This is a genomic window from Anthropogastromicrobium sp. (assembly GCF_037349415.1).
In the GTDB taxonomy this organism is placed as follows: domain Bacteria; phylum Bacillota; class Clostridia; order Lachnospirales; family Lachnospiraceae; genus Anthropogastromicrobium; species Anthropogastromicrobium aceti.
Genome location: NZ_JAXWCK010000033.1, coordinates 1 through 45,151, shown reverse-complemented (window position 1 = coordinate 45,151; position 45,151 = coordinate 1). Strand labels below are relative to the sequence as shown.

General features: G+C 42.4%; 32 protein-coding genes. 31 read left to right on the top strand and 1 reads right to left on the bottom strand.

Annotation, left to right across the window (positions count from 1 at the left end; translation table 11 throughout):
- The first annotated feature begins 29 nt into the window (after nucleotides 1-29).
- The 15 genes from WJP93_RS07335 to WJP93_RS07265 all read left to right on the top strand — a co-directional run bounded on the left by WJP93_RS07335 (nucleotide 30) and on the right by WJP93_RS07265 (nucleotide 20,205).
- Nucleotides 30-566 carry a sigma-70 family RNA polymerase sigma factor gene (locus tag WJP93_RS07335; RefSeq protein ID WP_337547554.1) on the top strand — a complete coding sequence of 179 codons (537 nt, stop codon included), beginning with the start codon at nucleotides 30-32 and terminating at the stop codon, nucleotides 564-566.
- Nucleotides 556-1,437 carry a hypothetical protein gene (locus WJP93_RS07330; RefSeq protein ID WP_337547552.1) on the top strand — a complete coding sequence of 294 codons (882 nt, stop codon included), beginning with the start codon at nucleotides 556-558 and terminating at the stop codon, nucleotides 1,435-1,437. The genes WJP93_RS07335 and WJP93_RS07330 overlap by 11 nt, the downstream gene beginning before the upstream one ends.
- 4 nt (nucleotides 1,438-1,441) lie before the next feature.
- Nucleotides 1,442-2,386, top strand: coding sequence for a hypothetical protein (locus tag WJP93_RS07325; protein ID WP_337547551.1), 945 nt, complete (start codon nucleotides 1,442-1,444; stop codon nucleotides 2,384-2,386).
- A gap of 16 nt (nucleotides 2,387-2,402) precedes the next feature.
- Nucleotides 2,403-3,188: a hypothetical protein gene (locus WJP93_RS07320; RefSeq protein WP_337547550.1), complete on the top strand. Its 786-nt coding sequence runs from the start codon at nucleotides 2,403-2,405 to the stop codon at nucleotides 3,186-3,188.
- Nucleotides 3,181-4,053 (top strand): hypothetical protein, encoded by an 873-nt coding sequence (locus tag WJP93_RS07315; protein WP_337547549.1) that lies wholly within the window; start codon nucleotides 3,181-3,183, stop codon nucleotides 4,051-4,053. Before WJP93_RS07320 ends, WJP93_RS07315 begins: the two co-directional genes overlap by 8 nt.
- Nucleotides 4,054-4,191: 138 nt before the next feature.
- Nucleotides 4,192-4,836, top strand: a complete 645-nt coding sequence (locus tag WJP93_RS07310; RefSeq protein WP_118616407.1) for an ATP-binding cassette domain-containing protein — start codon at nucleotides 4,192-4,194, stop codon at nucleotides 4,834-4,836.
- Nucleotides 4,837-5,118: 282 nt separating this feature from the next.
- A complete protein-coding gene (locus WJP93_RS07305) occupies nucleotides 5,119-8,640 on the top strand; it encodes a sugar-binding domain-containing protein (RefSeq protein ID WP_337547546.1) in 3,522 nt (1,173 codons plus the stop codon).
- A 93-nt stretch (nucleotides 8,641-8,733) separates the two neighbouring features.
- Nucleotides 8,734-9,429, top strand: a complete 696-nt coding sequence (locus tag WJP93_RS07300; protein ID WP_337547545.1) for a DUF1961 family protein — start codon at nucleotides 8,734-8,736, stop codon at nucleotides 9,427-9,429.
- A 335-nt stretch (nucleotides 9,430-9,764) separates the two neighbouring features.
- Nucleotides 9,765-10,742, top strand: coding sequence for an ABC transporter permease subunit (locus WJP93_RS07295; RefSeq protein WP_337547542.1), 978 nt, complete (start codon nucleotides 9,765-9,767; stop codon nucleotides 10,740-10,742).
- A 13-nt stretch (nucleotides 10,743-10,755) separates the two neighbouring features.
- Nucleotides 10,756-11,664, top strand: coding sequence for a carbohydrate ABC transporter permease (locus tag WJP93_RS07290; protein WP_066560720.1), 909 nt, complete (start codon nucleotides 10,756-10,758; stop codon nucleotides 11,662-11,664).
- Nucleotides 11,665-11,794: 130 nt separating this feature from the next.
- On the top strand, nucleotides 11,795-13,399 hold the full coding sequence (locus tag WJP93_RS07285; protein ID WP_337547540.1) for an ABC transporter substrate-binding protein: 1,605 nt from the start codon (nucleotides 11,795-11,797) through the stop codon (nucleotides 13,397-13,399).
- A 201-nt stretch (nucleotides 13,400-13,600) separates the two neighbouring features.
- Nucleotides 13,601-16,285 carry a hypothetical protein gene (locus tag WJP93_RS07280; RefSeq protein ID WP_337547538.1) on the top strand — a complete coding sequence of 895 codons (2,685 nt, stop codon included), beginning with the start codon at nucleotides 13,601-13,603 and terminating at the stop codon, nucleotides 16,283-16,285.
- 15 nt (nucleotides 16,286-16,300) lie between these two features.
- Entirely contained in the window at nucleotides 16,301-16,885 is a 585-nt protein-coding gene (locus WJP93_RS07275; RefSeq protein ID WP_337547537.1) for a nitroreductase family protein, read from the top strand.
- A 31-nt stretch (nucleotides 16,886-16,916) separates the two neighbouring features.
- The gene (locus tag WJP93_RS07270) at nucleotides 16,917-17,732 is read left to right on the top strand and encodes a rhamnogalacturonan acetylesterase (protein WP_337547536.1); all 816 of its coding nucleotides are present in this window, start codon (nucleotides 16,917-16,919) and stop codon (nucleotides 17,730-17,732) included.
- A 19-nt stretch (nucleotides 17,733-17,751) separates the two neighbouring features.
- On the top strand, nucleotides 17,752-20,205 hold the full coding sequence (locus tag WJP93_RS07265; protein WP_337547535.1) for a rhamnogalacturonan lyase: 2,454 nt from the start codon (nucleotides 17,752-17,754) through the stop codon (nucleotides 20,203-20,205).
- 81 nt (nucleotides 20,206-20,286) lie between these two features.
- Here WJP93_RS07265 and WJP93_RS07260 read toward each other — a convergent pair whose 3' ends face one another.
- Complete coding sequence (locus WJP93_RS07260) at nucleotides 20,287-20,934, bottom strand: cupin domain-containing protein (protein WP_337547533.1); 648 nt, start codon at nucleotides 20,932-20,934, stop codon at nucleotides 20,287-20,289.
- Nucleotides 20,935-21,182: 248 nt separating this feature from the next.
- On the opposite strand from WJP93_RS07260, the gene WJP93_RS07255 reads away from it, so the two are divergent.
- The 16 genes from WJP93_RS07255 to WJP93_RS07180 all read left to right on the top strand — a co-directional run bounded on the left by WJP93_RS07255 (nucleotide 21,183) and on the right by WJP93_RS07180 (nucleotide 44,981).
- Nucleotides 21,183-22,793: an FGGY-family carbohydrate kinase gene (locus WJP93_RS07255; protein ID WP_337547531.1), complete on the top strand. Its 1,611-nt coding sequence runs from the start codon at nucleotides 21,183-21,185 to the stop codon at nucleotides 22,791-22,793.
- A 260-nt stretch (nucleotides 22,794-23,053) separates the two neighbouring features.
- Nucleotides 23,054-24,301: a flagellin lysine-N-methylase gene (fliB, locus tag WJP93_RS07250; RefSeq protein WP_337547530.1), complete on the top strand. Its 1,248-nt coding sequence runs from the start codon at nucleotides 23,054-23,056 to the stop codon at nucleotides 24,299-24,301.
- A 421-nt stretch (nucleotides 24,302-24,722) separates the two neighbouring features.
- Nucleotides 24,723-26,966, top strand: coding sequence for a formate C-acetyltransferase (pflB, locus tag WJP93_RS07245; protein WP_337547528.1), 2,244 nt, complete (start codon nucleotides 24,723-24,725; stop codon nucleotides 26,964-26,966).
- Nucleotides 26,967-27,140: 174 nt separating this feature from the next.
- On the top strand, nucleotides 27,141-27,893 hold the full coding sequence (pflA, locus tag WJP93_RS07240; protein WP_066560689.1) for a pyruvate formate-lyase-activating protein: 753 nt from the start codon (nucleotides 27,141-27,143) through the stop codon (nucleotides 27,891-27,893).
- A gap of 248 nt (nucleotides 27,894-28,141) precedes the next feature.
- A complete protein-coding gene (locus WJP93_RS07235) occupies nucleotides 28,142-29,185 on the top strand; it encodes a LacI family DNA-binding transcriptional regulator (protein ID WP_337547526.1) in 1,044 nt (347 codons plus the stop codon).
- A 421-nt stretch (nucleotides 29,186-29,606) separates the two neighbouring features.
- Nucleotides 29,607-30,566 carry an ABC transporter permease subunit gene (locus tag WJP93_RS07230; protein ID WP_337547524.1) on the top strand — a complete coding sequence of 320 codons (960 nt, stop codon included), beginning with the start codon at nucleotides 29,607-29,609 and terminating at the stop codon, nucleotides 30,564-30,566.
- A gap of 14 nt (nucleotides 30,567-30,580) precedes the next feature.
- Entirely contained in the window at nucleotides 30,581-31,492 is a 912-nt protein-coding gene (locus tag WJP93_RS07225) for a carbohydrate ABC transporter permease (protein WP_337547522.1), read from the top strand.
- A gap of 96 nt (nucleotides 31,493-31,588) precedes the next feature.
- On the top strand, nucleotides 31,589-33,274 hold the full coding sequence (locus tag WJP93_RS07220) for a DUF3502 domain-containing protein (RefSeq protein ID WP_337547521.1): 1,686 nt from the start codon (nucleotides 31,589-31,591) through the stop codon (nucleotides 33,272-33,274).
- A 106-nt stretch (nucleotides 33,275-33,380) separates the two neighbouring features.
- A complete protein-coding gene (locus WJP93_RS07215; RefSeq protein ID WP_337547520.1) occupies nucleotides 33,381-35,162 on the top strand; it encodes a beta-galactosidase family protein in 1,782 nt (593 codons plus the stop codon).
- A 116-nt stretch (nucleotides 35,163-35,278) separates the two neighbouring features.
- Nucleotides 35,279-37,633 (top strand): glycoside hydrolase family 2 TIM barrel-domain containing protein, encoded by a 2,355-nt coding sequence (locus WJP93_RS07210; protein WP_337547519.1) that lies wholly within the window; start codon nucleotides 35,279-35,281, stop codon nucleotides 37,631-37,633.
- A gap of 6 nt (nucleotides 37,634-37,639) precedes the next feature.
- Nucleotides 37,640-39,580 carry a hypothetical protein gene (locus WJP93_RS07205; RefSeq protein ID WP_337547517.1) on the top strand — a complete coding sequence of 647 codons (1,941 nt, stop codon included), beginning with the start codon at nucleotides 37,640-37,642 and terminating at the stop codon, nucleotides 39,578-39,580.
- A 215-nt stretch (nucleotides 39,581-39,795) separates the two neighbouring features.
- Nucleotides 39,796-40,806: a hypothetical protein gene (locus tag WJP93_RS07200; protein WP_337547515.1), complete on the top strand. Its 1,011-nt coding sequence runs from the start codon at nucleotides 39,796-39,798 to the stop codon at nucleotides 40,804-40,806.
- A 16-nt stretch (nucleotides 40,807-40,822) separates the two neighbouring features.
- Complete coding sequence (locus WJP93_RS07195; RefSeq protein ID WP_337547514.1) at nucleotides 40,823-41,590, top strand: hypothetical protein; 768 nt, start codon at nucleotides 40,823-40,825, stop codon at nucleotides 41,588-41,590.
- On the top strand, nucleotides 41,583-42,440 hold the full coding sequence (locus tag WJP93_RS07190; RefSeq protein WP_227100989.1) for a hypothetical protein: 858 nt from the start codon (nucleotides 41,583-41,585) through the stop codon (nucleotides 42,438-42,440). Before WJP93_RS07195 ends, WJP93_RS07190 begins: the two co-directional genes overlap by 8 nt.
- A 16-nt stretch (nucleotides 42,441-42,456) precedes the next feature.
- Complete coding sequence (locus WJP93_RS07185) at nucleotides 42,457-43,107, top strand: ATP-binding cassette domain-containing protein (RefSeq protein ID WP_227100991.1); 651 nt, start codon at nucleotides 42,457-42,459, stop codon at nucleotides 43,105-43,107.
- Between the two features lie 173 nt (nucleotides 43,108-43,280).
- A complete protein-coding gene (locus WJP93_RS07180; protein ID WP_337547513.1) occupies nucleotides 43,281-44,981 on the top strand; it encodes an AAA family ATPase in 1,701 nt (566 codons plus the stop codon).
- Nucleotides 44,982-45,151 lie beyond the last annotated feature (170 nt).

The window sequence follows — 45,151 nt, the reverse complement described above, 5'->3', positions numbered from 1 at the left end:
AAAAATACACGATACAGAAAGGATAAGGGATGTCTGACACAGAATTTGAATCATTTGTCATGAACGCAGGGCCGGATATTCTGAGGTTCTGCCGTATCATTGCGAATAACAAAGAGCAGGGAGATGAGCTATATCAGGACGCGATGGTTTTGTTATTGGAAAAGCGGGCGTCATTGAAAGCAGAGCAAAATAGCAAAAGCTATGCGTTGTCTGTTGCTGTTTTGCTGTGGAAAAACAAAAAGAAAAAATATGCAAACCGTATGCGAATCGCGCCAGTCAGCAGCTTGGAAGAGCATCAGGAAACGGTTTCTTCATTTGCGGCGGATTGGGACACGACACCGGAACAGATGATGATCAACAAACAGGAGATTGCAGAGGTGAGAAATGCAGTGCAGATGCTACCAGAAAAATATCGAATTCCAATCTGCTTAAGTTACAGTGCTGGGCTGACAATGGAAGAAATTGCAACATGTATGAAAGTGCCGGTCAATACGGTGAAAACAAGAATCCGAAAGGCAAAATCAATTTTAAAACAGGAATTGGAGGCGAGAGGAATTGACAGATGAGCGATTTGAACAGTTGATGAAGCAGGCATTGAAGCCTGAAATTGATGAGCGAGATGTTGTGATCCAAAAAAATACAAATAATTATAAAAACAGAATGAAACGAAAAAGAAGGTTGCGTGTCTGTATAACAGCAGGAATTGCTGCGGCTGCCTGTGTGGTTGCAGGTGTGCAGCTCAATCGTTTTGGAAATGGACAAGTACCGTATACAGAAACAAAGCAGGATTTTGTTACAAACAAAACATCATCTGCATTTTCACTTTGCGTTTATGCATCGGAGCTCAGTTCGGAAAATTCGGTGGCGTTAAACAATGAGAACGGAAATTCGTGGGTATTCGGTATGAGATCAGACAGTGATATGCTCAGCTATTGCATTGCTTTTCCTGTTTCGTGCAAAGGTGAACAGATAAAGCAGATCACATATACGATTAACAAGGGGGTGTTTCAGATCATCGGGGAGAATCCTGAGAAGTTTTGCACACAGATGACTCTATATACAGAGCAGACAATGAATTTGCCAAGAATTTCCCAAAACAAGGATCAGCAGGAAAGTGTTCTATATTGCACTTCCTATACCATTGATTATGAAAATCAGGATGCGGGGTGTTTTGTTAATATTTGTGGATTCACGGCGGATGATGAGCAAACGGAAAACTTATTTTTTAAGAGTGAATCAATTGAGGCAGGAAAATGGACAGAGGATTTAAATTCGATTCTTTTCGATAAAATACAGGTTACAGTTTGTGCAGCGTTTGAGGATGGCACAAGTAAAACTCAGACGATTGCAATAGCGGCAGCAGCTAGTGATGCAAACAGTACGTATGAGAAAGGGCAGACACAGAAGGAGAAATTGATTCAGTATGAGATGAGGTGATCGAATGAGAAAACGAGGAAAAGTGAAAATTGTTTTGGCTATTTTTATAATAGTATTATTTTCTTGTACAGCGGTGATAGGCAACAGTAGAACAGGCGTGATTGAAAACGTGATGGCAAAAAATGCTGCCGATGTAGATATTCTGACGATTAAATCAAGAGTATTCACAGGGGAGGAGATCATTAAAGCATGGCTAGACACGGATACACTTGATGAGAATTGCTTAACGGTATTAGCGCAGCGTGGGACGGCAGCAGTCACGACGACCTATGATACTGGAAAGCAAAAAATAACAGTGAACTGGAATCAGGGAGCATTTAACGGTGCCATTGTTCGGATAAATGGACGAGAAGAAAAAACCAGAGAAGAATGGACAGCCCGTTGGTTAAAAACTTTTGAGAATCTTGGAATTTCAGTCGATGATTCTTATGAAGAAAAGTGGCAGGGTGAAAATAATGATGAAGAACATGATATTTATTATATAGAAGAAAATGGAATTCATCTGTGTCCAAATGGCTATTCACTGGGTGATTTGGGACAATGTTGGGGACAGTCAATTGATATTACAATTGAGAAAGATGGTTATTTTGTATCCTTTAATAATGTATCAGAAGTAATTGCACGGGAAGAAAAGAAAGGACGAAAGCTGATTTCTAAAGAGAAAGCCATACGGGCATGTCTTGACAATTATTTTTGGGATCAGAATGCGGAGGATGAAGCGGGCGTATTAGTAGAAGAGGCTTCCTGTGACATGGAATACCTGATGATTGATAAAGGATCCGAGAATGACGAGAGTGTGTGTGATATTGGCTATTATGTGCAAATTCCAATGTCCGATACAGACGGTGGAAATCAGTATGTGATTGAAGGTTTTGTCGATGGAGAATACCCGTATTGCTATGCGACTGCAATGACGGCAAATGTTAATCAAACAGATCAGAGCGAATAGGAACGGAGGGATGCATATGATCAGACGGGAAGCAAGGCGGATTGTGACGTCTCCGCTAGCATGGTTTTGTGTCGTGATCTACGCGGCAGTTTTGTTGATGGGAATTGCAGAGACGTTAAAAATAAAAGAGGCAATATCGGATCATGGCTGGTTAGATTTGTTGTGTGTGTCAGAAGAATATGGCATTACAACTTTGGTGAAAAATCTGGTATTTCCTATGAGTGTTGCATCGGTATATTTTGATGAAAAAAAGGGAAAATGTGATTGGGTAAAAATGATGCGGACAAGTCGGCTTCGCTATTGTGTGACAAAAGCAATCGCGGTATTTGTTGGCAGCATTTTTCTATATATGATGAGCGTGTTCCTATTTATTGCAGTTGGAAGCATGATGCATCCTGAGATTTTAAAGACTGCCAATAATTCGTATTTTCTGGTCGGTGAAATGTGGCAGAAGTGGATCCAGGATGGAACGTATTGGGGTGTATTCTTTTTGTATGTAGTTTTGAATTCGCTTCAAGTTGCTGCGTGGTCCTCGATGTTAGGGTTATGTGTTGCTGCTTTTAGTGAAAATCGATATGTGGTTGCAGCTGTTCCTTTTTTTATCAATAGGATATTTCTTTATCTTGGAGACATGATTGATTGGCTTTCGATCGTTAGTCCATATAGCTATCAGCCAATACAGTTTTGGTATACCGGTACGCAGGTGGATCTTTTCTGGCTGGCTTTTAAAAATTTGGCAGTAATGTTTTTATTTACCTGTATTTTTATAGAGGAAATGAAATGGAGGGCATCACATGGCTGATAGAAGAACAAAGAAAACGGCAAAACAAATTTTTGGCTACGCACGTCTGAATTTTCATATGGGAATGCGTCAGGGAAAAAATCTGGCTGTTTTATTGTGCATGGGCTGCTTTTTGCTTTATTATCTCGGTGGCATTCGTGGGTATCTGGCATCGGCAGAAGAAACGGTCAGTGTGCAGGAGTTATTTCTGGCTATGATGAATACGCATTATACGGCAATGACAGTCGGGGTTGGCTATCTGCTTGTGATCTGTGATATTCCATATAGTGAGAAGGGGATTTACCCATATCTTATTCGCACATCTCGAAAAAGTTGGTTACTTGGTCAGATTTTATATCTGTTCTTGGTAACAATTTTCTATTTTTTTTATGTGGGACTAGTGCTTGCAGCAGCAATTGTTCCTCATATTTCATTTCGTATCTCGTGGACAAATGCTTTTGTCAAAATGCTGAATGCACCATGGAGATGTGGAATAAAGAATTATTTTTCTTTTACGTTTTCGCTAATAAAGCATAATCCACAGTATGTTGTGGTAGTACGACAACTCTTTTTATGTCTGCTTGTTTCGATGACTCTTGGAATGTTGACAATGGCGGTTCATATGTTGTGGAAAAATGGCCCCGGTATATTGGTTGGCGCAGTGGCTCTGGCATGTGATTATCTGGTAACGGCGGTATTGGATGCGATTGTAGGACTTCGCTATTTTTCACCTCTTACATTGAGTCGAATTTCAGCACTCAGTACCAGCGTAAATGATCGGTTCAATCCATCATTTTCGTATGCGTGCCTATTTCTTGGCGGTTTGTTTGTGGTTTCACTGAGCATTAGCATCTGGAAATTAAGGCGCTATGAGTATGGGCGATAATGAGTATAATCGATAATGAGTATGGCCCATAAGCCAATAAGGGTGTACAAGAACTATTTTTGAGAGAAAGGATGCAAGATCAATAGTCAATGTTTTTCGGTCTAACATTATAATTATATAGGAAGGAACGTGACGTGTATGAGTGATTATATTCAATTAACAAATATCAGTAAAACGTTTGGAAAGCAGACTGTGTTGCAGCCGCTTACAATGGGGTTTGAGGAAGGAATGATTCACGGCATTATCGGGCGAAATGGTTCTGGTAAAACCGTTTTAATGAAAATGATTCTGGGTATTTTGCAGCCGACAACGGGAACGGTCATAGTGGGAGATAAGCGAATCGGAAAGGATGTGGATTTCCCAGAGAGTGCAGGTGCGATCATTGAGACGATTGAGTTTATTCCATATATGAGTGCATATCAAAATCTGGCAGACATCGCAGCGATGCGCGGCAATCTGTCAAAGACTCAAATAAAGGAAGTGCTAGAGATGGTCGGCTTAGGAAATGTCGGAAGAAAGCATGTATCAAAGTTTTCCATGGGAATGCGACAGCGCCTGGCGATCGCACAGGCAGTAATGGAGTCTCCGAAGCTTCTGATATTAGACGAGCCGATGAATGGCATGGATGAGAAAGGCGTGGAGGAGATGCGGCGGCTGATTTTAGCGAGAAAAGCGGCGGGTACGACGATCATCCTTTCCAGTCACAATATAGAAGATATCCGTATCTTATGTGATCAGGTGTACCGCATAGATGCAGGAGTTGTCATGAGAGAAGTTGAATGAGAAACTGAGTGACCATGGGGACAGGTCCGGCGGACTTTTAATTGGGTACGTTGGTTTGATTACTGTCCCGGTGGCTTGCAATTGTTATGCAAAGGCGCCAGAAGCTGCAAAAGCGGCTATGGCGTTTTTTTTTGGACGCAGCTCTGCCACAGTTTAAAGAGACCGCAAACAATGTGGTCTTTTTTGCATATAAGAAGCATCTAACCTGCATTGTATCGTACCTTTTTGTGTGGTATCATAGCTTTATCATTTTTATATAAGGTATATTTGCGGAGGAAACAGATGGAAAAAAGACAGACATGTGATCTGGCAGGAATCTGGCGCTTTGAGATTGATAAAGAGGACAGGGGCTTTGCCGAGCACTGGGAAAAACGAAGACTGACACAGACGATCACGCTGCCTGGATGTCTGCAGGCGCAGGGCTATGGCGATGCGATCAGCGAAGATACACCGTGGGTTCAAAGTCTGTATGATGCGTTGTGGTATCAGCGCGGCGAATATGCGTATGCGCAGGAGAATGGAACAAAGGTGCCATTTTTGAGTCAGCCGCCGCGTCACTATACAGGAAAGGCGTGGTATCAGAAGACGATTTTTGTGCCTGAAAAATCAGATGGGTTTGTTGGCCGGCTGACTCTTGAGGACACAAAATGGAAGACAACGCTCTGGATTGATGGGGAATGCAAAGGCAGCATAGTAAGTCTTTGTGCGCCGCATGTATATGAGACAGGGGCATTATCAGCAGGAGAGCATACAGTTACGCTTTGTATTGACAATGGCTGGCAGCTGCCGTATCGGCCAGATGGTCATGGCGTGTCAGATGCGCTAGGCGCAACATGGAACGGCGTTGCAGGAGCGATTACCTTAGAGCTATTCAATCGTGTTTGGATTGAACGTGTTTGGGTGAATGCACAGCTGCCGAAGGCTACCATAAAAGTATATCTGAAAAATGAGACAAGCCATACTCAAAACTGTATAGTTCGCGTACAGGATATTGCACGCACGGATATCAGTGCTGAGATGATCTGCGTGCTCACACCGGGAAGCCAGATTTGTGAGCTTACGCTGAACTATCCATCTGATACATTACTTTGGGATGAGTTTGATCAGGGCTTACAGCACCTTATAGTAACATTGTCCTCTATAAGCAATGCACTGCAAGGAGAAATGCAATCATATATCACACAATTACCATTACAGAGCAAAGAAATGGTATCGCAGTTTCCAAAAGCAGTACTACAGACTAAAGAAGTCACATTTGGTTTTCGCAGGGCAGAGGTAAAGGACGGTCATTTTGTCATCAATGGGCGAAACACATATCTTCGTGGAACTCATTTTGGAGGCGATTATCCATTAAGCGGCATTCCAGATTGTGGCAGCGCATACTGGGATAAAATCATGGAGACTGTGAAAACGTGGGGCATGAACTTTATCAGGTGCCATTCATATTGTCCGCCAGAGGCTGCATTTGAAGCAGCTGACCGCGTTGGTGTCTATTTGCAGATAGAGTGCGATATGTGGAATGTGTTTGCACCAGATGCGCAAATGAACAACGTGCTGTGGGAAGAGACAAAGCGTATACTTGATACATTTGGCAATCATCCGTCATTCCTTATGCTGTCTCCGAGCAATGAGCCGGGTGGAGACTGGCTTATGCCGCTTACTGATTGGGTATCAAAGTGTCGCGCATACGACAGCAGACATCTTTATACCATTCAGTCTGGATGGCCGTATCCTATGGAGCCGGATAAAATCACGGGAACAGATTATGTCTATTTTCATAGATCAGGATTTGGCATACAGCCAGGCGGAACCATCCGTGGACCGCGCGGTTGGAATGGTGGTGATTACCGTGAATCATTAAAAGATATCTCTTACCCTGTAATATGTCATGAGCTTGGCCAGTGGTGTGCGTATCCAGATTTTGATGTGATTGATAAATTTACAGGCTATTTGCAGCCGGGGAATTTCGAGATCTTTCGTGAGAGTGCGCGTGCGCATGATGTGTTGGGGCAAAATAAGGAATTTGTCTATAATTCAGGACGGCAGCAGGTGCGTATGTTAAAGGAAGATCTTGAAGCAAATCTGCGAACACCTTATATATACGGTTTTGAACTTCTTGATCTTCATGATTATTTGGGACAGGGAACGGCACTTGTCGGTATTCTCGATCCATTCTGGGATTCAAAAGGCTATGTTACTCCAAACGAGTGGCGTCAGTTTTGTGATGAAACCGTACTTCTTGCGCGCATCGAGTCCTACTGCATCGACCGTGCAAAAAATGCTACGATCAGCATCCCAATCGAGGTCAGCCATTTTGGTCGCGCACCGTTACAGTCTGTTCGCATTCATTGGCAGCTTGAGCAGCAGCCAGTTACCGGGTATACATACGGTGAACATGGCAAGACACTTACGCAGACCATATTTCAGCCGCCTGTTCTTTGCGGAACACTAAAGCAAAGAGATTATGCGCTAGAGAAAAATCAGTCTGCCGGCTGCATTTACTTGAATATGGAAGATATAGAGCCAAATCGTGTTTATACATTGCGAGTAAGCATGAAGGCAAATGGAAGGATAGTGGAGAATACCTGGCCGATTTGGATATTTGACAGCAGCAAATTAAATCCAGTTTCTACACCAGACGGGTCAAAAGCAGAGTCTGATACGCACGAAGCAGTTTTCATCACATCAGACCGCTTCCACGCCGAAACACTTCTTAATGAAGGAAAGCGTGTATTGTTTGAACTGCCATATGAGGATACTTCATATGATTGTCCGCCTGTTCGCTTTAATCCGTCCTTCTGGAACTCACAGATGGGACCGACTTGGGCGCGAGGTATGGGCATGATAATTCAAAAAGCACATTCGGCATTTGCATCATTTCCAACAACTGCTGACGGCGGATGGCAGTGGCAGTCATTAATTGAAAATGCAAGAGGTCTTCGAGTAGAAAAACTTGGCTGCGATTGCATTACAAACCTTGTTCAGCCAATTGACGAATGGAATAGAAACGACAAGATGAGCCTTCTTTTTGAGTGTCAGGTTGGAACAGCCCGTCTTATGATGACTTCCATAAATCTTGAACAGGATACCCCACAGGCCGCAGCCCTAAAGAAAAGCATTCTTTCTTATATGAAGAGCGATGCTTTTGAACCGCAGGGACAAGTATCATGGAAACAATTATCATCGCTGTTTGAGATAAACGATGTAATGAAAGAACTAGGTGCAAAGATAGATGAGGATTCATTATCTGCCTGTCTTGATGGAAATCCGCAGACCTTTGTGCGGCTTACGGGTGGCTATCCGTATTCCTTCATTATTCAGACACCACAAAAGCATGACATTTTTGGTATACTCTATATGCCGCGTCAAAATCATCGTGAACATGAGGGTGAGCTTCGCAGCTATCTTATCGAGGCATGGTTAGACGGTACATGGAAACAAGTTCAAAAAGGTAAGCTTTCGTCATCCTACGAACCAAAGCGCATAGCCTTTTTGCATGAGGTATATACAGATCGTATTCGTTTCACTGCACTCGATACATTTAGCGCACCGGGAAAGAGCTGCTTCTGGGCAATGGAACCAGACGGTTGGTATCAAAAAGAGGCAGACACGACTGCTAATCCAGAGTTTAAGGGACAGCTGCCGCAGGATATCTTTAGCGCGTCTGTGATCAACCTTCTTTTGGCAGAGGAAGAGGAGATGGCCGTTTGGAAACAACACGCTGAACAACGGAGTGTTCATTTGAAAGAAGCAGTAACTAGTATTGCTTCCGAGAAGAGCGCAACCGCCGAAATTGATAACTAGTTACGTAAATGGGTGGCCGACAAACACTTCGCCGAGGTCCCCTTCGATAACCTCCTGGGTTACAATACAATAAAAAAGAAAGGAATATCTACCATGGAATTTACAAAGTATGGAATCACAGAAACTCCAAAACTAATTTACAACAACCTACTTGCATCCAAGTCCGATATCGACGGCTTTGTGCTTGAGGGTACAGCTAACATTTCATTTCCTGAGGGCAAGCTTCGCATGGAAAACGGCTTAAGTGCTGCGCAGGGTCAGAAGGCAAACTACGTTTTATGGTGTCCGAAGAATTTTCCATCCAATGTTTACATTGAATGGGAGTTTCAGCCATTAAAGGAGCCAGGACTTGCAATCCTTTTCTTTGCTGCAAAGGGAAGAAATGGAGAAGATCTCTTTGATGAATCACTTCAGCCAAGAACAGGAGAGTATCCGCTTTATCATCACGGAGATATAAATGCCTTCCATGTATCTTATTTCAGAAGAAAAGAGCCAGATGAGAGAAGCTTCCACACATGCAACTTAAGAAAGAGCTATGGATTTTATCTTGTTGCGCAGGGTGCTGATCCTATTCCGGACGTTGCAGATGTATCCGCACCGTACAAGCTTGGTCTTTTAAAATATGAGAATCAGGTACGCTTCTTTGTCAATGACTTAGAAGTATTCAATTTCAACGATGATGGAACAACATATGGTCCATGCTTGGAAGGTGGAAAAATCGGATTTAGACAGCTTGCACCGATGATAGGAGAGTACTCAAAACTTAAAGTTTATAGCTTTGAAAATTAAAAAAATATAGTTGAGAAAGTGTCTATTTACATAAAAGGTCGTTTTTGCTATGAACTAAAAATAAATTGAATAGACATCCAAAATTTGTCCGTTCTACCTAATGACAAATGATAAATTTTTAACAAAAAATAGAAAAAATTAATTTTTTTAGAACAAAAAGTAAAAAAAGTATTGAAAAAATAAGCAAAGTATTATATAATATCGACAATGAAAATACACCATCCGTGTGCAGCAGATATCATCTTTGAAAACCAAAGTTTATAAAAAAACTTGGTCGTAAATGCATAGAATGCACTCTAAAAGGATCGGAGTAGAAAAAAGGAAGGAGAAAAATCATGGGTAAGAAAAATAACACATCAGCCTATCAGCATAAGAAGACTCCGCTGATCACTGACATGAAGCGTCATAAGTGGCTGTATCTGATGGTTCTTCCAGGCGTTATCTGGATGATCATTTTCTGTTATATGCCTATGGGCGGCCTGGTAATGGCATTCCAGAATTACAAGCTGCGTATTCGTGGTCATTCAGGCATCTTTTCCAGTTTCATCTACAGTGAATTTGTAGGACTGGATAATTTTAAAGAGTTTTTTACAAGTAAAACAGTTAGCTTCTGGTCGCTGTTTAGAAATACATTGTCCATCTCATTATTGAGTCTGGCATTGTTTTTCCCGGCACCGATTATTCTTTCATTGATGCTTAATGAGTTAAGATGTATGCCATTTAAGCGTATTTCACAGACACTGGTTTACATTCCTCACTTTGTATCCTTAGTTATCGTTGCATCTTTAACACAGCAGCTGTTTAACTCTAATGACGGTGCTGTTTACCAGTTAATGGAGATGTTTATGGGTGATGGGGCACCGAAGATTCTGACCGATCCGAAGTACTTCAATCAATTGATTGTAGGACAGAGTATCTGGAAGGAGACTGGTTACGGTACTATCATTTTCTTAGCAGCACTTTCCGGTGTTGACATGCAGCTGTATGAGGCAGCACGTGTAGATGGTGCAGGCAGATGGAGACTGATGTGGCATATCACACTTCCGGCAATCCGTGGTACAGTTGTTATCATGCTGATTATGAAGTGCGGAAGTATCTTAAACACAGGTTTCGAGCAGATTTACCTGATGAAGAACGATTTGAATGCTTCTAGGGCACAGGTATTTGATACCTACATTTATGAGAGAGGTATTGTAAGTGGCCAGTATTCTGTATCAGCTGCAGCAGGACTCTTTAAGTCTATTGTCAGTTTGATTCTTGTTTTAAGTGCAAATAAGATTGCAAAGCTCTGTGGTGAGAGCGGATTCTATTAAGGAGGCAAAAGCGATGGCTAACAATATTTCAAGAGCAAACAGAATTAAGCGGTCGCCTGGTGATGCATTTGTACAGGTTCTTCTGTATGTGTTTGTAGCACTTTTTGCCATAGCAACCGTTATCCCGTTTTTATATGTACTGGCTGGTTCCTTCGCGACAGAGCAGGAGCTGACTGAAAAGTCATTCTTCCTGTTCCCGACAGTATTTTCTACCAATGCATATTCTTACATTGTAAAAGATGGTTCTATTTTTAGAGGTCTTGCAAACTCTCTGCTTGTAACAGCAGTTGGTACTTTTATCAATATGTTTATGAGTACCACACTTGCATATCCTCTGGCACGTTCCGACTTCCGTTGGAGAAACGGTATCACAAACATGGTTATCGTTACGATGCTGTTTGGCGGTGGTATGGTACCAAGCTACATCTTAGTTGTAAATATTCTTCATCTTCGTAATACATATTGGGCACTGTGGCTGCCAGGTGCAATCAGTGCATTCAACATGATTATTATCAAGAACTATTTCCAGGGTCTTCCAAAGGAACTTGAGGAAGCATCACACATCGATGGTGCATCTGACCTTACCATTTTCCTTAAGGTTGTTCTTCCTCTTTCCAAGCCAGTTTTGGCTTCTGTAGGTCTGTTCTACGCAGTAGGACACTGGAACGCATACTTCAACTCACTGCTGTATATTGATAATGTTAACATGAAGGTTGTACAGCAGGTACTGCGTGAGGTTATGCAGCAGGCACAGCAGGCAGAGACAGATGAGCTTATGGACTGGGGTTCAAATGGAGCACCGCCGTCTAAGGCAGTTCGTATGGCATCTACTGTAGTTGCAACTGTCCCGATTCTTTGTGTTTACCCATTCATCCAGAAGTTCTTTACACAGGGTGTTATGGTAGGTGCAGTTAAGGGCTAATAAGTAAAAAGAAGTGATAATGAGCGCGAAAATTTCGCAGATCATCTTTCATAGATGGCGACCGAAAGCTGCCTGTAAAAAGTGCAGCTTCGGACACTGTCAGAATATTTATTCCAGGAGGGTTTAAAAAATGAATAAGAAATTTGTAGCAGCTGGTATGGCAGCAGCAATGGCAGCAACAATGCTTCCGTCTATGGCATTTGCAGATGAGAAGCCAACCGTTACTTTACTTGTACCAGAGTACAACGCTGGTAAGAGCTTAAAGAACGAGGGTTCTGATCAGGTTATCCAGATGGTTGAGGATTACACTGGATTTAACTTTGATATCAAGTGGGGAGATAATGGTGCATATGATCAGGTTATTGGAACCACTCTTATGGACTTCGATAACATGCCAATGATCATCACCTGTGGTGGATCCATGAACGGTACGATCGTATCTGCAGCTGAGGAAGGTGCATTCTGGGATCTGTCCGAGTATCTTGATGACAGCGAGAAGTTCCCGAATCTGTCTCAGGTTAACAAGGAAACCTTAAAGGGTCTGACTGTAGGCGGAGAGGTTATCGGTATTCCACGTGTACGTGAGCTTGGACGTTACGGCTTCTCCTATCGTCAGGACTGGGCTGATAAGTTAGGTCTTGGTACTCCGGAGACTATTGATGATGTTTATAACATGCTGTATCAGTTCACCTATGGCGATCCGGATGGAAACAATGTAGATGATACCTACGGTATGGAAATGACCAAGTACACAGGACCGTTTGATATAGTTCAGACTTGGTTTGGCTGTGGAAACGGCTGGGTAGAGCAGGACGGTCAGCTTGTTCCGGTACATCAGACTGCTGAGTACAAGGAAGCAATCGACTGGTTAAAGAAGGTTTATGATGATGGTTTAATGAGCCCAGATTGGGTAACTATTGATACTTCTGAGTGGTCAAACGGCTGCAAGAAGGGTCAGAACGGTGTTTACATCGACGTTATGGATGGCGCTCGCCGTATTTGGGACTACTTCGTAAACAACGAAGTTCCGTCTGTTACTAATCCAGATGAGTTTGCATCTATGAACCTGTTAGGACCGATCAATGGCAAGACTCTTGCTACTTCCGGTTACAACGGATACTATCTGATCACCACCGATGGTGCTAAGACTGAGGAAGATGTTATCAATGCTCTGACCTTCCTTGATAAGTTAAATGATTATGATATGCTTATCTTAGCTGATTACGGTCTTGAGGGCGTTACCTACAACTGGACTGAGGATGGACAGATTGAGACTATCGAAGGAGAGACAAGTGATAGACCAAACCTTGGTTTGAATCAGATGGTTGCTTATATCCCAGGATATCCGGAAGATAAGAAGCCTCTGAAGCCAACTGAGAGAGATGATGCTCTGACCGAGTGCTACGAGCAGAGAACCCGTCCGGTAGCAGTTACCAACCCGGCACTTGCTTACCTGTCCGGTTCTGAGACTTACTCCAAGTATGGCGCTGACCTTGACAACATTCTGTCTGAGGCAAGAACACAGTACATCTGCGGCGTTATCGACGAGCAGGGTCTGCAGGATGCTTGGGATGACTGGGCAAATAAGGGTGGAAATGATCTGATTGCTGAGGTTAACGAGGCATATGCAGCAGATCAGGAAACCGCTGAGGCTGATGAGAATACTGAGGCAGCTACCGAGGAAGCAGCTACTGAGGAAGCAGCTACTGAGGAAGCTTCCAGCCAGGCTGAGTAATTAAAAATAAAATAAGAAAACCGTCAATGGTGTGATACCAAAGCGGTATTGGGGACACCTGGTTTTGGCCGGGTGTCCCTTATTTTGTTTTTTGGTGAATAAACGCCTTACAAAATGCAAATTGTCAAAAAAGAGCATATGTGAGGTGTGTGTGAAAAAGAAAGAAAAATGGGGCAAAAGAACATGGAGGACATGAAAAACATGGAAATGAAGGAGCAGACAGTTCAGTCAATGACACTTCATCTGATGGAAAACAGAAAAGCGTATGGCTATACAACATGGGGCTGCATGTGGGAGAAAGGCGCTGTATCTAAGGATGCTTCCTTTAATGTGTATGCAAAAGACAATACAAACAATAAAATGGTGCCGTCTCAGTCAAGAATAACAGCATACTGGCCGGATGGTTCAGTAAAGTGGACAGCTCATACCGCAGACAGCAAAAATGGTGAAATCTTTGAGGTTATTCCTGTAAATGAAGACGTAAGCAGCAAAAAGGATATGGAGTCATCACTTTTTGTAAAAGAAGAGGAAGATGCATATATAGTTGACGCAGGATGTGTTCACGCAGCTGTGCCAAAGAATAAAAATGTGATTCTTCGTGATGTAACAGTAGATGGACGTGTTCAGGTGACGGATGCGGATCTGGTGCTGCAGCTAGAAGAAAGAAGTGTGAAAGACGGTGTATTGATTCAAAAAACAGTGCCGTACACAGGAGAGATTGAGTCTGTTTCTATTGAGGAGCAGGGACCAGTTCGTGTGACTTTTTGTTTAAGAGGAACTCATGTAAGTCATGCAAATGATCGCCGTGTGCTGCCATTTGTTATCCGCGAGACTATCTATTTTAATAGCCCAAAGATTGATTTTGAGCATACGTTTTTGTTTGATGGTGATGAGAAGAAGGATTTTCTTAAAGGTCTTGGTGTGCGTTTCCATCGTCCAATGAAGGGTGAAATGTATAACCGTCACATTCGTTTTGGTACTGATCATGGAAGTTTTCATGAGGAGATGACTGAGCTTCTTAGCTGGCGTCCAAGAGTAGCACCAGAGATTTATGATGCGCAGACAAAGGGACAGATGCTTTATCTTGATGCAGATAATGATCAGGCTGCCGCAACTGCAATAGAAGCATCTAAGCATATGCCGATCTGGAGCCGCTACGTGCTTTGTCAGGATAGCGCAACACATTTTTCTATTAAAAAGAAGATCGTAAATCCAGACTGCTGCTATATAGAGGGACTTCATGGCATGAGAGCACCGGGCAGCGTAAATATTGCCGATGAGAGCGGAAGCTTCTCCCTTTCCTCAAAAGATTTCTGGCAGAAATATCCGTCAGCAGTTGAGGCTGGTGATCTTGATCAGGACAATGCCGAGGTGATTTTCTGGCTGTGGTGTCCACAGGTTGAGGCAATGGATTTTCGCCATTATGCCGATCAGGGCTATTCCCAGACTTATTATGAGGGCTTCGATGTAGTTGGTGCATCTGCTTATGGTATTGGAAATACTAACAATTTCTCTATCGAGCTTTCTAATAACGCAGCATCTGATGGCGATGCATTAAAGCGTTTTTCAGACAGCGTTCAAAAGCCGCCTGTATATGTAGCAGATCCGTCTGTTTATGAAAAGCTTCAGGCATTTGGTGAGTGGAGTCTTCCATCAAAAAAAACACAGGTAGAGCGCTTCTTAGAGGAACAGCTTGATAAGGCATTTAATTTTTATAAAAATGAGGTAGAGGTGCGCAGTTGGTACGGCATGTTTAATTATGGAGATATCATGCATACTTATGATCCATTCCGCCATAGCTGGCGCTATGATATGGGCGGCTACGCATGGCAGAATACAGAGCTTGTTCCAACGCTGTGGTTGTGGTTAGCTTTTATGAGAAGCGGAAGAGAAGATATTTTCACAATGGCAGAGGCAATGAGCCGTCACTGTTCAGAGGTTGATATCTATCATTTTGGTCCGCTTAAAGGTCTTGGATCTCGTCATAACGTGCGCCACTGGGGCTGCTCATGCAAGGAGGCTCGTATTGCAATGGCAGGTCATCATCGTTTCTATTACTACCTGACAGGTGATATGCGTATTGGTGATGTCTTTGAGGATGTAAAGGATGCTGATGAGGCAATTGTTACGACAGATCCGCTTCGTTTCTTCTTTGACAAAGATAAGATGAATGCACCGGCACATGCGCGTTCAGGACCAGATTGGTCAAGCTTTTGCTCTGACTGGATGACACAGTGGGAGCGATTTAACGATGACACATACAGAAATAAGATTCAGATCGGTATTGATGATTTAAAGGCGCTGCCGCTTCGTCTTACCTCAGGTCCTGATTTTGAGTATGATCCGAAGGACAGCCATCTTCGTTACATCGGAGAGCGCACAAACGGAGGAAGTCATCTGCAGGTGTGCATGGGTGCTATTCAGGTATGGATTGAGATTGCCGATTTGCTTGGCGATGAAGAATGGAAGGATATGTTAGCAGAGCATGGCCGTTTCTACTATCTGCCAAAGGAAAAGCAGTTAGAAGAATCAAATGGTCTTATCGGAAACAGAGAGTTTAGCCTTCCATTTATGGCATCGGGACTTGCAGCATATGGAGCAGCTCGTTTGCACGATAAGTGGCTGGCACAGACTACATGGAAGATTCTTCTTCATGCACTTTGCACTCATAATAATACAGAGGGCTTTTTGGCGCATGACATCTTTGATGTAGGAAATAAAGAAGTACTTCATGAGATTCCATGGATTACTACAAACTTCACTTCACAGTGGTGCTTAAATATAATCACGGCACTTCGCTATATTCGCGAGGATTTGCCAAAGACAATGGAAGAGTTAGAAAAGCTTTTGGCAGGGCTTGATGAAAGTGGATTCCATAAAGCGTAAAGGAGAAAAATAATTATGACACAGAAATTTCACGATTTAGTAGCTGGCGCACGTTCATACCGCCGCTTTGATCAGAGTAAAAAAATGACTATGCAGGAACTTGAGGAGCTGGCTGAGTTAGGCCGCATCACACCATGCGGTGGAAATCGTCAGTATATCCGCTTTGCACTTTGCGCAGATGAGAAGATGAATGCAGAGATTTACAAAAATCTGGCATGGGCAGGCTATTTAAGTGACTGGGACGGCCCGGCAGAGGGAGAGCGTCCGACAGGCTATATTTTGATTTTGCGTGATTTGAGCCTTCAGAAGAATCAGACCGTTGACGAAGGAATCGTGGCACAGACCATTTTCCTTGGCGCAAGAGATATGGGCTACGGCGGCTGCATGTTAATGAATATCAAGCGCACCGAGCTTATGGAAATCTTTGGATTAGATCCAGAGAAGTATGCAATTTCAATGGTAATCGCACTTGGCGTTCCAGTTGAAGAAGTAAAGATGGTTGAGGTAAAAGACGACGATATCAAATATTATCGTGACGAAAATCAGGTTCATTATGTTCCGAAGAGAAGCCTGAAGGATGTGATTGTAAAGGAACTGTAACTTAGAAACTTTTGAAAAATGGAGCGCAAAAATGAAAAAATTTACAATTTACTTAGCAGGAGATTCTACCGTACAAAGTTATAAGACACCTGTAAAGCCGATTACCGGCTGGGGTCAGATGCTGCACACTTATTTTAAAGAGACAGAACAAAAGATTAATCAGGATGGCTGTGACTGGATGGGCTATGGCAAAAAGAGTGCTTCTGATTTTGACCAGTCAATTATTTATGAGACAGATGGCTTGTTTATTGATAACCGTGCAATGGCAGGAAGAAGCAGCAGAAGCTACTTTGATGAGGGTCGCCTTGATGATTTAAAAAAGGCGATCAAGTCGGGCGACTATCTGTTCATGCAGTTTGCGCATAACGATGCAAACAAGGAAAAAGAGGAGCGTTATGTTACGCCCAAGCAGTATGAGGAATATCTGCTTCGCTATATAAATGCAGCAAAGGAGTGTGGCGCACAGCCAGTTCTTGTGACAGCAATCGCAATGAGAGATTGTGATGATACGCCGGATGGCAAGTTTAGTGTAAGCTTTCCAGAGTATCGTGATAAGATGCTTGAGATGGGGGATAAGTATGATCTTCCTGTGCTTGATCTGGGAAAAGCAACTGCAGATTATTTAAATACTGTTGGAAGTGATGGTTCTAAGAAGCTGTTTATGTGGTTAGATCAGGGAGCATATGAAGGCTATCCAGACGGAAAAAAGGACAATGCACATTTACAGCAGGCAGGTGCAAAGGCATTTGCCGGACTTCTTGCAGGATTGATTCGTTCATATGAGCGTGATGACAAGCTGGATAAGGTGAAAGCAGAGCTGGCAAAAAATATGTTCGTCGCACTTTGATAAAGAAAGGGAGAGCGTTATGAATGCGACAGTAAAAGAGGTCCGTAATGACTGTGTAGAAATTGCCTGGGAACCGGCAGAGGAAGCCGAAAAGTATCATGTTTACTGGGCCGATAAAGATATTTCGACCATGAAGTATCAGCTTGTGGGCGATACAAAAGAGTGCAGCTTTGTCTTAAAGAAGGCAACGCATGTGCCGCATTATTTAAAGGTAGCAGCTGTAAAGAATGAAACTGAGTATGAGATGAGTAATATCGTTGAGACACCTCTTAAGGCAGTTTTTCATGAGCAGCTTGAAAAATTAAACAGAGGTCTTATTGCTGTTAAGACAGACAAAGGTGTGTATGTTGGCTGGCGTATGTTTATTGACGAGGTGCGCGGCTACAGCGATACAGGACTTACAGGTGCTGATTATGCTGTATACCGAGGTGAAAAGAAAATTACAGTCGTTACAGACAGCACTAACTATCTTGATACAGATGGAACCTTGCAGGATACATACAGTGTTGCACCGATTATTGACGGCAAAGAGGGAGAACGCTGTAAGAAAGTTTTTGTATGGGAAAACAATTACATTGATATTCCAATGAATAAGCCAGCTGATGGCCGTTCCCCAAAGGGAGAGATGTATCCAGAGGGTCAGCCATACACCTACAGCGCAAATGATATGAGTATTGGTGATGTAGACGGAGACGGCGAGTTAGAGTATATCGTAAAGTGGGATCCGTCAAATGCACATGATGTTTCTCATCGCGGTTATACCGGAAATTGCTACATTGACTGCTATCGACTGGACGGTACACTTTTATGGCGTGTCGATATGGGACCAAATATCCGCTCAGGAGCGCACTACACGCAATTTATGGTGTACGATTTTGACGGTGACGGCAAGGCAGAAATGTGCGTAAAGACTGCACCAGGTACAAAGGTGACTCGTTTTGCAGCAGACGGCACAGTGGCAGAGGAATATATCACTCTTCCTGAGCGCGATGTGAAAAATGGCGTGACAAATCAGGACAATTATGTATGTACCGCAGCAGATTATAAAGAGCATCTTGTAGAGATGTTTATGGGCTGGAGCAGTCACCCGGAGGTTGTATCTGGACGCTGGCCTGCGACACTTGAGGAGTGCTTTGGTATTCCTGTTAAGTATCATTATCCGCTTAGCCGCGAGGATGCAAAAGAGCTTGTTTCTTACTTTATATATGAATTTGCACCGTCAAGAAGCGATAAGAATCATCTTGAAGCATTTGAGGGCTTTATCTATGATGGTCCGGAATATCTGACTATGTTTGGCGGTGATGGAAAAGAGCTTGAGACAATTGATTTTCCAGTGCCAAGAGGCGATGACGGCCTGATGTGGGGCGATTATGCAATGAGAAGAATTGAACCGTGCAACCGTGTAGATCGTTTCTTATCTGGTGTTGCGTATTTAGACGGTGAACATCCATCTGTTATCATATGCAGAGGCTACTACACAAGAAGCACTGTGACAGCTTATGATTTTAAGGACGGTCACTTTGCAAAACGATTCATGGCAGATTCTGGTCATGTGCCAATGAGCAATCCATTTAATGATAATGCACATGAAAAAGAAGGTTTAGATCCTGTTTATGGAAAGTTTGCAGGACAGGGAGATCACAGCCTTTCAGTAGCAGATGTGGATGGTGATGGCTGCCAGGAGATTATCTATGGTGCAGCTGTGATTGACCATGATGGCAGTCTTTTATATTCAAGCTATGATCACCTGCCAGATGGACGTCTTGCAAAGCTTGGTCATGGTGATGCAATGCATGTCGCAAGAATCAATCCGGATTTGCCGGGCTACCAGATCTTTAATGTGTTCGAGGGTGCAAAGGCAGCACCGTATGGATTTGCGCTTCGCGATGCACTTACTGGAAAAGTATTCTTTGGTGAATATGCAGAAGAAGATCTTGGACGCTGCATGATAGGAGATGTCGTACCGGGTGTGCGTGGTCTTCAGGTGTGGGTAAAGGACACATTTGACTGCAATGGAAACAAGCTTGATGTAAAGCGTCTTGGAACAAATGCGAATATCCATTGGGCTTGTGATATGACAACGCAGATCATTGACGGTGTTGACTATATGGAGCGCAAAAAGCAGACAGGTATTATTAACGATAACACACATGGCATTATGCTTGACCCACAGGGAACGCTTACAAACAACGGCACAAAGGGAAATCCTTGTCTTGTCGCAGATATTTTCGGTGATTACCGTGACGAGATTATTCTTCGCCTCGAAGACAGCAGTGCAGTGCGTATCTACACAAACACCGATCTGTCAGCACATAAATTGTTTACGCTGCTTCATGACATTCAGTACCGCGTCGGCGTGGCATGGCAGAATAACTGCTACAACCAGCCGTGCTACACGAAGTTTTATCTGGCAAGCGATATGGAGTGGAAATATGTGTTGCCAGCGCTGGCAGCAACGGTGACTACTCGGTAGTTTTATGAATGTATCAACAGCAAAAAACCTCTCGGAAGAAAATTCCTTCTGGGAGGTTTTTTAAGCTGTATTTAAATGTGATTACTCAAGAACGAGCAGCAGAGCCATCTTAAACTTGCCCTGAGCGGTAACGCTGTGCAGACCATTCTTATCAAAACGGAAATTCTCACCTGCGGACAGAGTGTAATCCTTGCCCTCGTAACCGATAGTGGCCTTTCCTTCGAGTGCGAAGATGATTGCGTTGCCTGGTGCACGATGTGGTGTCAGACCAGTTCCCTCATCGAATGCCATCAGCACAAACTTCATGGTGCTGTTGCTTACAACGTCAAGATTTGCAATACTTCCCTCCTCATAAGAGATTAAGTCCTTCAGCTTCATTACTTCTCCAGATTTTACAATACTGTTCATGTTTGTCTCCTTTTTCATAATAATTTCTGTATAAACGGTTCCGGTAGCAGTTTCAACACCGCAGAGGGTGCCGCCCGGAACGATAAGACAGTCACCGTCTGATACCGGCTCCTTTTTTGCCTGATCTCCAATAAGAAAATCAGCAGTTCCTTTTGCACCAATGTAAATGGAAGTTACATCATAGCGCTCCTGACTGATGGACGTATCCTTGCCAAGAGAAAAGAATGTAACCGCAGTTGTCTGTCCCATCTTAGCATCGCGAGAGATGGTCATTCCGTCCTTGATCGGACGCAGTTGTTCCACTGTAAATACGCCAGCCATAAAAACAAATCTCCCTTCTAGCCGCTATTTAACATAATCATAAATTTACACTATTCACTATTGTACTCTATAAGTATGGTAGGTTGCAAGTGTTTTACTCAGTAAGCGATATTATGTCAAATCATAAGTAAAAGTCAAAGTTGTATTTCTGTCAGCGGTATGGTATACTAGACAAGCAGTAAAAAACTTGAAAAAACAGAAAGCTGTACTTTCTGAAAAGCGTACTAAACGCAGAAATGAGGTCTATTATGGATTCAGTAAAAATGAGAGAGGCCGTAGAGGCTGGAAAGACCATTCTTGGTATTGAGTTTGGCTCAACAAGAATCAAGGCAGTGCTGACAAATGAGGAGAATACTCCAATCGCACAGGGAGCACATGACTGGGAAAATCGTCTGGAGAACGGAATCTGGACGTATACTCTTGAGGATATCTGGAGTGGATTGCAGGATGCATATGCAAAGCTGGCAGCAGACGTTAAGTCACAGTGCGGTGCCAGCCTGAAAAAAATTGGTGCAATAGGATTTTCAGCAATGATGCACGGCTACATGGTATTTGATAAGGAAGGAACACTGATGGTTCCGTTCCGTACCTGGAGAAATACAATTACTGAGCAGGCAGCAAAGGAGCTGACAGCTGCATTTTCATTTAATATTCCGCAGCGTTGGAGCATTGCTCATCTGTATCAGGCAATTTTAAATGGTGAGGAGCATCTTCCACGCATTGACTATTTGTCCACACTGGCAGGTTATGTTCACTGGAAGTTAACTGGAAAGAGAGTGCTTGGCGTCGGAGAGGCATCTGGTATGTTCCCTATTGACAGCAAGACAAAGGATTACGATCAGAACATGGTTGAAACCTTTGATAAGCTCATTGCACCGAAGGGATATTCCTGGAAGCTGCGTGACATTTTACCGCAGGTACTTGTAGCAGGAGAGCCAGCCGGTAATTTGACACAAGAGGGCGCAAAGCTCTTAGATCCAAGCGGCGAGCTTGAAGCTGGTATTCCAATGTGTCCGCCGGAAGGTGATGCCGGAACTGGTATGGTAGCAACAAATAGTGTAACTGTACATACAGGAAATGTATCAGCAGGAACATCTGTATTTGCAATGGTTGTCATGGACGAGAACGAGACATTAAAGAAGGTTCACGAGGAAATCGATATGGTAACAACACCAGATGGTCTTCCGGTAGCAATGGCTCACTGCAATAACTGTACCTCTGACCTGAATGCATGGGTAGGAATCTTTAAGGAGTTTCAGCAGGCGCTTGGTGTTCCGGTTGATATGAATCAGCTCTTCTCAGTACTGTATAATAAGGCACTTGAGGGCGATGTTGACTGCGGCGGTCTGATGGCATATAACTATTTCTCAGGAGAAAGCATCACAGGCTTTGAAGAGGGCCGTCCGCTGTTTGTGCGTACACCAGACAGCAAGTTTACACTTGCAAACTTCATGAGAACTCATCTGTACACCTCTCTTGGCGCATTAAAGGTAGGTCTTGATATTCTGTTTAAGGAAGAGGGCGTAAAGCTTGACAATATCTACGGTCATGGCGGTCTGTTCAAGACAAAGGGTGTTGGACAGCGTATAATGGCAGCAGCAATCAATGCACCTGTATCATTGATGGAGACAGCAGGAGAAGGTGGTGCATGGGGAATTGCACTGCTTGCTTCCTATATGCTTAATAAGAAAGAAAACCAGCCATTAGATGCGTTCCTTTCAGAAGAAGTATTCCACGGTGAGACTGGTGTTCGCATGGAGCCAAATGCAGAAGATGTAGCTGGATTTGATGCGTTCATTCAGAGATATAAGGAGTGTCTGCCGGTAGAGCGCGCAGCTGTAGAGAGTTTGCCGCTGTAAATGTAGCCCGGAAGATTTACGAGTGCCCCACTCGGCGAAGTGACTTTGTCGACGGGCCCAACTCCGCGGGTCCCCACTACACGTTTTCAACGTAAGTGTATTTTGACAACGGGCCCGCTACAACGTCCCGTCTCGTAAAGCACATTCGCCTCGGGGTGCCACTACGTTACGATGGCAAACCAAGAGTGCTGTTGCATAATATAGTGAAATGGTCTGTATCTGATTGACAGGTATGGACCATTTTTAAGAAAGGGAAAATTATGAAATACCACAAACCATCATTTTTTGATCAATTTAAGTGTATTGGTTCGGCCTGTACAGATACCTGCTGTGCCGGATGGGAAATCGAAGTTGATGAGACAACAGCGCAAGGGTATCTTGCAGAAAAAGGTGCATTTGGAGATCGCTTGCGCCGCGAGATTGGCAGCGAACCGGGAGAATATTTCTTTAAATTAAAAAACAATCGCTGTCCATTTTTAAATAAAGAAAATTTATGCGATATTTTTATCAATCTGGGAGAAGACAGACTTTGCGATATCTGCCGTGAGCATCCAAGGTTTTATAATTGGTTTGGCGATTACACGGAAGTAGGTCTGGGACTATGCTGTGAAGAGGCAGAGAGACTTTTATTTTCTAACAGTAAGCCGCTTACATTTGTGGAAGAAGTTACGCAGGATGAAGAATTAGTTGAAGAAATGTGGAATGACACAGAGGACGTCTGTCCAACTGCAGATGAAGAACAAGACTACAGTGATGAGGATGAATATACAGATGCTTCTGACCTATTAGACGATGAATCCGAAGAATGTGAGCAGATGCTTGAAGAACGAAAAGCAATCTTCTCAATTCTACAAAACCGTAAAAAAAATATCGGCGCACGCCTAAAGAGACTGCTTTTGCAGCTGCCATACGCAGATGAAATGTTGCTTCTGACAGTTCCAATCTTGGAGTGGGACGATCCAGAATCTATTCCGAAATTAGACTATAATGCAAAGCCAAGTGCGAATACATTAAAAAGCAGTGCATTATTCTTGATTCGCTTTTTTGGCGGAATGGAGTCACTTGACGAAACATGGCCGTCCATGATGAAAGAGCTTGAACAAAACATTGATAGTTTAATAGATGTTGATAAAGCAGCAGAGTTCATTCAATTCATGAAGGGCGAGAATCGCTTATACGAGTATGAACATATTGCAGTGTACTTAGTCTATCGCTATTATCCAGAGATTTTATTTGATGGTCAGATTGAAGCAAAAATTCTGTTTGCGGCTGCCTCCATTTGCCTACTATTTCTTATGGATTTACAGTGTTTCCAGAAAAACACCGCTTACACACAGCAAGACCGCATTGAATTAGTACGGCGTTTCTCAAAAGAAATCGAATACTGCCCAGAAAATATGGAACGCTTCGAAAAGTGCTGTACCGAGCAATATGAGGATTTACTTAATAGTATTTTCAATCTATGCCATCTTTTTGCCGACAAACACTTCGCTTCGCCGCATTCATAACCTACCGGGCTGCACCCCCGATGTATTGAAAAAAGTGCAAAGAAACGCATTTGTCCGCTTGTAAGATTTTAGGGGATATGCTATTATAATGTCAGACCAAAGGTTAAGACACAAACGGCGACAGGTGGATGTGCAGCATCGCCGGGAATCGAAGAAATAAAAAACATTAATTCGGTTTCGGGTGATGCGGCACATGATAGGGCCCCTGACCGGGGGTGTCAGCAATTTTAAGTTACAGTTCACGTGTCATGCTAGATCTGGATAAATCTCATGCTTGCATGAAGATTTGACAGATCAGCAGGACGAAGTGGACGCCCGTTAATGAACAAAACAAAGCTGCGTAGCAGCGACGCACGGAACGTGCGGTTTTGTGAATGGGTGTCCCGTGAACAGCAACAATATTAAAGGAGGTTTTTTTATCATGAAACAGTTTGAAGCATGGGCTGGTTTTAAGGGCAGACTCTGGAAAGAGGAAGTTAACACCCGCGATTTCATTCAGAACAACTATACTCCATATGATGGAGATGCATCCTTCCTTGCAGATGCTACTGAGGCTACAGATAAGCTTTGGGGAGAGCTGCAGGAGTTAAATAAGCAGGCTAGAGCAAAGGGCGGCGTACTGGATATGGATACCGATATCGTTTCCAGCATCACATCTCATGGCCCGGGATACCTGGATAAGGATCTTGAGAAGGTTGTAGGTCTTCAGACTGATAAGCCTTTAAAGAGAGCATTCATGCCTTACGGCGGTATCAGAATGGCAGAGGAGTCCTGCGAGATGTACGGATATACTCCAAGCCCAGAGCTGCACAAGATCTTCACTGTATATCACAAGACCCACAATCAGGGCGTATTTGATGCATATACACCAGAGATTCGTGCTGCACGTAAGAACAAGATCATTACTGGTCTGCCGGATACCTACGGCCGTGGCCGTATCGTAGGCGACTATCGTCGTATCGCTCTGTACGGAATTGACTTCCTTGTTGCTGAGAAGCAGAAGGATCTGGCTAACTGCGGCGATGGTACTATGACTGATGATGTAATCCGTCAGAGAGAAGAGCTGGCTGATCAGATCAGAGCACTGAAGGATATGAAGGTTATGGCTGCAAGCTATGGCTTCGATATTTCCGAGCCGGCTAAGACCGCTCAGGAAGCAGTTCAGTGGCTGTACTTCGGATACTTAGCAGCTATCAAGACTCAGAACGGTGCTGCAATGTCCATCGGACGTGTATCCACTTTCATTGATATTTATATGCAGAGAGACCTTGATAATGGCGTTATCAACGAGACTCAGGCTCAGGAGATCATTGACCACTTCGTAATGAAGCTGCGTATGGTTAAGTTCGCTCGTATTCAGTCTTACAACGAGCTGTTCTCTGGTGACCCGGTATGGGCTACTCTGGCTATCGCTGGTCTTGGCGTAGACGGACGTTCCATGGTTACTAAGAACGACTATCGTATCCTGCACACACTGGAGACTATGGGACCGGCTCCGGAACCGAACATGACTGTTCTGTATTCCAAGAACCTGCCAGAGTACTTCCGTAAGTATGCTGCAGAGGTTTCCATTAAGACATCTTCTATCCAGTATGAGAATGATGATGTTATGCGTGTTGTATGGGGCGATGACTACTCCATCTGCTGCTGTGTATCCGCTACACAGACCGGTAAGGAAATGCAGTTCTTCGGCGCTCGTGCAAACCTGGCTAAGTGTCTGCTTTACGCTATCAACGGTGGTGTTGATGAGAAGACAAAGGTTCAGGTAGGTCCGGCATACAAGCCGATCACTTCCGAGTATCTGGATTATGATGAAGTTGTTAAGAAGTATGACGTTATGATGGATTGGCTGGCAGGAATGTATGTAAATACTCTGAACCTGATCCAGTATATGCATGACAAGTACTACTATGAGGCAGCTGAGATGGCTCTGATCGATACTGATGTACGTCGTACATTCGCTACTGGTATCGCAGGATTCTCTCACACAGTTGACTCCTTAAGTGCTATTAAGTACGCAAAGGTTAAGACTGTACGTGATGAGGACGGTCTGGTTGTTGATTATGAGATCGAGGGAGACTTCCCACGCTACGGTAACGATGATGATCGTGCAGATGACATCGCTGTAGAGCTGTTAAGACAGTTCCTGACCAAGATCAAGAAGCGTCACACCTATCGTAACTCTGAGCCGACAACCTCTATCCTGACCATTACTTCTAACGTAGTTTATGGTAAGGCTACTGGTGCTCTTCCGGATGGTCGTCCAGCTGGTGAGCCACTGTCTCCAGGTGCTAACCCGTCTTACGGCGCTGAGAAGAACGGTCTGCTTGCATCTCTGAACTCTGTTGCTAAGCTGCCATACGAGTGGGCTCTGGATGGTATTTCCAATACCCAGACCATCAACCCGAGTGCACTTGGAAACACTGACGAAGAGCGCGTAAACAACCTTGTACAGGCTATGGATGGCTACTTTGCAAATGGTGCTCATCACCTGAACGTAAACGTATTTGGTGTTGAGAAGCTTCTGGATTGCCAGGCACATCCGGAGAAGCCAGAGTATGCTAACTTCACAATCCGTGTATCTGGTTATGCAGTTAAGTTCATCGATCTGACCAAGGAGCAGCAGGACGACGTTATCAAGAGAACTTGCCATTCCTTCCTGTAATTAGGAGTAGTGACAGACTCGATTGATTTCGATCTGAACAAATCAGAATAGATTTGCTGTAAATTTATAAAACTAATACAGGCGGAGGGTGCTTTGGCACTCCCGCCTGTTTTACTACAAAATAATAGTAAACGTGAAGACATGAAGTTCACAAAACAAGAAAGGAAAAAAATTATGATTCAAGGCATTGTTCATTCTTTGGAATCTTTTGGTTCTGCAGACGGACCAGGAGTTCGTTATCTCGTATTTTTAAATGGCTGCAATTTGCGCTGTAAATATTGCCACAATCCAGATACATGGGCAAAGAAAGACGTACAGCTTTTAACAGCTGACGAAATTTTAGAAAAGGCAGTTCGTTATAGAAATTATTGGGGCGACAAGGGCGGTATCACTGTAAGTGGAGGAGAGCCACTTTTACAGATGGAGTTCATGAACGATCTTTTTGCAAAGGCAAAGAAGTTAAAGATCAATACATGTATCGACACCGCAGGAGAGCCATTTACGAGAGAAGAGCCATTCTTCGGACAGTTAGAGCAACTGATGACAAATACCGACGTGCTTCTCTTTGATTTAAAGCATATTGATCCAGAAAAGCACAAGGCGTTGACTGGCAAGACAAACGAGAATATCCTTGATATGGCAAGATATCTTTCCGATATCAATAAGCCAATCTGGATCCGTCACGTGCTTGTACCAGGCATCAACAGCGACGAAGAGTCACTGACAAAGCTTCATGAGTTCATCAGCACCTTAAATAATGTATATCGTATCGACGTACTTCCATACCATACACTCGGAGTATTCAAATGGAAAGAGCTTGGAATCAAGTATGGTCTTGAAGGTGTACCGACTCCAACCAAGGAAGAAGTCGAACTGGCAAGAAAGATTCTTTGCGTAGACGAGTACAATCGCTACAAGAACGCATAAAAGCCATAAATTTGTATAAAAACCATTGGGGAATGATCTCCAGTGGTTTTTGCTATTATTTGGTCCGACGACGAAAATATTACACCGCGTGAACTGTTAGAGTACAAATTTCCTTGAAAATAGGAAAATTTCCCATTGCCAAAGAAAAAAATATCATGTATAGTTAAAGAAAAGAGGTTTGAAACCGCTTGCAAAGGACAACTTGAATAAAAATTGTACAGCGGGTGACAGAAAGGCATGGTACATTTATGGCAAAAGAGCGTGCGAATATTTATACAATCGCAAAAGAGGCTGGTGTATCTCCGGCAACAGTTTCGCGCGTGCTGACCAATAACGCCAGAGTCAGTAAAGAAAAGCGTGAAAAAGTACAAAGCGTGATACAAAAATATGGATACACACCAAATGCGCTGGCACAAGGTCTTAGTAACTCAAAAACAAGGTCGATTGGTCTAATGATTGCTGATATTTATAGCCCATTCTATTCAGCGGTAGCGACAGAATGTGAAAAAGCAGCAGATAAAGCAGGCTATCTGCTGTTGATGCTTACGTCGTTGGGTGATCCAGAGCTTGAAAAAAAGCAGTTAATGAAGTTGTATGAGCAGCAGGTGGATGCAATTATCGTAGTTGGCGGTGTAATAGACAGAATTGCGGTAGATGAAGAATATGTAGAACAGCTTAATCATATCTTGGAAAGCACACCAATTATAGCAACAAATCGTCCTGTAGGTGTGAGAAATTGTAAGATACATCTTGATGAGGGCGGCAGCATGGATCTGGCGATGGACTATTTATTTAGTCTTGGCCATGAAAAGATTGCAACAATTGGAGGACGAAAGGATGCGAGGTCTACACTGGAAAAGCGTATGCGATATCGCACAATGCTTAGGCAAAGAGGAATTGTATATCGTGAAGATTACGTATTTGATTCCATTGATTATTCTAATGATAGCGGTTACAACTGTACGAAAGAGCTTTTAAAAAATCCAGATCGACCAACAGCAATAGTGGCAATCAACGATTTTACGGCAGCAGGTGTACTTAGGGCAATTCACGATGAAGGACTTCGTGTTCCGCAGGATATCTCAGTAGTAGCATTTGATAATACGTACCTGTCAGGTGCATTGACACCGGCATTGACATCAGTAGGAGCCAACTATACAGAGTTTGCAAAGCATCTTGTAGAGGCAGCAATCCGTGCATCAGAGAACGAGACATGCCCTGAGGACTATATGGTTCCGGTTGGTATTAGCGTAAGAGATTCCTGCACACATGTGCCTGAAGAAAATCTTTGAGGAATATGAAAGTGGTTTCATAAGGCCAAAGGAAGACAGAAAATAGGCAAAATAGGCTAGTATAACAAGAAATCAAGGAGTGACATATGTTCACTCCTATTTTAATTGTAAAATATGCACAATAAAAAGGCTTGCATATTAGTGAGTTATTACAAAGATGTTAGAATGCGCAAAAATATGTTGACATATCAGATAAAAAATATATAATAAAGCTATGAAGAGGGTTTCAGCAAGGATGGTTGAAATGCACGAATGAAATCTCACCTTTCTGATAGAAAATATACATAATGTGACATAGATTTATTTTTTTATGAGAAAGATGAAAGCGGTTTCATAAATGCGTCAAAATAACTTTATAACCGCGAGCGCAGCAGTGGCTGAAATTCAAATTTTATTCTTTATTATTATTAAGGAGGGTAACATGGGAAAGACAACATCAACTTTACCCCAGTATCAGTACAAGAGAAAGCATGGCTTTTTCTATAACCTTAAAAAGTATCGTGTACTGACACTGATGTGTGTACCGGCAATCGTATTCTTCTTTGCATTTAACTACATGCCGCTCCCAGGTATCTATGTGGCATTCGTTAAGTACAATTACAGAGACGGTATTTTCGGAAGCAAGTTTGTGGGTCTGCAAAACTTTGAGTTTCTAATGCAGTCTGGAAAGCTCCTCGACCTGACAAAGAACACGATTCTTTACAACTTGGCTTTCATCTTCTTAGGAAACATCATTGCGATGTTAATGGCAGTTTTGTTAAACGAGATCCACAATAAGTATTTTAAGAAGGTTTCACAGACATTGATGTTCCTTCCATACTTCATCTCACAGGTTCTTGTTGGTTTCCTTGTATTCAACCTGTTAAACTACGATACCGGATTTATCAATGGTATTTTAGTAAAGCTGGGTATGGAAAAATGGCAGCCGTATTCCGATAAGAGTGTATGGCCACCAATCTTAATTGTCGTATATCTGTGGCAGGTAACTGGTTATAACTCAGTTGTTTATTTCGCATCTATCTGTGGTATTGATACTTCTATCATTGAGGCAGCAAGAGTGGACGGTGCAAACTGTTTCCAGAAGATTCGCTACATTGTTCTGCCAAGTCTTCGAAGCACAATCGTTATCTTACTTTTGTTCGCACTTGGCGGTATCGTAAAAGGAAACTTCGGTCTGTTCTACAACATCGTCGGCACGAACCCATTGTTGTATGACACTACTGATATTATTGAGACTTATGTATATCGAAGCACAATGACGGATTTCAACTTTTCAACGGCATCTGCAGTCGGCCTGTATCAGTCTATCATCGGATTCTGTATCGTTATGGCAAGCAACTTTGCTGTTAAGAAGATCGATCCTGAGTACGCATTATTCTAAGGAGGGAGAAAGAAATGGCAAAATCGACAGTAAAAGGTACGAAAATCAAGCTGGATCGCTCCGATATTATAATCCGTACAATAGGATATGTAGTAGTTACGTTTTATGCACTCGCTTGTGTACTTCCATTTTTGATCATCATCGGAACATCATTTACATCGGAGGAAGTGATCCGTACAGAAGGAGCGCAGCTGTTTCCGAAGCAGTTTACCACAAAAGCTTATGAGATGGTACTTCAGGGTGGTGCAATCTGGAAGTCTTATGGACTGACTATTACGATGACCTTAACTGGTACGCTCGTTGGTCTGGGCATCATTTCCATGACTGGATATGCTTTGCAGAGAAAGGATTTCCCATTCCGCAATGCAATCTCATTCTACATCTATTTTACCACACTGTTCTCAGCAGGTCTGGCTCCGTACTACCTGTTAATGACACAGACCTACAAGCTGCAGGATAACTACTTAGCAGTATGGCTTCCGCTTTTAATGTCATCTTGGCTGATCATTTTGATGAAGAACTTTGTAAAGTCTATTCCTCATGAGATCACCGAGTCTGGTAAGATTGATGGAGCTGGTGATATGAAGATTTTCACAGCATTGATTCTTCCAATGTTAAAGCCGGCACTTGCAACAATCGGTTTGTTCCTTGCAATTGGTTATTGGAATGAGTGGTATCAGTCATCACTGTTTTTAAGTGAGAAGATGAGTGTTTATCCATTGCAGTATACTCTGTACAAGGTCGTAAATAAGGTAAACAGCTTAAAGAGTACAGTAGCAGGTCAGTATGTTGACTTGTCCGATCTTCCGTCAAATGGACTTAAGATGGCAAATGCAATCTTGGCAACTGGACCAGTTATTCTGCTTTATCCATTTGTACAGCGTTACTTTATCGGCGGTATCACCGTCGGAGCCGTAAAGGGCTAATGATTTTTGATTAATAGCAGGATAGTCTGCATTAATAGATACTTAACAAAGAAAGTAAGCGAGGAGAAGACTCGCACAAAGAAGGAGGATTTTAATATGAAGAAGAAGTTTCTTGCATCCGCATTGGCAGCATCTATGGTAGGAACAATGTTCGCATCAATGCCGGCATTCGCAGAGGAAGAGTCCAGCAGCGCAGCAGCAGAAGAGGTTACAAGCGCAGAAGCAGAGGAAGAGTCCAGCAGCGCAGCAGCAGAGGCAACTACGGGCGAGGTTCCGAATTATGATGATGTCTGGGCAGAGAAGTGGGCAGATGTTGATACATCTGAGCATGTAGTTATCAATTACATGACTACTGGTGATGCACCGACAAACGATGCAACACAGAAAATGTTAGATGAGCTGAATGCAATCCTGACAGAGAAGGTTAACGCAGAGCTGCAGATTTACTACATTGGTTGGACCGATTATCTGTCAAACTACAACCTGACTCTGGCTCGTATGGATGGTTCTGTAGATTTAGTTGGTACTGGTACCGACTGGCTGGATGCATGGCCAAACGCAAAGAATGGTGCTTTCCTTGAGTTAGACGAGGAAATGCTTGCTAAGTACGCACCAGTTACTTATGAGACTGTTCCGCAGGAAGACTGGGATCTGTGTAAGTACAATGACAACATTTATCTGATGCCAGAGGATAACTACGCACAGTGGACAAATCATGGTTTTGCATATCGTCTTGATTTTGCAAAGCTGGCAGGTCTTGAGAATGGCGTTCACAGTTGGGAAGATATGACTACGTATTTCAAGTATGTATGCGAGCACAAGGATGAGCTTGGTATCGTAACTCCTTGGGATTCTGATGGCACACAGTTCTCACAAATGGCAAACGGCTGGGTTTCTTCCCATAGCGATTTCGTATCAATTGATGGTCTTGCATCAGCAGCTTTATGGGGCGGAACAAAAGATGATCTGTATACAATTGTAAGCCCACTGTATACTGATACCGATTCTCTTGTAGAATTTGCAAAGATGATGAAGGAATGGGATGAGATGGGTGTTTGGAAGACAGACGTTCTGAACAATACCTCTTCTGATAATAGAGAGGACTTCAAGCTTGGCAAGACTGCTGCTGAACAGCATCATACCGAGACTTGGACTGATCTTGTAAGTAAGACTCCAGAGAACGTACCGGGTGCTGAGGTTGGATTCTTCTGGTTTGGCGAGGAAGAGCAGAACGTTGTTTCTGTGAATATTACTCACGGTGCAATGGCAGTTTCCTACGGTTCTGAGAACCCAGAGAGAGCTCTTATGGTTTATGATTTACTGAGAAATGATGCTGAGTGTTACGACCTGATCAACTATGGTCAGAAGGGTGTTCAGTGGGATGTAAACGATGAAGGTCTTCGTACTGTTCCAGAATCCTATAATTCTGATACTGAGTCCATCACAACTAATTTCTGGTGGGGACGTAACGATCTGTTAGAGATTCGTGACGCTACAAAGGATTGGGACAAGATTGATGTTATGTATAAAGAATTAGAAGATGCATCAATTGGTTATCCTTATGGTAAGTTTGTTGCAAACGTTGATGATATTCAGTCCTACATCAACAATATCGGTGAGGTTAACACAAACTACATGAAGCAGATCGCATATGGTAAGTACACTGGCACCGCAGAAGAGATCGTTGCTGAGTATCAGCAGGCTCTGAAGGATGCAGGTATGGATATCGTTATCGAAGAGCTTCAGAAGCAGCTGACCGAAGTTTACGGTGACGCAGAATAATAAAAAATAGCAGCTACCCACAGTAATGGGTCAGTAAACGCGTAAAGGGCGGGGTGACCTTTGGTCATCCTGCTTTTTTTTGTAACATAATTTAGAAAGAGGAGCAATGATGACACATACATTTGAGATCAAAGACAATTTTTATCTGGACGGCAAGCCATTTCAGATCATCTCTGGTGGAATCCACTATTTCCGTGTAGTTCCGGAGTATTGGAAGGATCGTCTGGAAAAATTAAAGGCGATGGGATGCAATACAGTTGAGACTTACATTCCTTGGAACATGCATGAACCAAACAAGGGTGAGTTCCATTTTGACGGAATGCTCGACATTGCAAAATTTGTAAAAACAGCACAGGAGTTAGGTCTGTGGGTGATTATTCGTCCATCACCATATATCTGTGCAGAATGGGAGTTTGGCGGACTGCCGGCTTGGCTTTTGGCAGAGGATGGCATGAAGCTTCGCGGCTGCTATAAGCCGTTCTTAGATCATATTCGTTCTTATTATAAAGAACTGTTCAAGGTTTTGGCACCGCTTCAGGTAAACTACGGCGGACCAGTCATCATGATGCAGGTAGAAAATGAGTATGGCTACTATGGTGATGACACAGAGTATCTTGAGACAATGAAGCAGATCATGATCGATTTTGGTACTGTTGTACCTCTTGTTACATCAGATGGACCTATGCATGAGTCTCTTTCCTGTGGTCACTTAGAAGGTGCTCTTCCGACTGGAAACTTTGGTTCACGCACCGAGGAGCGCTTTGAAGTATTGAAGCAGTATACAAATGGCGGTCCTTTAATGTGTACCGAGTTCTGGGTTGGCTGGTTTGACCATTGGGGCAATGGCGGCCATATGAGAGGAAATTTAGAGGAGAGCACAAAGGATCTTGACAAGATGCTTGAGCTTGGCCATGTCAATATTTACATGTTTGAGGGCGGCACAAACTTTGGCTTTATGAATGGATCTAATTATTATGATGAGCTGACACCAGATGTTACTTCCTATGATTATGATGGCGTACTTACAGAGTCTGGTGATATCACAGAGAAATATCGCCGCTATCAGGAAGTTATCCGCAAGTATGCACCGATTCCGGAAGTAACATACAGCACAAAGATCGAGAAGAAAGCATACGGAACCTTACAGTATGATGCAAGAGTTGGACTCTTTGAGTCTCTTGATGATCTTTCAGCACCTGTAAAATGCAAGTTCCCGACTTCTATGGAGCGTTTAGGACAAAATTATGGATATATTTTGTACCATACAAAGCTTGAGAAAGAGCAGAATCTTGAAAAGATCCGTTTGTATGAGGCAAATGATCGTGCAAATCTCTTTGTCGATCAGAAACCGCTTGTAACACTTTATGACAGACAGCTTCTTTCTGAGGCAAAGGCAGGAGAGGATTTTGCAAAGGAAGATGGAAAGCCAGTTACCTTTAAGAAGGGTGCACCGCTTGATATTCTTGTTGAGAACATGGGACGTGTAAACTTCGGACCAAGAATGGAGCATCAGAGAAAAGGTATCGACGGACACGTACAGATCAACGGTCACACTCACTTAAACTGGGAAGAGTATTGCCTGCCGCTTGACAACATCGAAAAGCTCGATTATACAAAGGGCTATACAGATGGACTTCCGGCATTTTATCACTTTACGCTTGACGTGGACCAAAAGGGAGATACCTTCCTCGATTTCGAAGGATGGGGTAAGGGATGCATTTTCTTAAACGGATTTAATCTGGGACGATTCTGGGAGATCGGACCACAGAAGAGACTTTATATTCCGGCACCGCTGTTAAAAGAAGGACGAAATGAAATCGTCGTGTTCGAGACAGACGGCAAACAGCCAGGAACAATAACCTTAAAAGATGAGCCGGATATCGGCTGATGAAGCTGGGGCGGACATTGTAAGGTGTCTGCCCTTTTTTTCTTTTGGAGCGAGGACGTTCACGTGGGGAGGTTACGAACGTGAACTGTTTATTGAAAATTAGGAGGAAAAATAGTATGGATAGAACATATATTGCTTTAAATGAAAATTGGAAATTTCACTACGGCGAGATGCCGCAGGCATGGTACAAGGGATACGACGACAGTGCGTGGACTAGCGTTACGCTACCGCATGACTGGTCTGTACACATGCCGTTTGAGCAGACTAATTCCAGCGGAACTGGATATTTAAGCGGCGGCATTGGCTGGTATCGCGTGCGTTTTTCACTTCCAGAAGCATATAAGGGAAAGCGCGTAAGAGTTGTATTTGATGGAATCTATAAAAATAGTAGAATATGGTGCAACAGCTATCACATTGGAAAGCGTCCTTATGGTTATACACAGATCAGCTATGATATTACTGACTTTGTTCAGTTTGGTGCGATTGATAATGAGATTACTGTGCGTGTATGCCATACCGATTTAGCAGATTCACGCTGGTTTACAGGCTCTGGTATTTACCGCAAGGCATATCTTGTAGTGGAGGAGCAGGTTCATGCTGTCTGGAATGGTGTTGCTTTTAATGTGTCAAGAGCAGATGAGCAGTCAGCGGCTGTTTGTGCAGATGCAGAGATTGTAAATGAGCTGGATGAGCGCGTGATTGGAACATTGACTGCTAGTCTAAAGCTATGTGGAAGTGATGAGGAGTCAGTTGTTTTTGCAAGAGTACCTGCTGCAATGGAGGCACATGAGAAGAAAACCTTCTATTTAAATGGAATGATTGGAAAACCAAAGCTTTGGTCTTGTGAATCACCATCATTATATGAGCTTTGCATTTCATTTGAAAAAGAAGATGAAAATGTGATTGTATTAGATAAAGAGCGCGTTGGTATCAGAACATTTTCATTTGATGCTGATCAAGGCTTTTTCCTGAATGGAAATGAAACAAAGTTTAAGGGCGTATGTGTTCATCATGATGGCGGCTGTCTTGGTGCAGCAATGTATCGTGAGGTATGGCTTCGCAGACTGCTTAAATTGAAGGAAGGCGGCTGCAATGCAATCCGCTGCAGTCATAATCCTCATATGCCAGAGTTGTATGATCTTTGTGATGAGCTTGGACTTTTAATGATGGATGAGGCATTCGATGAGTGGGAAAATCCGAAGAATAAGTGGTCTACCGGTCATAATGTATATCCGCCAAAGCATGAGGGCTACGCAGAAGATTTCCCAGAGTGGCATGAGCGTGATCTTGCTGATATGGTACGCCGTGACCGCAACCATCCAAGCATCGTTATGTGGAGCATTGGAAATGAGATCGACTACCCGAATGACCCATATTGCCATCCACTATTTGAAACTATGACAGGAAACAACGATGCCAACAAGCCGGCAAAGGAGCGTCAGTATGATCCGGATAAGCCAAATGCTGAGCGACTTAGCGTAATTGCAAAGGAGTTGGCAGCGATTGTGCGCACACAGGATACCACAAGACCAGTTACATTAGCAGCAGCCTTCCCAGAACTGTCATCTCATATTGGATTTTTTGATGCACTTGATGTTGTGGGCTACAATTATAAAGAGCATCTGTATGAGGAAAGCCACAAACGTTTTCCAGACAAGCCATTTTTAGGCAGCGAAAACGGCGGCGGCTACGAGCAGTGGTGTGCGGTGCGCGACAATGCATATATCAGCGGACAGTTTTTGTGGACAGGAATTGATTATCTTGGAGAGGCACATGGATGGCCGATTCATGGTTCATCAGCTGGTTTAATGGATCTTGCAGGATTTGAAAAGCCGGGCTTCTATAGAAGAAAGGCATTCTGGAGCACAGAACCATTTGCTTGTATCCTGACACGCCCAGATGATGGTGATGAGCATGAGTGGAGACCGTGGAATGCACATTGGAATTATACAGACGGAGAAAATGTCGTTGTACGAGTATTCACAAATGTGCAAAAAGAAACTATTTCCCTTAGTATAGTTGGTATTGATGGTGAAAAGTCATTGCACGATGGAACATATCTTGAAAAAGAAGGCTGCACCGAATGGCGTTTTGCTTATGAGCCAGGTGTACTTAAGGCAGTGTGCGGCGAAGCCGAGTGCAGCATTCAGACAGCAGGAAAAGCAGTCGAGCTGTCTGCAAATGTATGGCATGCAGAAGAAACTATAAATAAGGAAGAAGTGATGCAGATCGAGGTTTCACTTACCGATGAAAATGGTGTTCTTGCGGCAGAAGATCTAGAAATCACGGCAGAGGTAATAGGAGGAACACTTCTCGGACTAGAAAACGGTGATTTAGCAGACCTAACGCCATACTGCGAGTCACACAGAAAGACACACAATGGCAGATTGATTGTCTATGTAAAGCCAAAGGAAGATGTAAAGGTATGCATCAGCTGCCCGGCATTAGATAAAAGAGTGTGGATTGAATAATAATATATGAACAAAGAGGAATTACTATGGCTGCGGCGGTACAACCAATATTGCGGAAAATTCATGTATAAGGAGCGATGCCGCCGCGGCATCTCTGAACAAAAAATATCAAGAGGTGTCTGCACCAGAACTGAGCTTAGGAAAATGGAAAATGGCGACACACCATGGAAGAAAATGATAGGTGACTATCTGCTGCAAAGACTAGGTGTGCCGACTGAATATTTTGAGGTAATGGCAGATGCAAGGGAATTGAACGGATGGAGAGACCGCGAGGATATCTGTCTAGTTGTTTTTGAGCAGCCGCAGAAAGCACAGCAATTACTAGAAGTGTATCAGAAAAAGTATCGAAAAAAAACGCCATTTGAAGAGCAGTTTTTAAAGAAAATGCAGACCATTCTTATGATGCAGGCGTACAAAAAAAGTTTTGAGAGCAAGAGCGTTGACGTTGAACGTGAAAAATCAGAGGGAGAAAATCTGGTGGAAAGCGCACGGCAGACGGTACTATGTACATTACCCGATGGATGGGAAAAAAAGAAGCTGTCAAAGTTTTTACTGGCTCCCTGTGAGTTGGAAAGTATTTTGCTTCTGGCAAATTGTCTGCTTCTTATCGGTAAGACAGATGAAGCTATGCAGATGCACAAGAAGGTAGCCGACTATGTAAAACAGGCAAAGTTTGAACCAAAGGTTCAGATATTGATTTATCCACAGGTGGCACTTCTTGGAATGAAACTCGAATTGTATGCAGGCAATGAAGAAAAAGCGTTTTCATATGGAATGGAAGCACTTGAGCTACTCAGACATCAGTACTCACAGCGTTATGTTGTTTTTGTTTTGGAAGAACTGCTTAATGTGTTAGAATGCATTAGCGTAAAAGGAAAAGAGGATCAGAAATATAAGGAAGAAGAGACAGAGGTAACAGAATTTCTCAAGACATTTGAGGAATTATATCGGTTGTTTTCGCACCCTAAAAAGAGAATGTGGCAGAGCATTATTGTCAGCAATACGCATGAAATTGGACTGACACTTAAAATGCTTAGAAAAGCAATGGGATTGTCAGCGGCAAAGGTATCGGCTGCGAATCCAGACCATCTGACTGCGCGACAGATAGAAAAAATAGAGGCGGGAACGCATCGACCTTCTGGCAGAAATTATGAAATGCTCATGCAGTTTTATCATAAGACGGGACTAGAAGGGCAGCTGTTACTTGAGACTGATTCACTGGAAGTGCTGCACCAGAGACAGGAAATTGTTGACTTCATTATACGCGAAGAATGGGATAACGCATGGGAAAGTTTTCAGAGCTTTAAGGAAAAACTGGATGTGAACGTGCCATTAAATCGGCAGGAAGTGCTGTTTATGGAAAGCAATATTTTGTATAAGCGAGAGAAGTTGGCCTCAGATGAATATCTGAGAATGTTAAAAGAGGCGTTGTCCTGTACAATGCCAGAACTTCCGCTGGAAAAATGGAATATGTGGGTGTTCCAGAGAGAGGAGGGGAGTCTAGCTGGGAATATTGCAGATAAACTTGAAAAATCTGGTGAGTATGAGTGTGCAAAACAGATTTATCAAGCGTTGTATGAGTCTTTTGAGTTACAAATGAAACGTACTCAAATTCCTTATAGAGGTTATGTTGTGATAACAACCGGATTGGTTAATTTATTGGGTGATCATAAATTATATAGACAATCAATGCAAAAGGATAAGAAAATTATAAAAGCATTATTAAATGATACCATAGAGGATGTTGATTTTTTTCTATATGATATTTGTTGGGGTTTATATGAATTAGAAAAAGAAGAAGTTGATAAAAAAGAAGAATACCAAAATTGGCGAAGAAAGCTTTTTCTTATCTCATATCAACTTGCAAGCTTTTTCTATTCAGAAAATAGTGTAAAATTTTATGAAGAGCAAGCAGTGAAATATTTAGGAGAAAAGATGACGCTATAAGCCTGCATCAAGGCCGAGTATCAAGAATAAATACTAAGAACAAATACGATAAATTTGAATCGTTATAAAAAACTAAGAAATACGTTGGATTTATGTAAAAACTGTCATAAATTCGACGTATTGTCTTTTTATAATAAAATGTGATACAATAAAACAAAAGCAGGTGGAATCGTAACAACATAACAATAAAACATATGAAAATGGAGGAAACGTGTATGAGAAAACGAATCAGTGTATGTATGTTAGTGGCAATGATGAACGTGACAAGTCTGTATTCATTTGCAACGCATGGAGCGGAAACCAAAACAGAACAGGAAACGGGAATCGAACAGGAATCTGAAGAATCAGAAACACAGACAGAGGAAGCAGTAGACCCGATGAGTGCAGACCGACTTTTGATGCGAATAAGAGTATTTAGCCCTGAGGAAGTTTTGGATGCATATTTTGGAAAAGGAAAATGGAATGAGGATTTGATTACAGAGCAAAGTACGTTGGCTAGTGAAAGATATATATATGATGGAGAAAAACAGCAGGTTTTGGTTGTGACGGACAATACTGTTTATGAATCAATAGCGATTACATATAAGGATGATGTTCCAGATGAGGAGAGTATGCTCAAAGAGTGGGAGCAACTATTACAAACATTAAACATTAATATTATGGATGAGTATATCAAGCAGGTAGATTATCTTAATGGTGATCGTGCAACTTATACATATTATCTTCAGCAGGATGGAATAAAACTATCCCCCGAAGGATATGCAATTGGAAAAGAAGGAAATGAAACAGAATATTTTGGTCAGTTTGTAATGGTATCGGTGGAGGATGATGGATATCTAATAGGTTTGCAAAGAGTTTCGGAGGTGGTAAATAGAGAAAAAGTATCTCAAAGACAACGAATATCTGATGAAGAAGCAATGCAAGCGGTATATGATGCAGTGTGGGACAGATTACAAATTCCACCATTAGCGACAAATCCGATTGCAGATTCGTTGCAGGTCGAGGTTCAATATATTCCAGTAGATATGGGAACAGATATCAGAGAATATGTATATGATGTAGGTTTGTATGTGAAACAGCTAATTGATCAGGATGGTGTAGATAAATTATGGCATTTTGTTGGTCTTGTTGATGCGACAATGCCGTATTGCTATACGTTTACAATGGCAGAGGATTTTGATGAGGATTATCAGACGGAATATTTAAAAATTTCAGATCGGGAGTAAAGGATGGTGATGCTCTATGATAGGAAGAGAACTAAAACGTATATTGCAAAAACCAACTGCATTTGTTTGTATAGTTGTGTATATGGGAATTATGATATTAGGTGTTGAGTCTGACTTAAGAGCAAGATATGAGATAGGGTTTTTAAATTTATTTTGGGTTACAGAAAATTTTGGTGTTACTATTTTTATACAAACATTAATTTTCCCGGTCGCGGCAGCAGGCAACTATTTTGATGAACGAAAAGGACACTATGATTGGTTGATACAGATGCGTTCAGGTCAATTACGTTATTGCATAGCGAAGATTGTGTCGGCGGTGCTTGGTGGAATCATACTTTATATGATAAGCGTAATATTGTTTTTTGCTGTATGTGTGATATTTATACCAGAAGTAAGACATGGAAGTACAGTAGAATCAATTACGAATTTATTTCAATCAAAAGAATGCTTTTGGTATCGTATGGCATTATCTATTGGCTATTATCCAACCGTCATAGTATTGGCATTTCAGTATTCACTTCATATTGGGATTTATGTATTGCTTGGATTATGTGTATCTGTGTTTTGTACAAATCGTTATGTATTTTATGCGATGCCATTTTTGCTTACAAGAATAGGGATGTATATTGGAGGTTTTGTAGGATTATATGCATATATTCCATACGGAAGAGAACTTTTAGCTGATGGTGGATGGGGAATCTGCCTCACCCGGAATCTCGCTGCATACGCAGTGCTTGGATTTCTTTATTACCGAGAGATGAAATGGAGGGGGATCAATGGATAGCATGAGAAGAATGAACGCCTATGTAAAATTAAATTTTCAGCGCTGTCTGTCTCAGGGAAAAACACTTGTAATCTGTATTTGTCTGGCCGTCTTTTTCTATCTTTATTTTGGTGATGTGCGTGGTGGTCTGATGGAGTCGGGACAGAAAATTGGTATTATGGAGATGTTTCTTGTTGTGACCAACAATATGTACACGTCGTTTACGATATGGATTGGTTTTGTGCTGATTATATGTGACATTCCATATCGTGATGATGGTGTTTACCAGTATCTGTTGCGTACTTCCCGAAGGAGTTGGCTCTGGGGACAGATCGTGTATATTGTCGCAATTACAGTGATATATTTTGCGTATATATTTTTATTACTGCTGCTTCTTATTGTGCCGCAGGTAACATTTCAGACAGCGTGGACGACAACTTTTGTAAAGATGATCAATGCACCGTTTGGTTATGGAATTTCCAATTATTTTTCATTCCCAGTTTCGGTCATGCGCCAGACAACGGCGCTGCAGCTGTTTGGCAGATGCATTGTTCTTTGCCTGATGATTGGAATGGCAACTGGTTTTCTGACTATGATGCTTCATATGCTGTGGCCGAGTGGTCCTGGTATTGCAATCGGTGGAATCGGAATTGCGATGGACTATTGGGCAACGGTTGTGCGAGTCGGAGTGACAAGTAAATATTTGTTGTTTATCTCTCCATTCAGCATGAGTCGTGTCGGAAACTTAAGCACGACTGCATTTAATCGTGTTAATCCAACGTTTTCTTATGCGTGTCTGTTTTTGGCAGGAATGATTCTTGTGCCGCTTGCTGTCATGAATCTGAAAATAGGCAGATACGATTATAGCTAAAAAGCGAGGTGTGTATATGGAACCTTATATTATATTGGATGGTGTATCAAAAAGCTTCCGGTCGGTTGAGGTGTTAAAGCCGCTTTCGATTGAATTTGAAGAAGGGCTGATTCATGGCATTGTGGGACGAAATGGTTCTGGTAAGACAGTTATGATGAAGCTGATTTTAGGCTTTTTAAAGCCAACACAGGGTACGGTGACTGTAGGAAAAAAACGTGTGGGAAAGGATGTGGATTTTCCACAGGATGTTGGCGCGATCATTGAAAATGTGGATTTTATTCCATATTTAAATGCATATGACAATCTGTATAATCTGGCGGCGATTCGTCACCGGATCACAAAGGAAGATGTGAAACAGGTATTAGAGACTGTTGGATTAGGAGATACCGGAAGAAAAAAGGTGGCGAAGTTTTCACTTGGAATGAGGCAGAGGCTTGCAATCGCACAGGCTATTATGGAAAAGCCAAAGTTAATTATTTTGGACGAGCCGATGAATGGACTGGATAAGAGAGGCGTGGAGGAAATGCGCCAGATCTTTCTGAATTTAAAAGCAGAGGGGACGACTATTCTTCTTGCGAGCCATAACATGGAGGATATCCGTTGTCTGTGTGATAAGGTGTATGAGATGGATGCCGGAGTACTTACGCCAATTGATGGAGTTTCTTGATGGAAGGGGCGCTGCAAAGAGCAGCGCTTTTTCTTTTACAAAAAGTGCTTGCATAATTACTTGACTTGAGGTAACATATAAGTATACAAACAAAAAACAACAGTGTGAACTTTTGAGATGACATCGCTTTTCAGAAAGCAGAAAGCAGAAAGCAGAAAGTAGAAGGAGGGATTATGGAAAATCAATTCATGCTTCCGATTGGAATCGAAGATTTTAAAGAGATTCGAGAGGAATGCTATTATTATGTTGATAAAACGGCATTGATTGAGCAAGTTCTTGAAAAGAGAAGCAAAGTAACCTTGTTTACCAGGCCGCGCCGCTTTGGAAAATCATTAAACATGAGTATGTTAAAACGATTTTTTGAAATAGGAACGGATCCCTCTTTATTTGAAGGGCTTCATATTTCAAAAAATGCGGCGCTGTGTGAGCGATATATGGGAAAGTATCCTGTGATTGCAATTAGTTTAAAAGGTGTGGATGCAGTATCTTATCAAGAGGCAGTTGTCCAACTCGTAGAGATTATAAATCAGAGTGCAGCGAGCTTTCAATTTTTGCAGACTAGCGGTAGGTTGACCGATTATGAAAAAGAAAGATTTTGTAAGCTGCTTGATGATGATATGAATATGAAAATTATGAGTTCAAGTATGTTATGGTTGACAAAGCTTCTTGAAAAACATTTTAATCGAAAAGTGGTTATATTGATTGATGAGTACGATGTGCCGTTAGCAAAGGCATATGAAAATGGCTTTTATGACGAGATGGTTCTTTTGATTCGGAATATTTTTGGAAATGTATTAAAGACGAATGAGAGTCTTGCTTTTGCTGTGCTGACGGGGTGTTTGCGTATTGCAAAGGAAAGTATTTTCACGGGCTTAAATAATTTTAAGGTGTATTCAATTACCGATGTTGAGTTTGATGAGACATTTGGCTTTACAAATGAAGAAGTGAAATCAATGCTAAAATATTATGGATTGGATCGTCATTTTAATCAGGTAAGGGAATGGTACGATGGCTATCGCTTTGGTAATGCGGATGTCTATTGTCCGTGGGATGTTGTGAATTATTGCGATGACCATCGCAGCAATCCAAATGCAGAGCCGAAAAATTATTGGATGAATACAAGTGGAAATGATGTGATCAATCATTTCATCGACAGTATCAATGATCCCGGAATGTTGACAAAAGGTGAGTTGGAACGGTTGGTAAACGGCGAGTTTATCACACAAAAGGTAGATGAAATGATAACGTATAAGGAATTGTATTCAAGTATCGACAATCTGTGGAGTACACTTTTTATGACAGGCTATCTGACGCAGCGCGGTTATATCGGAAATGGATATTACCGCCTTGCAGTTCCCAATCGAGAGATTTGCAATATTATCATTGAGCGTGTGTTAACCTTGTTTCGCAAGGAGGTTGCCCAAAACGGCAAGTTGCTTGAAGACTTTTGCAATGCAATCGTATCGGCAAATGAAGCGGCTGTTGAACAGCTACTGACTGAGTACATGGAAAAAACGATTAGCATTCGCGATAATTTTGCCAGATCGCTTCACGAAAATTTCTATCATGGATTGATGATTGGAATTTTAGGATACAGGCGAGACTGGGAGATTTTATCCAATCGAGAGTCCGGCGATGGCTTTAGCGATATTCTTATAGAGACAACAGAACCAGAGAATGAGATTGGAGTTGTGATTGAGCTAAAATATAGTAGCGATGAAAAGAACCTTGATACAGACTGCCGTGGAGCGTTACAGCAAATCGAGGATAAAAACTATGTGCAGGAGCTGTGTAACAAAGGTTATCGGAAAATCTTGAAATATGGAATTGCATTTTATCATAAAAAATGTCGGGTTATGGTGAAACCAAATTAACAGAAAGGAATGAGAAAGTATGGGCATGTTTGTCAATCCTGGAAATCAGGCATTTCAGGTGGCAGTAAATTCTGAAATTTACAAAAGTCGGGTGGGAAAGCCCACGGTTTTAACAGTGGGATGAAAGCCAAGAAACTTTTTGCAATTATCGGACAATGATGTCGAATTTT

Bases quoted from the DNA above. Each gene is read 5' to 3' on its own strand.
- WJP93_RS07335 (WP_337547554.1), top strand. From the start codon at position 30: ATGTCTGACACAGAATTTGAATCATTTGTCATGAACGCAGGGCCGGAT.
- WJP93_RS07325 (WP_337547551.1), top strand. From the start codon at position 1,442: ATGAGAAAACGAGGAAAAGTGAAAATTGTTTTGGCTATTTTTATAATA.
- WJP93_RS07320 (WP_337547550.1), top strand. From the start codon at position 2,403: ATGATCAGACGGGAAGCAAGGCGGATTGTGACGTCTCCGCTAGCATGG.
- WJP93_RS07315 (WP_337547549.1), top strand. From the start codon at position 3,181: ATGGCTGATAGAAGAACAAAGAAAACGGCAAAACAAATTTTTGGCTAC.
- WJP93_RS07310 (WP_118616407.1), top strand. From the start codon at position 4,192: ATGAGTGATTATATTCAATTAACAAATATCAGTAAAACGTTTGGAAAG.
- WJP93_RS07305 (WP_337547546.1), top strand. From the start codon at position 5,119: ATGGAAAAAAGACAGACATGTGATCTGGCAGGAATCTGGCGCTTTGAG.
- WJP93_RS07300 (WP_337547545.1), top strand. From the start codon at position 8,734: ATGGAATTTACAAAGTATGGAATCACAGAAACTCCAAAACTAATTTAC.
- WJP93_RS07295 (WP_337547542.1), top strand. From the start codon at position 9,765: ATGGGTAAGAAAAATAACACATCAGCCTATCAGCATAAGAAGACTCCG.
- WJP93_RS07290 (WP_066560720.1), top strand. From the start codon at position 10,756: ATGGCTAACAATATTTCAAGAGCAAACAGAATTAAGCGGTCGCCTGGT.
- WJP93_RS07285 (WP_337547540.1), top strand. From the start codon at position 11,795: ATGAATAAGAAATTTGTAGCAGCTGGTATGGCAGCAGCAATGGCAGCA.
- WJP93_RS07280 (WP_337547538.1), top strand. From the start codon at position 13,601: ATGGAAATGAAGGAGCAGACAGTTCAGTCAATGACACTTCATCTGATG.
- WJP93_RS07275 (WP_337547537.1), top strand. From the start codon at position 16,301: ATGACACAGAAATTTCACGATTTAGTAGCTGGCGCACGTTCATACCGC.
- WJP93_RS07270 (WP_337547536.1), top strand. From the start codon at position 16,917: ATGAAAAAATTTACAATTTACTTAGCAGGAGATTCTACCGTACAAAGT.
- WJP93_RS07265 (WP_337547535.1), top strand. From the start codon at position 17,752: ATGAATGCGACAGTAAAAGAGGTCCGTAATGACTGTGTAGAAATTGCC.
- WJP93_RS07260 (WP_337547533.1), bottom strand. From the start codon at position 20,934: ATGGCTGGCGTATTTACAGTGGAACAACTGCGTCCGATCAAGGACGGA.
- WJP93_RS07255 (WP_337547531.1), top strand. From the start codon at position 21,183: ATGGATTCAGTAAAAATGAGAGAGGCCGTAGAGGCTGGAAAGACCATT.
- fliB (WP_337547530.1), top strand. From the start codon at position 23,054: ATGAAATACCACAAACCATCATTTTTTGATCAATTTAAGTGTATTGGT.
- pflB (WP_337547528.1), top strand. From the start codon at position 24,723: ATGAAACAGTTTGAAGCATGGGCTGGTTTTAAGGGCAGACTCTGGAAA.
- pflA (WP_066560689.1), top strand. From the start codon at position 27,141: ATGATTCAAGGCATTGTTCATTCTTTGGAATCTTTTGGTTCTGCAGAC.
- WJP93_RS07235 (WP_337547526.1), top strand. From the start codon at position 28,142: ATGGCAAAAGAGCGTGCGAATATTTATACAATCGCAAAAGAGGCTGGT.
- WJP93_RS07230 (WP_337547524.1), top strand. From the start codon at position 29,607: ATGGGAAAGACAACATCAACTTTACCCCAGTATCAGTACAAGAGAAAG.
- WJP93_RS07225 (WP_337547522.1), top strand. From the start codon at position 30,581: ATGGCAAAATCGACAGTAAAAGGTACGAAAATCAAGCTGGATCGCTCC.
- WJP93_RS07220 (WP_337547521.1), top strand. From the start codon at position 31,589: ATGAAGAAGAAGTTTCTTGCATCCGCATTGGCAGCATCTATGGTAGGA.
- WJP93_RS07215 (WP_337547520.1), top strand. From the start codon at position 33,381: ATGATGACACATACATTTGAGATCAAAGACAATTTTTATCTGGACGGC.
- WJP93_RS07210 (WP_337547519.1), top strand. From the start codon at position 35,279: ATGGATAGAACATATATTGCTTTAAATGAAAATTGGAAATTTCACTAC.
- WJP93_RS07205 (WP_337547517.1), top strand. From the start codon at position 37,640: ATGAACAAAGAGGAATTACTATGGCTGCGGCGGTACAACCAATATTGC.
- WJP93_RS07200 (WP_337547515.1), top strand. From the start codon at position 39,796: ATGAGAAAACGAATCAGTGTATGTATGTTAGTGGCAATGATGAACGTG.
- WJP93_RS07195 (WP_337547514.1), top strand. From the start codon at position 40,823: ATGATAGGAAGAGAACTAAAACGTATATTGCAAAAACCAACTGCATTT.
- WJP93_RS07190 (WP_227100989.1), top strand. From the start codon at position 41,583: ATGGATAGCATGAGAAGAATGAACGCCTATGTAAAATTAAATTTTCAG.
- WJP93_RS07185 (WP_227100991.1), top strand. From the start codon at position 42,457: ATGGAACCTTATATTATATTGGATGGTGTATCAAAAAGCTTCCGGTCG.
- WJP93_RS07180 (WP_337547513.1), top strand. From the start codon at position 43,281: ATGGAAAATCAATTCATGCTTCCGATTGGAATCGAAGATTTTAAAGAG.